The following is a 57,671-nucleotide window of genomic DNA, read 5'->3' on the forward strand; positions in this document are numbered from 1 at the left end:
GATGTAAAATCGCATCCACCATGTTTTGGTCGACAGGTTTTGAAGCAACGTCTTCTAAAACCTTAAACACACCCGCTTTAAACTCAGCTGTATGTTCAGGGTTTGAACCTTGTACGCCACAGTAGAAGGTCATTTCGTAGTTTGAATCATCGACCCCCATAATCGGGCCAGTAGACTGTGCATAACCACAGGTCTCAAGGTAATGACGTAACGGAGAAGCCGAATCTTCTAACAACACACCTTCGACAAGGCGCATACCTAAGCGCAGTTTGATCTCACTGGCTTTAGGCAATAACCACGAAATGATGTGATAAGTTTTGTCTTTTAAATCTTCTGCATCTACCGCATAGGTTTCAGTCACTTCTAGCGGCGCAGTCAAACGGCGCTCTTCTTTAGAAAAGAGCGTTTCACCTTTTGAAAACTTCGCCAAAGCTAAAGTTTCAAACTGCTCTTGTAGATTGTAAGCAGGCTCATTACCAAAGGTCATGAAAACTGCGTTACTTGGGTGATAATGCGACTTGTAGAAATCCACCAACTCAGGGTAAGTCAAGTCTGGAATATCTTTAGGGTCGCCACCTGAGTTGTAGTGGTAAGTGGTTTCAGGAAATAAGTGATGCGCTAACTGATGATATAACTGGTCTGAAGGCGAACTCATTGCCCCTTTCATTTCGTTGAAAACCACACCTTTATAAACAGGCTCACCGTTTTCAAGCTCAATGCGGATCCCTTCTTGGGCAAAATCCAGCGGATTCAAATTGGCTGCAAAAGCCGCATCTAAATACACTTCAAGTAAATTTTGGAAATCTTTTTTATTCTGAGTCGCAAATGGATACGCTGTCCAGTCCGCCGCAGTAAAGGCGTTCATAAAAGTATTCAGTGAACGACGAATCATTAAAAAGAACGGATCACGAACAGGAAATTTTTCCGAACCACACAGTGCTGTGTGCTCTAAAATATGCGCTTCGCCTTTTGAATCCATAGGTTGGGTGCGAAATGCAACCAAGAATACATTTTCATCATGATTGGTGGCCAAGTGATAATGCACTGCCCCTGTGACTTTATGTTTATATTCAGACACTAAAATGTCTAAAGCTTCAACATGGTGTTGACGTACCAACTGAAACGCAGGATGTACAGTTTGAGAAATGGTTTCAGTGACATCTACAGTCATGTGATCTCCTAACAATAATTAATACACTGCCTGCATTATAGCTTTAGTTGTCAAAAAATTTCACGCTGAAAACCCGAGTAATTTGCTGCAAATTTGAAAAGCATCTCACTGCTTTCCAAATTTCAGTCTTTTTGAGGGAAGCGCTCTCAGAAAGTAAAACTAGATGAGATATTTAAAATAATTATAGTTCGGGTGACTTTCTACAAAAACATAGTTTTGCTTTTGATAAAAACTGGCTGCGGACAAATCTGCGGTATTTAAACACAGTGCAGAAAAGTTCGGACGTGCACATTTTTCTAAATGCGCCAACAACTGACGACCTACACCGCTCTTACGATATTTAGGATGTACATAAAAACGACGTACGCGCCCAATCCGCGCCTCGATTTCATTTTCACCCCATTGTTGATTTAAACCGCCACAGGCAATTAATTGGTCTTGATCATAGGCCAATAGCAATACTTCACCCTTTTGATCAAAACGGTTTTTTCCACTTTGATATTCTTCGATCAAGCGGGTCAACGGTTCATATCCTTCTTTTGCTGCAAGTTGTGCTAAAGCTTGTATTTGAGGAGGTAATTGTTCTGCCGCTTGAATTAAAATTTCCATCTAAACTTCCTTGAATATGAGCAAAGCCATTTCACTACATTTGCCACGTAAATAAAATGAATTTTCCTCAACAAACTACAGCAATCTTGAGCATTGGTGTAAAATGTCGCTTTATTTTCAATACGTGACGAAAAAAGACATGGCAACTGTTGATCTTTTTGCAATTGGTAATGCACTAATCGACCAAGAATTTAAAGTCTCTGACGACTTCCTTATTCAACAACATTTGCAAAAAGGCACTATGCAGTTAACTGATGGTGAAACACAAGCAGATCTTTACAAAAAATTAAAAGAAACACAAAGCTATAAAGGTCAGGCTTCAGGTGGTTCAGCAGCCAACACCACCGTTGCTTTTAGTGCCTTGGGTGCTTCAGCATTTTATGCATGCCGCGTGGGCAATGATGAACTAGGGCAAACTTACCTCAATGGTTTACACGAAGCAGGCATTAAAAACACTGAAAAATCAATCAGTGAAGGCGTAACAGGCACGTGTATGGTTTTAGTCAGTGAAGACTCTGAACGCACTATGCATACCTATTTGGGGATCACGGCCGAGTTAACTGAACAACAGATTGACTTTGAACCCTTAAAAACCGCGAAATGGCTCTATATCGAAGGCTATCTTTCAACCAGCGATAGCGCACGTGTAGCTGTTAAGCAGGCTCGTGAAATTGCCAAAGCCCATGGTGTTAAAATTGCATTAACCCTATCTGACCCTGCGATGGTGCAATACGCGCGTCATGGTCTAGATGAAATGATAGCGGATGGTGTGGACTTATTGTTCTGTAACCAGCAAGAAGCCATGATGTACACCGAAACTGAAACAGTTGAGGCGGCTTTAGCAAAACTTAAAACACTGAGCCAGCATGTGGTGATTACGCTTTCCGCTGAAGGTGCACTTATTTCAAATGCACAGGAAACATTTAATGTCGCAGGTCGTAAAGTACACGCTATCGATGCCAATGGTGCAGGTGATGCCTTTGCTGGTGCCTTCCTTTATGCAGTGAATGCGGGCTTAGGCTTACATACAGCTGCGCAACTTGCAATTTTGATTTCAAGTGAAGTGGTGTCTCAGATTGGCCCTCGTTTGGCTGTGGCAAATTACGCTGAATTGTTCCAACAACTGCAAAAGGAATGTGCATGATGCAAAAAATTTGCATGACGGAAGACATCCCAGAACGCGAAGCGCGCTCTTTTGAAACACCTAAAGGGGATACGATTTTTATCACCCAACGTGACGGCGCCTTCTTTGCTTACCAAAACATTTGCCCACATTTGCAAGTTGAACTTGAATTTTTGGAAAACCAGTTTTTAGACCGCGACCAAGAATTTATTGAATGTTCGACCCATGGTGCGCTATTTATGGTGGAAACAGGTGAATGCATTTCTGGCCCATGCCAAGGCGAAGCACTTGAAAAAGTAGCGATTACCGTGCATTCTGACGGTGGGATTTATCTCACAGAAGAATAATGAAATTGGACGTTCACCATGTATGAGTTGCTACATCACCCTGACTTGATGCTCTTTCATTTCAGCTTATTGACTTTAGTCATACTCAGCATGGTGGAAACCTTAGGCTACTTTTTTAAATCACGCCCAAGTCATTTCCTCAAAAGGCTCTCCCCGCAAAAACTAACTGAATCTCCACTGCTAGACGTTAAGTTTTCTAAAGTGCTGATTGTGGTTTTTCTCTTACTTAATTTTAGTGTTGCAGGTTATTTCCTTCAGTTCTGTATCTACGCCAAAGAACAAACGTTTACTTCGGCTTACTATCTAATCTTGCCCGCACTGATTATTGCAATTTTCTTTACCGTTTTTATGATCCACTGTTTGGATCAAGTTATTAAACCCAGACCAGATAAAAAACAAACCAACTTACTGGGTCGTCTGGCGACCATCTCCAGCGGGAATGCACGCCCCGGTTTTTCGGCTCAAGCTCGCGTTCGCGATGAATACGGCCAACTCCACTATGTACAAGTTGAGCCTGAGTTTGGTGAGCTTGAGTTTCAGTCACAAATTATTCTCATTCGTCTAAAAAAGTCGCATTACATAGCAAAGAAAATTTCAAAATCCAATCAACTTTTTAGCGGCGAAAGTACGCGCTAAACAAACACTCAATCAAATCCCATTTCAACGCTGTACGTCTGTATGAGCATGTTTATCCTTTGCCATGGCCTACACTACCCCTACCAAGATCTTGATACAGCGTCAACCTCCAACAAACGCCTCACAACGTGCTGTTTAAATCGAACCCTTGCCTCATCTTCTTGCTCAATCTTTTCAAAGCAATCTTTCATTTACAATCCAGCTTTCTGGATTCTAAGAAAATTTACCCAGAATAAGCTCAGGATGAGAATTTTACTCCCCGCCTCTGCCTTCAAGCTTATATGACACAATAAAAGACTTTTTAAATATTAATTCGATTTTCAATTCCTAATTTCCTTGTGATGTATGCGACAGATCAAATCATCCATGATTCATATCCGTTAAAATCCATCATTTAAAAGCCCTATCACTTTTATTATCTTAAGACGAATTATCAATAAAATAACGATGAACGTTAAATATAAGCGTTTTAGTCGGATTTAAAATAAATATATACAAGTATTTTAGTCAGGTATTTAAATATAAACATAAGTAATTTGGTCAACTTTAAAATACAAAAATATTAGTTTATTTTTCATCACATCATTATTTTAAGTTTATGTATTTAAAAGACTTAATAATATATTTTTTATTTAAGTTTAAAGACTATTTATCTTTTGTATGTTTTTGTTTAATAATATAAAGCAAGTTAAAAAATAGGCTTTGTGAAATGAGCTTAGTCCCCAAAAATCTCAATCAAAAAGTCACCAGAGAGATTGTGGCCATTTTAATCATTAAGGTGATTATTTTAATGGTCATTAAGAACATCTGGTTTGACGCCCCGACTATTCCTAAAAATTTTGACAATCAAGTTGCTGAGCGTATTGCAGGCAATCCATCCCCAATCAAGGAGACACGTTGATGATATCTGAAAGCGTGGTCGATCTTTCGCGGTTCCAGTTCGCTATGACCGCGATGTATCACTTTATTTTTGTTCCACTTACACTGGGGCTTGCCTTTATTCTTGCCATTATGGAAACCACCTATGTGATTTCAGGTAAAGAAATTTATAAAGACATGACCAAGTTTTGGGGGAAACTCTTCGGTATTAACTTCGCTTTAGGGGTCACTACTGGCTTAACCATGGAGTTCCAGTTCGGGACTAACTGGGCATATTACTCTCACTATGTGGGGGATATTTTCGGTGCTCCATTAGCCATTGAAGGATTAATGGCATTCTTCTTAGAATCGACATTCATCGGTCTGTTCTTCTTTGGATGGGATCGCTTATCCAAAGTGCAGCACTTATGTGTGACATGGCTGGTTGCACTCGGTTCTAATATGTCTGCCTTATGGATTTTGGTTGCAAATGGTTGGATGCAAAACCCTGTCGGTTCTGTATTTAACTATGAAACCATGCGCATGGAACTGGTCGATTTTTGTGCTATCATTTTTAACCCAGTTGCACAGGTAAAATTTGTACATACCGTGTCTGCGGGTTATGTGACAGGCGCGATTTTCGTCCTTGCTATTTCAAGCTACTACTTACTGAAAAAACGCGATATTCCGTTTGCGCGTCGTTCATTTGCCATTGCCGCAATTTTTGGTTTAGCTTCAACACTTTCAGTGATTTTACTGGGCGATGAGTCAGGTTATGAACTGGGTGATGTTCAAAAAACTAAACTCGCGGCCATTGAAGCGGAATGGGATACTCACCCTGCACCTGCACCCTTTACTTTGTTTGGTATTCCAAATAAAGAAACCATGACTACAGATTATGCAGTGAAAATTCCATATGTGATGGGTCTTATTGCAACACGTTCTTTAGACAAAGAAGTGACTGGCATTAAAGATTTGATCGTACAACACGAAGATCGTATTCGTAACGGTATGGTGGCTTACTCACAACTGGAAAAACTACGTGCGGGTGATACTTCTCCAGAGCTAAAAGCTGCCTTTGCTGAAACTCAAAAAGACTTGGGTTATGGCTTACTGCTGAAGAAATACACACCAAATGTGGTTGATGCATCTGAAGATCAAATCAAATCTGCTGCAAAAGACACGATTCCGCACGTGCCAAGCTTATTCTGGGCATTCCGTGCCATGGTTGTATCTGGTTTCCTTATGCTGTTGTTATTTGCTCTAGCAACCTTTGCTGTGGCAAAACGCAATGCAGAAAACAAACCATGGTTACTGAAGTTCGCACTTTTCGCTCTGCCTCTACCATGGATTGCTGCACAAACAGGTTGGTATGTTGCAGAAGTAGGTCGTCAGCCGTGGACGATTGGTGAAGTTTTACCTACACACTTGTCAGCATCGAGCTTAAGCACAGGTGATGTATGGGGTTCTATCGCTGCCTTAGCTGCGTTCTATACCGTTCTTTTGATTATTGAAATGTATTTAATGATCAAATTCTCACGTCTTGGTCCAAGTTCGCTTCACACTGGTAAATACCACTTTGAAAAACTTGAAGCAGCTCGTAATGAGGAGACTCAAGCATGATCGAATATGAATTACTCAAAATTATCTGGTGGGTTCTGGTCGGTGTCCTTCTTATTGGCTTCGCTCTCACCGATGGCTTCGATATGGGCTCTATGGCGATCATGCCATTTGTGGGCAAAACAGATGAAGAACGCCGTGCAGCCATCAATACCATTGCTCCGCACTGGGACGGTAACCAAGTTTGGTTCATTACTGCTGGCGGTGCATTGTTTGCCGCATGGCCAATGGTTTATGCAACTGCATTCTCAGGCATGTATTGGGCGCTACTGTTGGTACTGTTTGCCCTATTCTTACGACCTGTAGGTTTTGACTACCGCTCTAAACTACAAAATACCAAATGGCGTACGTCATGGGACTGGGGTTTAGCAGTTGGTGGTGCTGTGCCTGCGCTGGTCTTCGGTGTAGCATTTGGTAACATGTTCTTAGGCGTGCCGTTTAGTTTAGATGACACTGTTCGTTCAACTTATACAGGGAGCTTCTTTGCCCTGCTTAACCCATTTGCATTAGTCTGCGGCCTAGTTAGCTTATCAATGTTGTGTGCACACGGCGGTGCATGGCTCATGCTTCGTACCGATGGTGACTTACGCAGACGCTCAGCACAAGCAACGAAACTGATGGGCATTGTTTATCTCATCTGTTTTTTAGGTGCTGGTGCTTGGTTGTACTTCGGTGGAATCGAAGGTTATACCTTAGTCACTCCATTTGACACCAACGGTGTTGCTAACCCATTGGCAAAAGAAGTCTTGACTAATGCCAACCATGGCTGGATGAACAACTACTCGACTTACCCAATTACCATGATTGCGCCTATCGCAGGTATCTTAGGTGGTTTGATTGTGGTGCTTGCAGCAGGCAAAAACAAAGCGGGCTTTAGCTTCTTAGGTTCAAGTTTAGCGGTCGTGGGTGCAATTTTAACTGCTGGTTTTGCGCTGTTCCCATTCTTAATGCCATCAAGCATTCAACCTGTTGCAAGCTTGACCATGTGGGATGCAGTTTCAAGTAAAACGACGTTAACTGTAATGACAGTTGCTGCATGTATCTTTGTCCCACTCATTTTGTGCTATACCACTTGGTGTTACTACAAAATGTGGGGTGTTATTACCAACACACACATTAAAGAGAATTCACACAGCCTTTACTAAGGCTGTGTCTAAGGAGATCAAATTATGTGGTATTTTGCATGGATTCTCGGCATTTTGATGGCTTGCTTTGCAGGTGTACTCAGTGCTTTGTATATCGAACACCATCAAGACCTTGATGAGGAATAAACCATGACAGACGTTGCTATGGAAAACCAAACTGTAGATAAAAAGCCGAACAAATTTGCGATGCTAATTTCCTGCCTATTGGCTTTTCCACTTGCAGCGGTGTTGTTAGTGCATCCTGCTGCTATGTTGGATGACAATGGTCACTATAGCCACAGTGCGCTGATGTATATCATGATTGGTATCTCAGGTGGCTTTATCCACGGTGTTGGCTTCGTGCCACGCCACTGGATTTGGAAATGGCTGTTTAGCCCGTTTCTATCGTGGCCACTGATGATCTGGGGTTATTACACTTGGTTCTTCAGTTAAATAAAAAAGCCCTCATTGACTGAGGGCTTTTTTATTGTCTGCTATTTGTGGATTCTACATTTCAGCCATGACACCAATAATGCCATTAATAATCATATCTACCGCAATGGTTCCAATCAGTAAGGCCGACAGTCTCCCAACAATATCAACATAACGGTCAATATATTTGGCATGCTTATAGCGCAAATGATCATGTGCAAATTTCATTAAAATCATCAAGCCACAGGTCAACGCCAACGTCAGGAAAATAATCATGGCTGCGCCACTGATTGGCAGTGCCATACCTGTCACCACAGCAGCACTGATGGTTCCTGGACCAATCATAAAAGGCATCGCAATGGTTCCTGCCAAATGCTCAGGCGCACCACGCATTTCACCAATGGTATCTGCCCCCTGAAACACGTAGCGATAACCAATCACCAAGAAGATCAGACCACCAAATATTTGAAAGGCTTCAAAGCGTACATTTAAATATTTACTAAAAATCGCTTCTCCGCCCCATGCAAACAGCATAAATACTATAAAGGCAATGAGACAACCCTGAATCAAGGCCTTATTAAACACTTTAGCTTCGGAGTTCCGAATCATGCCAATCATGTAAATACTCATTAAAAACGGATTCAGCAATGAGAAAAACAAAGCAAAAGCATGTAAATATGAGGTCAACATGGTTCCTCCTAATTATCCTTGAGGGTCTGGAAATAAGGGACGATTCCCCGGACTGATTCGATTGATATGTAAGAAGGTCATGTGACGTTCATAACGATCCAGCACATCATTAATCACTTGCTCTTTGGTATAACCAACAAGGTCGTTGCCTTGAGAACCTTCATACAAATAGGTTTCAAGACGGTAGTAGAACCGTTTACCCAGTTTGCCACGCTCACTAAAGGTCGGCGCGATATAACGCACTGGCCAAATTTGATAGACAAAGTTTTGTTCTTCTTCCAAATGTATCATCAAATCTAAGTGATACAGATTTGGGTCTTCTTCTAGTGCACTCTCTTGAACACTGATGTCGATACCTCGTTTTTGCATTTCCTCTGCAACCGCCATCACAGCCGGTCGGCAAATGTCATCGAGCATACGCCGAGTATCAGTTGTTCCTGGATGGTGCATGACTCGGGACAAACGCTTTTTCCAGTTGAGGATGTCGACATTGCCCACCACGGGTGCGGCATTTAAACTGCTACTGGCTTGTCGGTAGTCTTCTAACCGCAGTGATTTATACAAACCTGCCATGACCAAGAACATCACAAAACTAAACGGCAACCCCATAATAATCGTGGCATTTTGTAGTGCCGTAATCCCGTTAGCCATCAACATTGCAAGGGTCAACAAACCAATAGCTACAGCCCAAAATACGCTCAACCATCGCGGCGCATCATGGTCAACATTGGTAAATTGAGTGGTGAAATTACCCAATACCAGTGCACCAGAGTCCGCTGAGGTCACATAAAAGAGTAAGCCAGTAATTGTGGCTACACCTGCAATAAACGGAAACCATGGATACTGTGCTAGCAAGTCATAGAAACCATGTGCTGGGTTGGCAATGACACTTTGTGCAAGGGCTAAATTACCATCAAAAATCACACTATGTAGTGCACTATTTCCAAAAATTGATAACCACGTAAGTGTGAAAAACAGAGGAATAATGAGAGTTCCACTAACAAACTCACGAATGGTTCGACCACGTGAAATACGTGCTAAAAACAAACCTACAAATGGTGACCAAGCCACCCACCATGCCCAAAAGAATAATGTCCAACTGTTCATCCATTCTTTCGGTTGTTGAAAGGCAAAACTCTCCAAAGTCATACTTGGAAAACGGTTAATGTAGTCCCCAATATTTTGCACAAAAGCATTCAATAGAAATTCGGTATTGCCTAAAAACAAAATAAATAGCATCAACCCGACAGAAACATAAATATTGATCTCGGAGAGAACTCGCAGTCCCTTATTCACCCCTGAAGTCACTGAAATAATGGTCATTACCACCGCAACCACAATTAATGCAGTTTGCATCCAGAGGTTTTCGGGTAAATCGAACAACACATGTAAGCCGTAGTTCAGCTGTACCACCCCAATTCCGCAGGTCGTAGCAATACCAAAGATAGTCCCGATAACTGCTGCGGTATCAACACTATGACCAATCGGCCCATGAATCTTATTCCCAAAGATCGGATATAAAGCAGAGCGAATGGTCAGTGGTAGATTATAGCGATAACTGAAATACCCCAATGCCATGCCAATCAAGGCATACATACACCACCCAGTTAATCCATAGTGAAACAGCGTCCACACCATGCCTTGACGTGCAGCTTCTAGGGTCTGCCCCTCACCCACAGGTGGATGCATATAGTGGGATAAAGGTTCCGCCACCGAGAAGAACATTAAATCGATGCCGATCCCAGCTGAGAACAACATTGCAGACCAACTTAAAAGACTAAATTCAGGTTTGGAATGTTTGGGGCCTAATTTGATGTTGCCATAGCGAGAACAGGCAATAAAAATGACAAAGACCATATACAAGGTCGCTGCCAGTAAGTAATACCAACTAAAAGTTGAACTTACCCATGCCAAGACCGTATTTAAGGTCCGATTAGCAAAATCATTAAACAAAATGGTAGTAAGAGAAAAAATTAAAATAATGAGAGCTGAAATATAAAAGACCACACCATTTAAACGGTCTTTAGGCGCTAATGTTTGATCATCAACTGCTCTTGGATTATCTGTCGCCATACAATCCTCAAGAAAGTAAATAAAAAAGACAAAAGCCAATTTTTAAACTTCTCGTGATCGAGAGCTTAAAAATCGACTAACGAAAACGACAGTATTTTTATCAGGAATAAAAACGCTATCTTCTTTAAACCTGAAGGTCTAAATCATTTATGAGGTGCATTTGCTACACAGTTTTAAAATGTGAGCCACCCTTATTCATCGATATTTCGATAGGAATCTTACACATATCTCCCTTCAACATGACTATAAGAGTTTTCTCAGCTCAAAAAAAGTATAAAACCGTAAGCCTATAGCTCATCAGCTCACTTTTCTGAAAGATGTCCTGAGATTAAACCCTTATGACACATCCTTTTGATAAATAAAAAGTTATGTCGAATACTCAAAGCAATTTAGCAATATTTTGCTTTGAATTTAACCATAAGTGTACTTTTTATTGATTGAACGTTCAATCAATAAAAAGTATCATAAAAAAATGCTATGATGCTTTCCATGTAAGTTATTGAATCTAACGCCTTTAAATTTAAGGCAAATTGTTCTGGATTGTCATGAATAAACGTAGAGTAAAACCTGAGCATGAGCGCCGTGAAGAAATCATTAATGCTGCCTATGCAGTCATTTATGAAGTGGGCTTATCCAACACCACCATTGCTCAAATTGCGAAAAAAGCACAGCTTTCTACGGGCATTGTGAGTCATTATTTTGGTGATAAACAAGGCCTTATTCACAGTTGCATGCGTCAAATGCTCAATGTCTTAGCTGAAACCATGGCGAGCTATAAAGCAAAGGTGGCGCAGCCCAGTCCAGAACATTCGCTCAAAGCCATTATTGATGCCAACTTTGACATCAGTCAGGTCAACAACACTGCTATGCGGGTTTGGCTCGATTTTTGGTCTGCCAGTATGCACCTACCCGACTTAGGTCGGCTGCAACGAATTAATGATCAACGGCTTTATTCAAATTTGAAGTTTCATTTCTTGCAGCTCATGCCAAAGGCCCAAGCAAGCCAAGCCGCTAAAGGGCTAGCAGCACTGATTGATGGCTTATGGTTACGTGGAAGTTTAAGTGGTCATCAAGCATTTGATCGTGATTTGGCACGTTCTATTGCATACGACTATGTCGATATGCAACTTCGCTTAATTCAACAGATACGGCAGGAACAACAAAATGAATAATGTACAGCTTCACTCGCTTTATATTCACGGACAATATGTCAATGCCACCAGTGGTCAAAGCTTTGACAGTATCAACCCTGCTACAGGTCAGGTCATTGCCACTATTCAGCAAGCCTCTAAAGCTGATGTCGATTCAGCTGTGCAAAGTGCTGTACAAGGACAGCGTGAATGGGCTGCCAAAACAGCGGTCGAACGCGCCCGTATTTTACGTCGTGCAGTCGATATTTTACGCGCTCATAATGACGAGTTAGCTCGCCTAGAAACACTGGATACAGGGAAAGCGTTCAGTGAAACCTCTACTGTCGATATTGTCACTGGTGCAGACGTTTTAGAGTACTACGCAGGACTTGCAACGGCCATTCAAGGTGAACAAGTGCCGCTACGTGAAAGTAGTTTTTTCTACACACGCCGTGAACCCTTAGGTGTGGTGGCAGGCATTGGTGCTTGGAATTATCCAATCCAAATAGCACTTTGGAAATCAGCTCCGGCCCTTGCTGCTGGGAATGCCATGATTTTTAAACCCAGCGAAGTGACCCCTCTTACCGCCTTAAAGTTGGCAGAGATCTATACTGAAGCAGGCGTACCTGCTGGGGTTTTCAACGTTGTACAAGGTTTTGGTGCTGAAGTGGGTCAATGGTTGACTGAACACCCAGATATTCAAAAAATTTCATTCACAGGTGGTGTGGCAACGGGTAAAAAGGTCATGGCCAGTGCTGCAGCTTCTAGTCTCAAAAAAGTCACCATGGAGCTCGGTGGAAAATCACCTCTGATTATTTGTGCCGATGCCAACCTTGATCGCGCAGCCGATATTGCGGTGATGGCGAACTTCTTTAGCTCAGGTCAAGTATGTACCAATGGCACCCGTGTGTTTGTACCACAAACCCTCAAGACTGCATTTGAACAAGCAGTGATTGAGCGTGTAAAACGTATCCGTATCGGTGACCCGATGCAGGCTGAAACCAACTTTGGACCTTTAGTCAGCTTTCCGCATATGGAAAAAGTCTTGTCTTATATTGAGTCAGGCAAACAACAAGGTGCGACCTTATTGATTGGTGGACAACGTGCCACTGAAGCAGCACTTGCTCAAGGTGCATATGTATTACCAACCGTGTTCACTGACTGTCATGACGACATACACATTGTGCAAGATGAAATCTTTGGTCCAGTTATGAGCATTTTAAGCTATGACAGTATTGAAGAAGCCGTTCAGCGTGCCAACAACACCAGTTATGGATTAGCTGCGGGTGTGGTAACACAAGATATTTCCCAAGCACATCGTATTATCCATCAGCTTGAGGCAGGTATTTGCTGGATTAATACATGGGGTGAATCCCCTGCTGAAATGCCTGTAGGTGGTTATAAACAGTCAGGAGTCGGACGTGAAAATGGCATCACCACACTTGAACACTATACTCGCATCAAATCAGTTCAAGTTGAACTGGGTGAATACCAAAGTATTTTTTAAAGTCTGAATTTTAACTATCTAAATCCTTACTCCATTTTTATTTATTCTTTTTTCATCCTCAACTCAACATGTGGCCACGTTCTCATGCAACGTGGCCCTGCCATAGAAAAAGGATCATTATGCATTCTCAACACTACGATTATATTATTATTGGTGCAGGTTCTGCGGGTAACGTACTGGCTGCTCGCTTAACTGAAGACCCCAATGTTTCAGTGCTGTTACTCGAAGCGGGTGGACCTGATTATCGCCTCGACTTTCGCACCCAAATGCCTGCGGCTTTGGCCTATCCCTTACAAGGCCGTCGTTATAACTGGGCGTATTTAACCGACCCAGAACCCCACATGAACAACCGCCGTATGGAATGTGGTCGCGGCAAAGGCTTAGGTGGTTCGTCCCTCATTAATGGCATGTGTTATATCCGTGGAAATGCCATGGATTTAGAACAATGGGCCAGCCTTAAAGGTCTTGAAAATTGGAGTTATGCGGACTGCCTGCCTTACTACAAAAAAGCTGAAACCCGTGATATTGGTGGCAATGATTATCATGGCGATGCTGGCCCTGTTTCTGTAGCCACACCTAAAGCAGACAATAATGTTTTATTCCACGCCATGGTTGAAGCGGGTGTGCAAGCAGGCTATCCACGCACCGATGACTTAAATGGTTATCAACAAGAAGGTTTCGGTCCAATGGATCGAACCGTAACCCCTAAAGGTCGACGTTCAAGCACCGCACGTGGCTATTTGGATATGGCCAAAGGTCGCGCGAATCTAACTATTATTACCCACGCCATGACCAATCAAATTTTGTTCAATGGCAAACAAGCGATTGGTGTTGAATATATTCAAGGTGCTAATCAAAACAACTTGCTTCAGGTCTATGCCGATAAGGAAGTTCTACTCTGTGCTGGAGCGATTGCATCACCGCAAATTTTGCAACGTTCGGGTGTTGGTTCAAGTACTTTACTTCAGTCTCTCGACATTCCAGTCGTGCATGACTTACCGGGTGTCGGTGAAAACCTGCAAGACCATTTAGAAATGTACTTACAATATAAGTGTAAGCAACCTGTTTCTCTCTACCCTGCTTTAAAATGGCAAAAACAACCTGCAATTGGTGCAGAGTGGTTGTTTAACGGAACAGGGATTGGAGCAAGCAACCAGTTTGAAGCAGGCGGCTTTATTCGATCATCCAAAGAGTTTGCTTGGCCAAATATTCAATACCACTTCTTGCCTGTTGCGATTAACTATAATGGCAGCAATGCCGTCAAAGAGCATGGCTTCCAAGCCCATGTCGGTTCGATGCGCTCACCTTCACGCGGTCGAGTACAGGTGACATCTAAAAACCCTTTCGATCATCCAAGTATTTTATTTAACTACATGTCGACAGAACAAGACTGGCAGGAATTTCGTGACGCGATTCGAATCACCCGCGAAATTATGCAGCAACCTGCGCTTGATCCTTACCGTGGCGAAGAAATCAGTCCTGGAAAAGATGTGAGTAGCGATGCTGAATTAGACGAATTTGTGCGTAATCACGCTGAAACGGCTTATCATCCATCCTGTAGTTGTAAAATGGGTGAAGATGATATGGCGGCAGTCGATGGACAAGGTCGTGTGCATGGCCTGCAAAGTTTACGTGTGGTGGATGCATCGATTATGCCGCTGATTATCACAGGTAACTTAAATGCAACCACCATTATGATGGCTGAAAAAATCGCGGATCAAATCCGTGGCCGCAAAGCCCTACCTCGTTCTCATGCACCTTTTTATCAAGCTGAAACTGAATAAGTTTTAATAGCTCAGCACCTGACTTTAATTAGCTTTAAAATAATAAAGTCAGGTGATTATTCATTTTTTCTTAAACAACAATGCTGAGTTTTGTATAAACAGTGCTATTTCTATTAGCATCCAATTTATACATTTTAGCTTTTAAAAAATTGAATGCCTGTATATATATTCAACATCAATATCTTAATTATCAAATCTTAACAAAAATAAAAACCAACAAAAACAATGATTAATATTGCACATCACTCATATTTATAGTTTAACCCAACTCATTTACAATAAAAATTACTAAGTCAATACATATTTAGTCTAAAATATTCATAAATCAGGACTGTGTGATAGGCTCAAAAATTATATTTTTTGTGCGCTTTTCAGCTTTTAAGTATTACTTCAACTATACCAAGCTGATCATTTACAAGCAGCTCTATCATTCTTCTTATTTTTATTCTATTCGCTATAAAGCGATCCAAAACCTGCTCCCCAAGGTAATAATCGCATGAACAAATTTTTAAAATACCTTTTGGTATTGATCGTACTGCTTATTATTGCAGTCGTAATTTTATTATTTAGACCCGTCACGTCTAAAAAAATTCAAACCACCAGCAATGAGCCTGTTGTTGACGCAGTCTTAGTCGGCGGTGGGATCATGAGTGCGACTTTAGGCACATATCTAAGCGAGCTTGAGCCAAACTGGCAAATTCGCATGTATGAACGCCTAGACAATGTTGCACAAGAAAGCTCAAACGGCTTCAACAATGCTGGTACAGGCCACTCTGGCTTTATGGAAATGAACTATACCTCTGAAAAAGATGGAAAAATGGACATTTCTAAAGCGGTGAACGTTGCGGAACAATTTGAAGTTGCAAAACAGTTCTGGTCTTATCAGGTGAAAGAAGGCGTTTTAGGTCAACCAAATAGCTTTATCAATCCTGTGCCGCACATTGCCTTCGTTTGGGGCGATAACGTAAATTTCCTAGAAAAACGTTATGCTGCAATGGTTAAAAACCCAATGTTCTATGGCATGAAATTCTCTGAGAATCCTGCTGAAATTAAACAATGGGCACCATTGGTAATGAATGGCCGTGATGCTGCACAGAAAGTAGCTGCAACACGCATGGATGTAGGTTCGGATGTAAACTATGGCTCGATCACCACTCAATTGGTTGATCACCTTAAAAAACAATCTAACTTCAAACTACAAACATCAACTGAAGTGACTGGCATTAGCCAAAACGATGATAAAACGTGGACTGTTGCATTTAAAAACCTCACTACAGGTAAAACAGATCACGTCAAAACGCGCTTTGTCTTCATTGGTGCAGGCGGTGCAGCGGTTAAACTTTTACAAATGACAGGCTTACCAGAAGCGAAGCAATATGCTGGCTTCCCTGTAGGTGGCGTGTTCTTAATGACCGACAACCCGAAAGTCACTGAAGGTCATACTGCAAAAGTTTATGGTCGTGCTGAATTAGGCGCACCTCCAATGTCTGTTCCACATATTGATACCCGTTATATCGACGGTAAAAAATATGTATTGTTTGGCCCATTTGCGACTTATTCAAACAAGTTTTTAAAACAAGGTTCTCAGCTTGATTTATTGAAATCAACCACGAAGAACAACGTTTTACCAATGACTGCTGTGGGTATGGAAAATCTTGATTTGGTGAAATACTTAGTTAGCCAAGTCATGATGACCGATGCCGACCGTTTTAATGAATTGAAAAAATACTACCCTGATGCAAAACCAGAAGACTGGCGCATGAATCAAGGTGGTCAACGTGTTCAAATCATTAAGAAAGAACCAGGAAAACCTGCAAGCTTACAATTTGGTACCGAGATTTTTGCGTCACAAGACGGTGCTGTGACTGCCCTATTAGGTGCTTCACCAGGTGCTTCGACCTCTCCTTATATTATGTTGAGCTTGCTTGAAAAAGCATTCCCACAACAAGTAGAAGGTAAATGGAATCCGAAATTACATGAAATTGTAAAATCGTACCAACAAGAACTCAGCACCAATCCTGTTCTTCTTGATCAAGTTCGCCAATACACCAGTACAACCTTGGGTTTGAAATATACACCTATGGCTAAGGCTGCAAATGACGAAACTGTTGCGGTAGCAAAAGCACAGTAATTTGCTTTAAACCCTAAAAAGGATGGACTTTGCGCCATCCTTTTTTTAATTCATATTTGAAACCATTCTGTTTATGTCGCTTTTCCATTCCGACGCTTTTTTGGCTTTTCGTTCACGTGATTTTTCACTTCTGAGTATCAATCAGTTGTGCTTAATTCTAGCCATCATGATTCAAGAAGTCGTCATTGCCTACAGCGTCTACCAACTCACTCAAAATCCACTCAGCCTTGGCATGATTGCATTAATTGAGTTACTTCCCTTTATTTGCCTCTCCCTGATTAGTGGCGACTGGGCTGACCGCTATAACCGACAAAAAATTGTGCAGTGGAGTTTTAGCTGTAGCACTTTAATTCCATTATTATTTATTGTTCTTTTTTCTCAGTACCAACAACAGCACATTCAACAAAATACACTTTTATGCGGCATTTATAGCCTCATTTTTTGCTTAGGCATACTTAGAGGTATTTACAGCCCATCTTTTAATTCATTACGCCCTTTTCTAACCCCAAAGTCAGCCTATAGCAATGCAGCCACATGGACTGCCCTCATTTGGCAAATGGGCGGCATTTTAGCGCCCTTATGCGCAGGACTTTTACTCGGCCAACTTGGGCTTGAAAAAACCCTCTTGATTGTTTTTTTCTTGTGTTGCGTGGGTAGCATCTGCTTATTCGGATTAAGCACTCGTGACTTCCCTAGCACGCATAAACAACATTTAAGCAAAAGCTTAAAAGAGGCCTATTTGTTTATCTTTAAACATCCACTGATGTTTTGGAGTATGTTGCTGGATCTCAGCGCTATGCTTTTTTGTAGTGTCATTATCTTACTGCCTATTTTTGCACACGATATCCTTCATCTAGGCGTTGAAGGCTTAGGTATACTCAGAGCGGCCCCAGCCATTGGCGCCTGTATCATGATGTTGATGTTGACCTGTTATTCTCCAATGCAAAATGCATGGAGAAACATGCTCTATAGTAGTTTTGCAATTGCTTTGTGTACTTTAGCTTTCGCACTATCCTCCCATGTTTGGCTCTCAGTCATCCTCCTTGTTTTGATTGGCGTCTTTGATAGTATCAGCATGGTCATTCGACAAACTTTATTACAGCAACTCCCCCCAAAAGTACTATTAGGACGTGTAGCCGCTTTAAATGGCATCTTAGTCACTTCAGGCAATCAACTCGGTGCCCTACACACCAGCCTAATGACGCGCTATTTTTCGGTAGTGCCAGCAGTACTTATTGGCGGGACGCTGTGTTTAATAATCTGCGGTCTAAGTTCTACTCGTACGCGACATTTATTCAAGCCATCTCCAACACTAAAAAAACATGCCACAGTGGCAAAAAATGAATAGCATGTTAAGCTTCAAATTCTCTTTTAATACGATGTGAGTTTTCAATAGAGCAAATTATGAAACAGATTCTCCCCTTTTCACACATTCTCTATACCAAACTCTATTCTTTCGTACTATCCGTGTTGTTGGCTTATTGCCTATTCAATGCAATCTATGGTGTGATTATTGGTGGAAAAAGCGCATACCTTTTCAGTAGTCTAATTTTAATATTTCAAACCATTAATGTTTTTAAAGCATCGGTAAATAAAAAGATCTATACCTATATGGGATTGATTGGACTCATTTTAAGTCTGGTTTATTTCAATCATTGGAGGTTTCTTTCTCAGCCTGAGAGTATTGCCATTCTTCCCTCAGTCATACTCACCTTACTTAGCTTAGGCTATTTTTCACAGCAACATTCGCGTTTAAACCGATTGAAGGCAGCTTTAATTTTTGGGTTTTTAGTACTAGCTTATACGCAACACCATGACTTAAACACTCTGCAAAACTATTATGACAGCCTGCATACAGGCGAAACATGGCAACAATATGGTGCTTTATAAAGATCAAAAAAACGTTAGAGTTTTTCTCTTATTTTAAACACAAAAAAGCCAGCAATACCGCTGGCTTGATTCTTTTAAACTTTAGCGATGAGTATGAATCGACATCACAATGCCCATGCTCGCCAGCATGGTAATCACCGCGGTTCCACCATAACTCATCAGTGGCAATGGATCACCTGTTACAGGTAAAATCCCACTTACCATCCCCGAGTTTAACAACACAAAGAAGAAGAATGTTAAGCCCACAGCACCCGCGTATAAACGCCCAAAATTATGGAAGCTGTTCATACCAATAATCAAACAACGAATGATAATGGCCGCAAACAAACTAAACAGCAAGAACACCCCAATAAAGCCAAACTCTTCCGCATACGTCGACATAATGAAGTCGGTATGGTGCTCAGGCAAATACCCTAAATGTGACTGCGTGCCTTCCGTGAAACCCTTCCCCATTAAACCACCTGAACCAATGGCAATTTTGGATTGGATAATATTCCAACCGGCACCCAATGCATCCGACTCTGGGTCAAATAAAGTGAGTACTCGCTTTTTTTGGTACTCTTGCAAAAAGAACATCCAAAGTAAGGGAGCGACAACAGCCAATGCTCCACAGGCCAAAGCAATGAGCCGCCAAGAGATACCGCTGAGGAAAATGACGCACACACCAGGAATCAAGAGACCTAGGTTTAAGTCGGGCTGTAAAGCTGCCAATAAAAACGGCAACATCATGATACCCAACGAAATCACAATATGCATAAACTTAGGCGGGAATGCGCGGCCTGCAAAGTACCACGCCATCATCAAAGGCATGGCAAACTTCATAAACTCAGAAGGCTGCATGCTACCAATACCGGGTAGACTAATCCAACGTCTGGCTCCCATGCGGGTTTCGCCCACCACCAAGACCAATACCATTAAAATCACAGCGAAGATGAAAAAATAAGGACTAATGGCCTGATAGACTTTGGGTGGGATTTGCGCACAGATCATCATCACAATGAAGCCCACAGCAAAGCTCGTGGCTTGGCGAAATACCATGCCCATATCTTGTGCTGACGCACTATAAATAACCAACAATCCCAACACGGCATTTAAAATCAGAAAGCATAAAAGCCATGGATCTAAATGTAATTTAGCCCATCGAGATGAGTCATGTTTAATGCTTCTACCGTCACGTAAAGACTGACGTAAAAAACGATACTGCTGTGATGGTATCATTTGCGTAAATTGAATGAGCTAAAGACAGGGCAAATTATAAGTTCAAAGTGTTTTAGATAACATCATTCAAACCCATATTTCTGTAGTTTTAGCCCAATAAATCCAAATAATTCTTATTGTGCCGCCAAAATCAGGCGTGCAAGCTCAAGGTCATCTGGATAGGTAATTTTAATATTATCGGAGCGCCCTTGTACGACTTGAACCTTTTCACCAACAAACTCTAAAGCACTGGCTTCATCAGTAATTAAGGCTTGTGCCTCTAGCGCATGTTCAATTGCTTTTTTTAGTATCCCCAGTTTAGCAATCTGTGGGGTTTGTGCCTGCCAAAGCTGTGAACGATCAACGGTTTCTTGAATATCTTGCGCTGAGGCTACACGCTTTAAAGTATCTCTAACAGGAATAGCTAAAATCGCCCCTGTATTGGACTGAATAGCAGTATCAACCAGTCTCACCAAACAATCCTGCGTGACACATGGACGAGCTGCATCATGGACAAAGACCCAGTCGTCAGCATCAGCGATTGTGGAAAGATAATTGAGCGCATTGAGCACTGAGTCTACACGCTCAGCACCACCTTCACAAAAATGTGCTCTTTCCATGTTGCTAAAAGGCAAACTTTGAGCGACATCATCATCTGAACCAATCGCCAAAACATAGCCCTGCAATGGCAATTGATTAAGACGTGAAACCGTATGTTCAAGTACGGTCTTTTGTCCAATCATTTGATATTGTTTTAGTTCAGTTTGAGAAAAGCGACTACCCGAGCCAGCAGCAGGAATAATAGCCCACAATTTATGGGGTAGCTGGAGGGGTTTCAGGCTCATCGTCTTCATTGGTTCGCAAATCAATTTGGGCGTTAGGATTAATATAAACAGGCTTATATTGAGTACTGATAGTACTCATTTGAATAAACGTTTCTCGGGGTTTGATTAAACCCAAATCTAGACGCGCATGCTCTTCAATGGCTTCAATACCATTTTTCAAATCATACACTTCTGCCGCCAAGACACGATTACGTTCTTTTAAGTCGTTATTAATTTCAGTTTGTTGTTGGATTTTTTGTGTGAGTTGTAAATGGTCTTGATAACCACCCTCACCAAACCAGTATAAATACTGAAACCCTGCGATCAAAATGATCGCAAGGCCTAGTAGTACTTTACTCATCAACGAGTCGAATACATTGAACATTGACATCAGTCGCTTAGTTTAAACCTTTAAACTCAGCTTTACCGCGGTAAGCAGCATTTGTCAATTCTTCAATACGAAGCAATTGGTTGTATTTCGCCACGCGGTCAGAACGGCAAAGTGAACCTGTCTTGATTTGACCAGCAGCAGTACCTACCGCAAGATCTGCAATCGTAGAATCTTCAGTTTCGCCAGAACGGTGTGAAATCACTGTAGAGTAACCATTTTCTTTCGCAAGATAGATTGCATCTAGAGTTTCAGTCAACGTACCAATTTGGTTGTATTTGATTAAGATCGAATTACCGACTTTCTCATTAATACCACGTTGAAGGATTTTCGGATTTGTAACGAACAAGTCATCACCCACCAACTGGATTTTGTCGCCAAGGATAGATGTCAAGTAAGACCAACCTTCCCAATCTGACTCATCTAAACCATCTTCAATTGAGATAATTGGATATTGGTTGACAAGGCCCGCTAAATAGTCAGAGAACTGGTTGCTTGTGAATGCTTTATTACCTTCACCAGCAAGGATGTATTGACCATTTTTGTAGAATTCTGAAGATGCACAGTCAAGCGCAAGCATAATATCAGAACCCGCTTTGTAGCCAGTTTGACCAATCGCTTCAAGAATAACCGTGATTGCTTCTTCGTTTGAACGTAAGTTCGGCGCAAAACCACCTTCATCACCTACAGCAGTATTTAAACCTTTTTTGTTTAAAACTGATTTTAGAGAATGGAAGATTTCAGCGCCTGCACGTAATGCTTCAGAGAATGACGTGAAGCCTACAGGCTCGATCATGAACTCTTGAATATCCACATTGTTGTCTGCATGCGAACCACCATTGATGATGTTCATCATTGGTACAGGCATAGTTAAAATAGTTTGACCACGTAAGTCTGCAATGTATTGGAAAAGAGGAATTTTCTTTTCATCAGCAGCAGCACGTGCAGCAGCTAGTGATACCGCTAAAGTTGCATTCGCACCCAATTTTTCTTTGTTTTCAGTACCATCAAGTTCGATCATCGTGTTATCGATGTCTTTTTGTTCAAATACTGATTTGCCCACTAAAGCATCACGGATAATCGTGTTTACGTTGTTAACCGCAGTTTTAACACCTTTACCCAAATAGCGTGCTTTGTCACCATCACGAAGTTCTAAAGCTTCACGAGAACCAGTTGAAGCACCAGATGGTGCACATGCACGGCCAACTACGCCAGATGCTAAGATTACGTCTGCTTCGATGGTTGGGTTACCACGAGAGTCCAAAATTTCACGTGCACGGATGTCAACGATTTGGCTCATGAACAATTCCTCAGTTGATTAATAACGAGATGCTTTAGATGGCATCAATGAGTTTATAATTTAGTGTGTATCTAGCTTTTTGAAACCTTTAACCAAGGTGTCCAATTCTTTGAGCTGTGCCAAGAAAGGCTCAAGTTGAGACATACGCAATGCGCATGGTCCATCACACTTGGCTTTTTCTGGGTCTGGATGCGCTTCTAAGAATAGACCTGCTAGACCTGTTGCCATACCCGCGCGAGCAAGTGTCGTGATTTGCGCACGGCGACCGCCCGCAGAATCCGCACGACCACCCGGAGTTTGAAGCGCATGGGTCACATCAAAGAACACAGGGACATTCATTTCTTTCATGATGTCAAAGCCCAACATGTCCACAACAAGGTTGTTGTAACCAAATGCCGAACCACGTTCACAAATAATGAGCTTGTCATTCCCTGCCTCTAAACACTTATGCAAAATATGGCGCATTTCATGTGGTGCAAGGAATTGTGCTTTTTTGATGTTAATGATGGCATCAGTTTTTGCCATCGCTTCAACCAAATCAGTCTGACGACTTAGAAAAGCAGGAAGTTGAATAATATCCGCAACTTCCGCTACAGGTGCAGCTTGGTAAGGCTCATGTACATCAGTAATGATGGGTACATTAAAATGTTTTTTAATGTCAGCTAACCACTCAATCCCTTTTTCTAGGCCTGGCCCTCGAAACGAGTTCAAGCTTGAACGGTTGGCTTTATCAAAACTGGCTTTAAATACGTAAGGAATCTCCAAACGCTTGCAGATATCGACATAGGTCTCTGCAATTTCAAAAGCCAAATCTTTAGACTCAAGTACGTTCATGCCGCCGAATAGTACAAATGGCAAGTGGTTTGCCATTTGTATATCGCCTAAACGTACAATTTCTTGTGGTTTTAATTGTGACATTTAAACTTCCTAGTTTATTGCTTAACCCAAATTACTTCGCTTTTTTGTACTGTGCTTTTGCAGCATCAATAAAACTAGCAAATAATGGGTGTCCATCACGTGGTGAACTTGTAAATTCCGGGTGGAATTGTACAGCAATAAACCAAGGATGTTGAGGAATTTCAACTGTTTCTACTAAGTGCTGTACAGGTGAATAGCCCGAAATTTTCATACCAGCTTCTTCAAGCGCTGGAATGAAACGGTTATTCATCTCATAGCGGTGACGGTGACGTTCAATAATATCTGCTGAACCATACACTTCACGTGTTTTAGTCCCTTCAACCAATTCTGATTTTTGAGCACCCAAACGCATCGTACCACCAAGATCAGAGTCAACATTACGCTGTTGAACTTCACCACGTTCATCTAACCATTCAGTGATTAGACCAATCAATGGAGACTTCGTCGAACGGTTGAATTCAGTCGAACTCGCGTCACTAATACCCACGACATTACGTGCATATTCGATCACAGCCAACTGCATACCTAAACAGATACCCAAGAATGGAACACCGTTTTCACGTGCGAATTTAATCGCTTGCATTTTCCCTTCAGTACCACGTTCACCAAAACCGCCAGGTACCAAGATTGCATCCATATCTTTCAATACTTCATTGACATCTTGGCTTTCAAGTTCTTCAGCATTGACATAATCAATTTGAACTTTAACGCGATTCTGAATGCCCGCATGTAAAAGCGCTTCATTCACAGACTTATACGCATCTGGAAGTTCAACATACTTACCAACCATTGCAACACGAACCGTGTATTCAGGGTTTAGCAGTGCTTCTACAACATTGTCCCAATCTGTTAAATCAGCTTCAGGTAAGTCATTGAAACCAAAACGCTCACAGATCAAGTCGTCAACATTTTGTTCATAGAACGTACGCGGAATTTGGTAAATGCTGCGTGCATCTTTACACACCACAACTGCACGTGCTTCAACGTTTGTGAACAAGGCAATTTTACGGGTCGTGTCTGCATCAACATCATATTCAGTACGACAAATTAAAATGTCTGGCTGAATACCAATCGACAACAATTCTTTTACCGAGTGCTGAGTTGGTTTAGTTTTCAACTCTGCCGCAGATTTGATATATGGAAGCAAAGTTAAGTGCATAAGCATAGTGCGCTTATGACCTAGTTCAACCATAAGTTGACGTACAGATTCCATGAATGGGAGAGATTCGATGTCACCTACTGTACCGCCAATTTCAACAATCGCAACGTCATAACCTTCGCCTGCGCGAAGTACACGTTCTTTGATGTTGTCTGTAATATGTGGAATAACTTGAACAGTTCCACCAAGGTAGTCACCACGGCGTTCTTTATTTAAAACGTCTTGGTATACGCGACCAGAAGTAAAGTTATTTAACTTGGTCATTTTCGCACGACGCAAGAAACGTTCGTAATAACCCAAGTCTAAATCGGTTTCTGCACCATCCTCTGTGACAAAAACTTCACCATGTTGGAACGGGCTCATAGTCCCTGGATCGACATTAATGTATGGATCCATTTTTACCATGGTTACTTTTAATCCACGGGCTTCTAAAAGCGCAGCAACTGAAGCAGCTGAAATACCTTTACCTAGTGATGAAACTACACCACCAGTCACGAAAATAAAATGGGTCATTGGGTTTCTCGTACAATCGAGCCTAATTCGGCCTGCAATGTTGCGCAATTTTACTTTACCTTGTACCAATAAAGCAAAGTCAATCCGCATCAATTCATAGAACAATAAACAATTGGATATTCTATCAGCATTTGGCAGATAAAATTAAGCTAAGTTCATAGGATTTTCATCTTGCATTTTGCTGTTATAATGGCGCGATCCTTCAAACACTCGATTTTATGTAATTATGAATAAAAAACTTTTAATTTGTGGTGCCATTGCAGCAGGCTTACTATTAACAGCATGTGTAAAGAAAGAAGCGCCTAAAGAAGATGAACAAGAACAAGTTGAAGTCGTTACTACAGAGCAACAACAAACTGTTGAACTTCAACCTTTAGCAGCGTCTGAGCCTGAGATTCCAGCGCAAGTTGAAGTGATTCGCGAAGAAACGCCGAATACCACCACCGAAATCCGTCGTGAAACGCCAGCACCTGCTCCAGCAGCTCAGCCTGCACCGAAAGCAGAAGCACCAAAAGCTGAAGAAAAACCAACGCAAGCACGTCCAAGTAATACAAACCCAAATACGCAAACTGAAGACGATGCGGTTGCAGCAGCCATTGCAGCAGCGACACCAGCTTTAGAAAACTAATCATCGCTATTTAGATGATTAAAAAAACCCGATTGATATCGGGTTTTTTTTATTGCTGGTTTATAAGTAGGCTTTTAATTTTTCAGCAAGAAAGTCAATAAACAAGCGAATACGCTTTGGCACATAGTTTTGCTGATAATAAACTGCATGTATTTTCTGTTCATGTATTTTTATTTCATTTTCAAACAAAGCTACAAAACGCCCTTCCTGAATATCTTTTTCAACCATAAAACGTGACAAACACGCAATCCCTGCCCCTTGCAATGCCAACTGACGAACCGTTTCTCCATTTGAGCATTTAATTTTGGCCTGAATGGTTAAAGGTTCATCCTCCAACTGAATAGGCCACGTATTTAAATGTGCAGGCTGACTAAAACCAAGCAAAGTATGTGAGCTTAATTCTGCTGCATTTTTAGGTAGACCATGTTTTTGCACATAAACAGGACTAGCCACAATATATAACCGACTTTTACAAAGCAGCTTGGCATGTAAGCTGGAATCCGCTAACTCACCAAACCGAATCGCGACATCGGTTTTATGTTCAAGTAAGTCTATAACCTGATCGTGATTGGTAATTTCTATATCAATTTTTGGGTAGCGCTGCATAAACTCTTCAATCAGCGGCACTATCACATGCAGCACAAAAGGCGTTGCTGAATCAATCCGAATTAAACCAGATGCCTCAGCATCATTATTTTGCAGACTTTCTTCAGCTTCGGTCAAATCGAGTAAAATCTTACGCGCCTTTGCCAAAAACTGCTGTCCTTCATAGGTCAACTTGAGCTTCCGTGTCGTTCGCTCCAGCAAAGTCACATTCAACTTCAACTCTAAACGTTGCAAGGCACGGCTGACACCCGATGTGGTTTGATCCAACTGCTGCGCAGCTTTGACGATAGAGCCACTATCAACAATGCTCACAAAAGCCGTTAATTCTTCTATGGTTGATTTCATGTGTAATTATTGATTAATAGTCAATAATATTTTGCAAATTACCCAGTTTTTAAGCAAGTCTTTTTTCTACAAAATAACCTCATTCCATGAAACAAGTTATCGAGTAAAAAATGAATATCGTTCCTCAATTCGGCCTAGGTACTTTCCGTTTAACAGGTGACACTGTCATTCAGTCTGTGAAAACTGCACTAGAAGTCGGTTATCGCGCGGTCGATACTGCACAAATCTATGGTAATGAAGCTGAAGTTGGTCAAGCCATTGAACTCAGTGGTATCAATCGTCAAGATCTTTTTCTCACCACAAAAATTTGGACGGAAAATTATTCAGCAGAAAAATTGATTCCAAGCTTAAAAGAAAGTTTGCATAAACTAAAAACCGATGCAGTGAATCTAACCTTGATCCACTGGCCTGCCCCAAGTACAGGTGTAAACATCACAGAACTCATGCAGAACTTACTGGAGGCTAAACAACAAGGTTTGACCGAACACATTGGTATTTCTAACTTCAATATTGAGCTGACTCAACAGGCGATTGAGAGTATTGGGCTGGAAAACATCGCAACCAACCAAATTGAACTCAGTCCCTATCTACAAAACCATAAGTTAGTTAATTTCCTCCAAGCTCAAAACATTGATGTCACTTCATATATGACACTGGCTTACGGTAAGGTTTTGAATGATCCTGTTTTAATGCACATCGCGCAGCAGCATCAGATATCGACCGCACAAATTAGTTTGGCTTGGGCATTACAACGTGGTTTTGCAGTCATACCGTCTTCAACCAAACGTGAACACTTGATGTCCAACTTAAAGGCGCAAGAGATTCAACTGTCGACTGAAGAAATGATGGCAATTACGCAATTAGACCGCAATCAACGTGAAGTTAATCCTGAAGGATTAGCACCGATTTGGGATTGAGCATCGCTATGAAAATTAATTTTCCACTTTTGGCGCTTGCGGTGGGTGCTTTTGCCATTGGAACCACCGAGTTTTCACCCATGGGCTTTTTGCCTGAAATTGCCAATGATTTGTCCGTTTCAATTCCACAAGCCGGACTGCTGATTAGTGCCTATGCAGTAGGCGTCATGATTGGAGCTCCGCTCATGACCTTATGGCTGGCACGCTTTCCTAAGAAAACAGCTTTAATCCTATTGATGGCTATTTTCACGATTGGGAATGTGTTGGCAACCGTTGCACCTGATTATATGAGTCTCATGGGTGCGCGTTTAATTACCAGTTTAAACCATGGTGCATTCTTTGGCTTAGGTTCGGTGGTGGCAGCCAGCGTAGTGCCTAAAGACAAACAAGCCAGTGCAGTCGCCATGATGTTTATGGGCCTCACGATTGCCAATATTGGCGGTGTGCCACTTGCAACATGGCTCAGTCAAAATACCAGTTGGCGCATGGCCTTTGCTGCGATTTCAATCTTAGGCATCATAACCATGTTGGCACTATGGAAAGCGCTCCCGCAAGATCACGATGTGGTTAAACCGAATGTGGCAAAAGAATTGCGCGTTTTAACACGTGCACCTGTCGTCCTTGCCTTACTAACCACGGTTATGAGCGCAGGTGCAATGTTTGCCCTATATACTTACATTGCTCCGAGCCTACACGTATTTATGCAGGCATCACCGCAAACCATTACCTTGATGTTGGTGTTAATCGGGATTGGCTTCTCCATTGGTAACCATTTTGGCGGAAAATTTGCCGATCTATCCCTAGAGAAAACCCTGATAGGCTTCCTTGTACTTTTAATGGTGATGATGCTTGTTTTCCCAGTATTAGCGCAAACAACCGTTGGTGCGGCAATTGGCTTAGTGATTTGGGGTGCGGCAGCATTTGCAGTAGTACCGCCACTGCAAATGCGCGTCATGTCAGTCGCAGCAGATGCGCCTGGTCTCGCCTCTTCAGTTAACATTGGTGCCTTTAACTTAGGTAATGCCTTAGGTGCCTTTGCTGGTGCAACCGTATTAAGTATGCAACTTAGCTATGCAGCGGTTTCATATGCAGGTGCCGCACTCAGCTTTATGGCCTTGATCTTGGTGTTACTGCAGATGAAATTTGGTCTCAGCAAGAAAGCCTGTGAAGCCGTTTAAGCCTTTACACTGCTGAACCAATCAAAAAAAGACCTACACTGCTGTAGGTCTTTTTTTGTTTAGTGTTTTTGTTGTTCCAGTTTCAAAAAATCCGCAATCAGCTTGGTCGCCCAAGACTCTGTATTGAGTGCCCCTTCATAGAAGCCACAATGGCTGCCTTTTTTGGTGGTCACAACGGCAATATTCGGCATTTGACGGATCATGTCTTTATACGGTTCAAAATTTTTAATGTGACAGACAGGATCATCCTCTGCATTTAAAATCAGCAATGGAATGGTGACATTTTCAAATACATAGATTGGGTTTGTGGCTTGGTTATAACTATCATAGTCCACATAACCCGCCATTTCATAATAACTCGACTCAAACTCAGCCAAGGTTTTGGTCATTAAGACTTGCGACACAGACGCTGTTTCTTGCCACGTTTGCTGGTAGGGAAAAATAAATTTCTTAAACAGTTTCTTGGTCATGACTTTACTATAAAAGGGATGCACATTTACAAAACCCAACTCCGTGTTATAACCCGGACACAGCGCAAAAGCCGCCTTAAAAGGTGTTTGACTCCCTTCTTCGCCTAAGTAACGCACCAAAAGCCCCGTTCCTGCAGAAGAGCCTACCGCATACAACATTGAACTTGGAAATGTGCTTTGAATAAAGGCAATTTGTTCACGTAAATCATCGGTTGAACCAAAAAGATTCATTTTGGGTACAGGCATTGGAAGGTCTGCATGTCCACGGCGTAAGCATAGGGCAACACGCCAACCCGTATAGCGATTTAAGTCACGCACCACCTCACGCATACTTTCAGGAGAGCCTGTAATCGTATGCATAACCACAACCGTTGGCGTCGCTTCAGGCAAATCATAACCAAACCACATAATGCCAGTGACCCCACCGTCTTGCATCTCTAACTGATCAAAATGATCATATTCCAATTGAATCTGACGCTTGCGAATCACATCAAAATACAAAAGATGAGCATGCGTGTTGGATAACCACGGCGTTGGTCGGTACTTTTCTTGAAGCTGTGTAAGCGCCCCAACAGTCTCTTGAATTTGCCCTTGTGGGTTAATATAGAGCTTCGGTTGTTCCGCACCAGTCACTCGATCCCACGCCGTTTGGCTTAATTGGTTTAGCAAACTGAACACAGCATTCATATCAGTACCTTCTTTTTCCTATCTTTCTTGGTGATGCATCAATTTTCGTGCCTAACTATAAATAACAAGTCACACGTTTATCATCCAGCTTGAGGTGCAAAAGCTGCCATTCGCTGTCCCATTTGTACAGCCAAGGCTTCTAGCCCCGATTTAGGACGGATCATCACTTCAAAATCTACAATTTGACCTTGCTCATTAAAACGAATCATGTCAATCCCTTTGAGTTTCTTTTCGCCGACATTGGCAGAAAACTCAAGGACGACACTTAAACCATCTTCTTTAAAAAATTCACGGTGGTACGTAAAATTTTCAAAAACCTGAATCACATTAATTAAAATAAAAAAAACCACTTGCTTACCCGGATAAGGATTAAATGCCACAGGTGAACGGAACACGACATCTTCTGCTAAAAGCTCATTTAAGATGCTCATATCACGAGTCGTGACCATATCATGCCAGCGTACCAATGCTTGTTTTGTTGTTGCTAAACTCATTCTTATGTCCTTATGAAAGTGAATCCACTCAAATCTGCAATAAAGGCACCTTCTCTTACACCACATACGTTTCATGGAAAAGGCAACACGAGGGAAAAGATAATATTTTAGAAAATATCTCTCCCAAACCCTCTCCGTATAGGAGAGGGAGCTTTATTACAAATTTTAAGCGGATAAATGATTGTTATCGATTAAATGGTCGCAGCCAGTTCAGCGCCTTGACGAATCGCACGCTTCGCATCCAACTCACCTGCTTCTTTCGCACCACCAATCAAATGCACATTTTTACCATCGGCTTTTAACTGATCATACATTGCAGTATAAGACTCTTGTCCTGCACAGATAATCACGTGATCAACCTCTAAAACCGTTGGCTGATCATTCACTGTAATGTGGAGACCTTGATCATCAATTTTGTCGTAGCTTGCACCTGCAATCATTTTTACATCGCGATGTTTTAGCCCTGTACGGTGAATCCAACCCGTGGTTTTACCTAAGCTTGCACCGACTGCCTTCGCTTTACGCTGTAGAAGGTAAATTTCACGATCCGACTGCTCCAAGACTGGCTGTTTTAAGCCACCGACATGTGCATAGCTGGTGTCGATGCCCCACTCATCATAGAATTTTTGTGGGTTTAAACTACCGCTTTCACCTTCATGGCTTAAGTATTCTGCTGTATCGAAACCAATACCGCCCGCACCAATAATCGCGACTTTTTTACCGACAGGCTTACGCTCACGTAGAACTTCGATATAGCTCAACACTTTCGGGTGATCAATCCCTTCTATAGTCAACTCACGTGGAGTAACACCTGTTGCAACCACGATGTCATCATAGTTTTCTGCACTCAGTTCCTCATAAGTTGCGGTATGATTCAGCACCAATTTGATATTCGGTTGTAATTCAATTTTACGTTTGAAATAACGCAGTGTTTCGTAAAACTCTTCTTTACCGGGAATAGTCTTCGCAATATTAAACTGACCACCAATCTGACTGGCTGCATCAAAAACAGTCACTTGATGCCCACGGTCAGCGGCATAAGTCGCAAAACTCAAACCTGCAGGCCCAGCACCAATCACTGCAATATTTTTCTTAGCCGCACTTTCTTTAAAGATCAGTTCAGTTTCATAACATGCACGCGGGTTGACTAAACACGTCGCAATTTGCATGGAAAAAATTTGATCTAAACAGGCTTGGTTACAACCAATACAAGTATTGATTTCATCGCTACGACCTTGTTCTGCTTTGAGTACAAACTCAGCGTCTGCAAGCATTGGACGTGCCATCGACACCATATCCGCATCACCCTGAGCCAAAACATGTTCAGCCATTTCTGGTGTATTAATACGGTTAGATGTCACCAAAGGAATCTGAACCGAACCTTTTAGCTTCTTGGTCACCCATGTAAATGCCGCACGTGGCACTTTGGTTGCAATCGTTGGAATACGTGCTTCATGCCAACCAATACCTGTGTTGATAATGGTTGCACCCGCCTTTTCAATTTCTTTGGCAAGCTGAATCACTTCTTCTAAAGTCGAACCACCTTCAACCAAATCCAACATTGAAAGACGGTAAATAATAATAAAGTTTTCACCAACTTCCGCACGAGTGCGTTTTACGATTTCAATCGGGAAACGAATACGGGTTTCATAGCTTCCGCCCCATTCATCATCACGATGGTTGGTACGTGCCGCGATGAACTCATTAATTAAGTAGCCTTCTGAACCCATGATTTCAACACCATCATAGCCAGCAACTTGTGACAATTTTGCACAATTCACAAAGTCCGCAATAGTCTGATTCACTTCAGCAGAAGTAAGAGCATGTGGTTTTACAGGGTTAATCGGTGCTTGAATTGCAGAAGGTGCAACGTTTTCAGCCTGATAAGAATAACGACCAGTATGTAAAATCTGTAATGCAATTTTACCACCCGCATCATGTACGGCTTGTGTGATGACTTTATGCTTTTCCGCTTCTTCTAAAGTATCTAACTTAGAACCACCGTGAAAAGTCACACCATGATCATTCGGTGAAATACCCCCTGTTACGATTAGCCCTACACCGCCAGCGGCACGCTCTGCATAAAATGCCGCCATGCGATCATAACCACCTTCAACTTCTTCAAGTCCAACGTGCATAGATCCCATTAATACGCGGTTTTTTAATGTGGTAAAGCCTAAATCTAAAGGCGCAAGTAAATGCGGGTAATTAGACATGTGTACTCCTTGGCGTGCTTTCGCTGGCTGGTATTTTAAATACAAGGTTAGATCAAATTATTTAATGCAACAAGTTGCATAATGTTTATCTTTATAATCGAGATTTGTTTTTTATGCAACATGTTGCATAATGACTCTACGTCCATTTTAATTGCGAAATATTACCTAAATGTCATTAGCTCATGTTTTATTGACCAGTTTGATTGAAAAACCAAGCACAGGTATTGAGTTAGCGCGTCGTTTTGACCGTTCAATGGGCTTCTTTTGGAATGCGACACATCAACAGATATATAGAGAACTCAGCGCTATGCAGAGCAAAGGCTGGATTTCAACGATAGAAGATGATGGCGCAACCTCGCGTAAAAAAACCTATCAAGCAGAACAGCTTGGACGTACAGAACTTGCCGACTGGCTGGTAAAACAAAGCCCACCTGCCCAGCTCCGTGAAGAACTGATGGTGAGACTGCGTGTTGAAGCTCAGCTTGGCGGCAACACGGTTTTGCCTGAACTTGAACGACATCTCATCCTACACAAAGAAAAACTACAAATTTACCAAAGCATTTTTGCCAAAGACTTTGGTCATGCTGAAGAAAATGATCGTACCTTATATATTCATAGAATGATTTTACAACTTGGAATTAATTTAGAATGTGGTTGGATTGAGTGGCTAGAGACCATGATTCCAGCACTTAAAAACTTCGAAAAATAAAAAACCACGCAAAGGATTAATCATGCCACATTATTTAATGCCAGATGGCGAAAAACTCTATGTTCGAGAATTTGGACAAGGCACACCAGTACTGGTCTTATCTGGCTTAGGGATGCAAAGTTGGCAATGGCTACCTTTTTTATATCAACACCGTAAAAAGTACCGTTTTTACATTCCTGACTGGCGGGGTTTTGGTGGTTCAGCGCAGTGCAAAATTCCCACACTGGATGCGATTTCCAGCCACTGGCAAGATTTAAACTGCTTTCTAAAACAATATGCTGATACAGTATTCCATGTCATTGCCTATTCTATGGGCGCCACGACAGCCATGCATGGCATGCAATATGGTCGCTTTCAAAACCATATCCTCAGCTATTTACACATTGACCAAACACCCAAGATTAGCGTTGATGCAGACTGGCCACATGGTTTATTTGCTGAAAAGCATGCCGATTTCAAAGCCATCCTACAAAACATTGCAGACCTATTGGCTCAAAATGCGCAGTATCGTTTGGTTTCAGACTTAACAGCACCCATACGCACCGAACTGGTTAACCAATGGTTGGCTTTTATTCAACTACAAGCCACACCATCTCGAACTGCGGCTTTATTTCAAAAAACATTTCAACAGCCCCACTTACAAAAATTCATGCTCCCGATCCAGCGTTTAGACTATATGGCTTGGTACATTCAAAATTATCTTGACCATCAAGAAGACTATCGCAGTACGCTCAGTCAGATTGACCGACCAGCTACATTTTTTATTGGTGAAGAATCAAAACTTTATCCTGCTCAAGGACAAAAGCTGATTGCCTCAAGCGTACCGCATGCCAAAACGGTGATCTTTAAAAAATCTGGGCATACGCCTTTATTGAGTGAACCGCGCAAATTCTCCCAAGAAATTACACGTTTTCTCAACGCTACGGATGTTTAAATGTGTGTCGTATTATCAGCCAAATGATGAATATTTTTATAACAGCTGAAGATAAACATACTTAATCATTTCATTGTAATGACAAAAAATCAGATCAACCCGATAAAACATCAATGCTTAGGAATTAAAAAAGGCATCTCTAAGAGATGCCTTTTTCTTATGCTGCATAGGTCTGCTTGAGATAAGCAACAATATCTGCCGACTCAAACAAAGCTGTTTCAGTGTTCGGATCAACCAAATATGGCACTTGAATATCACGCCCCATCACCTGCATGACTTGCTCACGCTTTCCACCTGCCAAAGGTACATATTTGCCCGGCTTTAAACGCAGTACTGCTGGGCCTTGATCTTGCCAACGTTCTTTAGGCACATTATGAAACTTAAAAGGGAGCTCCAACTCGGTCAGCAAACCACGGACAATCCGAGTATAAGGACTGGCTTCAAAACCCCAAAGTTGTAACAGCTGTTCTGGCGCTACGCGATCTTTAATACTCTTGTTGATCCACACCCCACTCGCACCATTTACCAATGTCCCGACATAAGCAACATAAGGTGTTTTGGGATAATGTGCATACTTTTTCGGTGTTTTACCACTGCGACCATATTGTTCAAACAAGTAGTGAATAATATCTTCAGACTCGTATAGCTTTGTGTCTGTATTTTCATCGAGTAAAAAAGGAAATTGGGTTTTCCCACCCAACTGTTTCACCAAAGGACGATATTTAGTTCCACCCTTAGGACATGGATACACTTCATAATCCAAGTTCAACAAAGTCAGTACTTCACGCACACGACGACAATATGGTGAGCCTTCAAACTCATAGAGCTTTAAAGGTTGCTCAGGTTGTTTAGGATGCGGCGTTCCAGTTACACCACGCCCACCTTGCGCAAGCCCCGAAAAAAGAGCCTGAATCACTTTAATTTGATGCTTCACCATATTACACGTCCATATCTTTTGTTTATGTTGTTATGAGTCTGGTTGCTACTTATGCATCGACCAGTTTTTCTTTTGCAATGACAATACCGTTATTATCCGCATAGAGATAATGACCTGATTGAATGGTGACACCACCAAAATGCAGGCTGACATCAACTTCCCCTACACCTTTACGGTTACTTTTTTGTGGAATAGCAGCTAAAGCATGCACCCCTAAATCCAGTTCAGCAATGGCATCTACATCACGGACACAGCCATAAATCACCACACCATTCCAGTGATTTTTGACTGCTGACTCTGCAATCAAGTCTCCCATCAATGCACAGCGCATCGAAGCGCCACCATCCACAACCAATACTTTACCCGTACCATCTGTTGCTAACAGCTCTTTCACCCGAGAGTTATCTTCAAAGCATTTAACTGTCACCACCTGACCACCAAAGGTTTTACGCGCACCATAGCTATTAAAGAACTTACCATCCATCGATGGGCTGACCACTTGTAAATCAAGTTCAGGATGATCATCCAATAAATCGCATGTCACAAATGCTGTCGTCACCACAGTTCCCCTCATTTTGTCTTTTGTATGCGTAAATTATCATATATTTCAAATTTCTCGGTCTGCGTTTGGGCAGACTCGACCATAGTATGAGCCACTTGTTCTGCTGTCACTGGCTTATATTTAAAATGCTTTGGTATAAAATGCGATAGTTTGATATAAGCCTTTTGGAATATATCTTCCAACATGCGACCTTCATTACGCTGTCCGATAAGTAAGGACGGCTGCAAAATACTGACCTTATATAAATCGAGTCCGCGAATAGTCTCTTCAAGCTCACCTTTGACGCGATTATAGAAAATTTTTGAATTGGCTTGCGCACCCAAGGCACTAATCAACACATAATGCGTTTTGGTCAAAACAAACAATTCCGCAAAATGTGCATTCACCACATAGTCGATGGCATAAAACTGCTCTTTTGAGCCAGCTTTCTTTAAAGTCGTCCCCAAACAACTAAAAGCATGACTGTAGCCCTGAACATCCTCATGGTTGAGTAATAAAAAATCATCCAGCTCCAGTTGCTGAACTTTGTCATACTGATCGAGCTGCACATTATGCTTTCTGACCACAGCTAAAATTTTGATACAACTTGGCAGTTGTTGTAATTGTTGAACCAGATTTAAGCCCACCAAACCCGTTGCTCCAATTACAATGGCTTGTTCTATATTTTGTATCATTTTTATACAAACTCCCATGCAGATGGCTAATCTTACCTTTTCTTTAGAATTTTTATGTATCTTAAATATAGTCAAAGCATGTCAAGACTTGACTTCACTGCGTATATTAATCAAAATATGCCACTTGTTTACGGGCTGGTGATTGTTCTTCTGATGTGGTTTTCAGTTTGAATTTCAGCCCGCCCAGACCAATCTATTTCAAGGAGTGCACGAGTGGCAAACTCTGCTCAAGCTAAAAAACGTGCTCGTCAAAACGTTAAAGCACGCAAACACAACGCAAGCTTACGTTCTATGGTTCGTACTTACATCAAACGTACAGTAGCTGCTATCGCTGCTGGTGATTACGCAGTTGCTTCTGAAGCATACAAAACTGCTGTACCAGTAATCGACCGTATGGCTGATAAAGGCATCATCCATAAGAACAAAGCTGCTCGTCATAAGAGCCGTTTAAATGCACAAGTTAAAGCTTTAGCTAACTAATTTATGCATTAAAAAAAGCCCTTTTTAAAGGGCTTTTTTTGTATCTATTTTTTGAACTTTCTAACGCCTATACCTTTTCCAATACATCTGCTACCTAAAAATACAGCTTAAAACCCAAATAAAATCTAGCAAGTGCTCTCTAGCACCCAAGAGAATATCTACTTACAAAAAAAAAGCCCCCCCCCTTTAGGGAGCTCCTTTCATTTTATGTTAAATCATTTACCAGATGAGCAGTGGTTTAATTCAAAGATTGAGTTTTCAGGTTTTTCACTAAAATACCAATGTTTTTTGATGTTGCCCCAGCTAAAATCATACTTGTATTTTGGTTCAGCATTGTCCATCTTTGATTGTTATTTCCAGAGCAACTATATCGAATTGCAATTTGACGGTTATTTACCAAATTACCCGAGTTTAGATCTAAGCACTGTCCTGATTGTTTAATAGCAGACGTCGTGGCATCCATTGACCACACTTGTGCTGCATTATTCGCCACACAATCAGTCAAGGTGACTTTAGCACTTCCTCCATTACCCGTTAGACACTGCCCCATAGCCGCTTTGCTATGGATACGTCCTAAACTGTCATAAACCCACTGCTCAGTATCATCAGCAGTACAAGCCGATGGGCCACTAATGTAAACATCCATTTTTTGGTTAGATGCCAGCTCTGTTTTCAAGCAATTCTTGTTATTTTTCAACAATCCACTTTGTGCAAGTGGGTCATCTTGTTGTAAACCTAGCTGCTTGATAAAAGCATTGAGTGCATCAATCGCAGCAGGTACATCTTTGGCCAAATCATCATAATAAACATTTACCCAACGATTTAAACGCATCCACCTAGTTTCTTGCTCTTCATAACGCTCAAGTACCTGCTGTGCAGCTAAACTCATCTCATTTTTATATGACTTATAAGACTGATAAAGCATTGAACCATTTGATGACAAAACAATAAGATTGTTCGCCGCTTGATTCAGTAGCTCTTGCTCAAGTAAAGGCAACTCTACATCGCGTAAAGCTTTATAACCCTGTGCTTTACCAATTTTAACTGCAGGTGTAATAGCCGTAGCATATTGGGGAATCACTGTAGTCGATAATAATTTGGCAGCTGCATTAGCCTGCTTACAATATAAATCAACTTTCTGAGGGTGATCTGCAAGCGCTAAATTGACATGTAATTTATTGGCATTGCTACCTAATCGTGTCGGAGCCAGTGCAATATTGGTCACGGTATTTGGATACTGTACATTTAACCAACATGCATCCTGATTTAACGCAGTATTTGCAGCAGGTAAATCATAGACATTGCCCCAGTTTGAACGTGCCGCAGGATAGAGTAGCCCAACCTTTGCAACAGGGTCATAGCCACCCAAAATGGTCACTACAGGCTCACCAAAGACACGTGGGCGTAAATAGTTTTGATTAGGCAGATACCAAACAGGTGCAGCAGAATCTGGCATAGTAGGCTGAACCACTTCCATCTGTCTTGTTACTTCATTCCATTTTTTATAGCCAGTAGGTGAAGTCTTATCCCACACATAGCGGTTAAAATGTGGTTGAATTTTTAAATAAGTGCTATAGCCCGTATAGTGGGTATAACGTGAAACTGAGCTTGATGCATAACCACCAGACATGGCATCTCGGCTATGTGGATATAAAGCTAAGAAATTTGCAATTCCTGTAGAAGCAGCCCATAAATCCTTATTATTCCAAATCAAATTACCCCGCATCATATTGCGATACGGAATGTAACCCCAACCACTATCTGCATGATGTGAAGTCCAGAACTGGTTATCACCCTCCTGCCCAGGATAATGCCCCAGTCCATAGTGGTGTCCAATTTCATGACTAAACTCGTTTCCAACCGAATCATACAACGTCAGCATGCCGTTACCACCACTTAAACCATGATTACTTTCGCCATTAGCATATTTTCCACGGCTATGGTGTGCAACTACGGTTTGGGTTAATTGTGGTTGATTTTGACTTGCCATCGAAGCACTGGTAATCCCCCAATTTGCTAGATTAATGCCTACGCTAAATGTCGATTTACCTACGTTTTCACGCATGTCACCGTCATAAACCCCGCCTTGGCTGGCACTTGCAGTATCGTAAATGGTCCCGTCTGCAATCATGACGCGATCCAACTGAATATCATCATATTTTGCAACGGTCATTTCAGCAGCTGGAATCGTTTGAAAGTAATCTGAACCTGCCCGAACAGGATCATTCAGCATATAGTGACCATTGGAAACAGGGGGAGCAGTTAACATGCCGATACGAATATTATTTAAGACCAACTCTCCCGGAGAGGCAAAATCAATTTTATCTTCCGCGATTTGCCCCTGACGTCCATGAGAATCTTTAAGTTGAATACGCAAACCTGGACGTATTTCATCCCAATTGAGTTGAGCACTCCACGCACGCTTACTATATTGCACACGCGCACGCTCATCGGTATTGGTTTGATCAGACTGAGGAATCTGAGTTGGATCGTTAAATGTAACTGTGCGGAGCAACTGATTATTCATGTAAATATCAGCATTCAGACCATCAATTTTCCCCATGCTATCAGTTGGCGTAACTAACAATAGCGCTTCTTTTTCCATCGTCAGACGCGGCATTTTTTTACTTTCATTACCATTTGGATCAACCACATGACTCTGACCAAATTGCAGCATTGCTTCGAAGTTACCAGTTAAGTCATTTCGTATTACACGCGTATTGGAGCTTGCATCGTAATCAAAATAACCCAATGTATTTACATCAGCCACATCCTGTGTAGGCTCAGCATAGGTTTTTACTACAGGCGTTGTAGAGTTTTCAGTTCCACTCTCTCCACCACCACACGCAGCAAGCATCAGCGTTACAACACAAAGACTTAGCTTGCAATACAAGAACTCATTCACACTTTTCACATCTTCCCCCAAAATAGTCTCAAATAAAATTAAGAAACCATTAATAATATATATAAATCATAAACTTAATTATTTAACGCTATTTTCCTTTCACTTTCAATTCACATAATTTGTCACTTCAGGACATATTTTTTATGAACCCTAAAACTAATGTCCGAAAAATAAAAGTTCTGTGACAAGGCTTGAATTTATGAAAAATAATGATGAGTTATACAGTTAAATTTGCACCAATATAGTGCCAATATTTGTCAGTCAATTTTTAAAAAAATAGATCTCTCAATTAATTTTCTTTGTAAGCATGAACTTATTTTAATTTTTAGATGCCAAATGATTAAAATTTAAAATCCCATAAATAAATTATGGTATTCTATTTTCCTATAACGAAACCACATAGAATGTTCTACTGGGGAATAGCATGATTAATAAATTTCTTCCAACACTTGAAAAATTCCAACCGACAGAACAACAATATATTGAGTATTTTCATGCCAAAGGTGAAAAAGACATACTTGCCAAAGTCATCTCAAATATGCGCGGAACCGCAGAAATTCAAGCCTCTCAAGGAGTTGACGCATGGTTAGGCTATGGTGTCTATTTACCTGCAATTGAACGTATTTTTGCACTACACCAAGGGGAAACAGAAGCTGAGTTTTATGACCGTACTCAATATCCAGCCGATGTTGTCAACGCTTATACTCTTTCGAATCATGAGATTGCCACGTTAATTGCTGCAGATAAATACAATCGCATTCATCAGCACAGCGTAACGGTGAATACCTCATTATGGCCTTTAAATGATGAAGGCCTGAGTATCGACTTGCTCGACTTTCCTAATCGACTCAAAGCAAAAATTTAAACTGATGCGGTATAGCATTTAATAAAGTTGACGAATGATCGCCTAAATGAATGAACGAGATTTATAGCTGATTTTTTTATTAATAAAAAAAGCACTTACAGATTTTGAAACTCATGAATATTCAGTTCATTAATTTCCCCGCGCCAAATCCACTTCAATTTGGATTCTAAAAACACATCTCCCTCAAACCATACGAAAAGACCTTCCATCATTTTCGGCCAGTCTTCTTTGGTCACAATCGTGCGCCCTGAAATAACCGCCAAAATTGCAGCTAAAATCGTGTCATGACTGACCGCAAGGCTCAAACCATAAGGATTGTTCGGATGCGTGTTATATATGAGTTCCAATACATCTACCACGCCATGAATAGGATGCTTCATACCGGGTAAAGCATTATTAACAAAGCTATTAATAAATCCTAGAGCGCCTTGACGCTGAAAATAAGGGCCGGCTTGCTTAATATCCAAAACAAAACTGCCTGGCTCAACCAATAAACCTTGTTCGATAATTTCAATACGGTGGGTATTTGGCTCAAGGGTTTGTCCATCAGCTCCTTGAATCATTAGCGCAGCGGTATCAATACAACGTTGAATTGGGCTAGAAATACAGTGTTGTATCACTCGATCCGTATTATCGATCAGATAGGAACCCCACGCCTCCGCCAAATCGCGCCCTTGATGCGTCAACTGTAAATCATAGCCTGCAAGCCCCTGACCCGTAACAACTTCACGAATGGAATGACGTGTAAACAACGTCACTGGCGTTTTTGCATCTGGCAATAAATCGATTGCCTTCAACATACTAGGCGGGAGTAACTCTAAGGCCATAATCACTAGCAACTCAATAATTCAAAAAACACTATAGCACGCTCAGTTTTTAGCTCAAGCCGACGAAGGCATTAGTTCAAGTGCTTGTAATGCCAGTTTTTTCATATCGTTATTTCGATATGCAATAAAACCGCCATTCAATAAACTCAATCTTTGATTATATACAAATGGTCGTCCCTGAAAATCAACCAAACCACCACCTATCCGCTCCAATAAACACTGTCCAGCACTGGTATCCCACTCACTCGTTGGGTGAAAGCGCGGGTAAATATCGACTCGATCTTCCAACACCATACAAAACTTATATGCGCTCCCAGCGCGATACTCTTGAATAGGCGTAAGTTTTTCCAACTGCTCTAAATACACTTGGTACTGCGGCTTACTCTGACTACTTTGACTTAAGCCGACTTGAACAGCACTGTGGTTTTCAACTGGAACATATACATACCATACGTCTTTTTCAATATTGTATTTTAAAGGCTGACCGTGTAGTGGACAGAAGTAAATTTGCTGTTCACAAGGAATAGCCAGCACAGCAAAAGTTGTATGCGCACCTTCAATAAGACTGAGATTGATGGTAAATTCTGGACGTTGATGCAAAAATTCTTTGGTACCATCTAAAGGATCAAGCATCCAAAAAGACTGCCACTGCTGTCTATGCGCATGCTGCCCTTCTTCAGAAAGAACAGGCAAATGAGGGAAGGTATTGTTTAAAGCATCGGTAATAAATTGATTGACACGATAGTCCGCTTGCGTGACGGGTGAATGATCAGATTTTCGCTCAACTGTAAAATCACCACCTGCAACATAGGCTTGATACTCTGCTCGTAAAATCTCACATGCCTGAGTCACAATCGGTACAAGTTGCAATATCAGTACATCTTGAGGTGCAGTTGTGGGCTTAAACATGAGATCGCCTTTTTATTCATCAAGTTATAGATAGAGAAATTCATCTGTGAAATAGCAGCATGCTGATCGCTTCATATTCAACGTTATACTGTCACCTTAGAGTGAGCGCACACGAATACTTTTCAAAACACTGCCTTAAAAACATTATACGCCTAAGACACTCAGGAGATGTCATTCGATTCCAATTCTTCTTTTGACTTTGGGTTGAATAGTCCAATTAACCTGACTTTACCTTTACTCACTCACACATTGAATATTGATGCTAGAGAAAGTCAAAAACTGACTTTTTCTAATTTGTACTCATTCTTAATTTCTTTTCAGCTTTGTACATCCAAGTGGTTTCTTTATGAAAAATCATAGCGCAAAAAAATCCCACGCATGGGAGCGTGGGATATAAAACAAGAAAAGCTACAGCGCTTTAATTTGGAGTATAGTATAAACCTGTATTTTAAATACATCAATTAAAAATGCACTCTTTCTCCAGTTTTTTTAAATTACTTTACAGCGACTCATTTTTATCTGAGCACTTCACTTCTAATTGATACTCATCCTGCGTCACTTTGATCTTAATCTTTTGATACTTTCTTTTATTCGGGTCCATAGCCGAACTAGCGACTTCATGCAAAAATTTTCGATCATTCATAAGCTCGCTATATGCTTTATAACCAATCAAAATTTTTTCAGGCTTTTTATTTTTGGAAATTAATTCTTTTAGAATATCATCTAGTTCATTTGCAGTAACAATTGACATATCGAAGCAACTCAAAATAAAAAAGATTATCCATGAACAATATGATCAAAAGATGTCAGAAATCATCTTTCTCACTATTTTCATTTCAATAGAAAAATAAAAGCCCGATCAGCATGAAAACAAATCGGGCTTTTTGCCTGCAATCACTCAGACCAGAAAGTTATTATAATAAAAAAACTGTTTACCTCTCTCCAAATAAACAGGCTTAACTGCACAAACATCATCTAATCATTATATTTTCATTTCTTTATGCAGCACACTCTACAGCCCAAATATTTCAAATAAATGAAATCTTAAGGCTTTTTAACACAATTCAATCCTTAATCATCATTACGTAAAAAGGTTAACTCATATTCATCATGCGTAATTTTAATCTTGGTATTACGATAAGTCCGCTTATTTGGATCTAAAGATGAACTCATTACATTTTCTGCAAATTTTTTATTCGACATAAACTTTGCATAGAGCATATAACCAATACGGATTTTTTTAATGGCCTTTTTCTTACCTTTTGCTTCATATTTATCTAAGGTTTCATCTAAAAAATCTAAATTTAATTCACTCATCCATTCCTCTCTATTTTATTGTCGTTTGCCACATCTTTTTTAACCGATTCTGGTGTAAATAACCAGCAAAACCACTTTATTGTTTATTTTAATTTTTGTCAGAAAACTTACTTTTATCGCATTTGTATGCTGAAGTGATTTAAATTTAGCTACAAACATAAAAACCACCCTCAGGTGGTTTTTATGTTATCGATGTGAAATGAACATTTGATGAAACAGATTAGATAGACATGAGAGCCGAATAGCTAAGTGGTACTGAAAAGCTGACCAAAACCAATGATGCAGTCCGTTGTAAATTTTTTTGATTCAACCATGAAATTTTATTGGCCACCAAGACAGAGCCAATAAAAACCCAAAACAATGCAATCGGTGCAATTAAACATAAAAATAGCCCCATATGCACCGTATAGGCTTGCAAATTTGACCATGCTACAGCTGGGAAAACGGCTGAAGCAAATAATAGTGCTTTAGGATTTAACATGGTCGCACAAAAAAGCGCCTTCGCTGTAATCGATGGCTGATTTAGATCAGCCGCAACAGTAGAAGTTTTCCATAATTTAAAGGCCAAGTAAATAATATAAACCGCACTAAAAAGCTTCAAGATGGGTGGCAGAATAGGCAGAGATTCAGCAATCGAGTCAATTAAAACTCCCCATGCACTAATGGCAATAAAATAACCTACCACTTCTGCTGGAATCAATTTCAGGGATTTTTTAACACCTGTTTCAATGCCTGATGAGGCTAAAAGGGTATTTGTTGGTCCGGGTGTTAAAAGGATGGTAATGACCAAACTTATAAAAAGCCATGAAAACATTCACTATCCTTTTCCTTATAAAGTTGGCCAAATACTTCAATATTTCGTTTTATTTGTCGATCTTTTAAATGTAAGAAAAAATTTAATACAAAAACGAACACCTTATAAAACAAATTCTTAATAGTTCCTTCATCTGGCATTAAGCAATAAACTCAACTTGCTAAAGATCATCTGGACATCAGAAAAAATTCACTGCCAAATCATAATTTAGTATCATTTTTATACAAATTCAAAAAACTTATGCTCTACAGCCCTTACATTCAAATAATAACTCTAAGCGTTCTCATCGAATGTTTACAAAAACTCCTCCTTCTCCATAAGGTGAATCATTCCTTATGCTGAAATTTCAATATTGTTGTGGATCAAGGTGCAGTTAACACATCTTATATGCTCTTACTTAAAAAATTGAGATCCCATATTCTTCAATTTTTGACAATGGGGTATGCAAGTCCGTAATCTTATACGGCTATACGCTATAATTACGCCATATTTGCATGAAGCAAAACTGCTAGGTCGGTTGCTAACTGTTTTCTATAGCCATTGCCGAACTTTGAAACATTGGAGATTTTTTGAGTGGAAAAGCCAATTATCATTTTTGATATGGACGGTACATTACTGGATCTTGCCTATGATGATTTTATTTGGAATCATCAGCTTCCTATCCGTTATGCTGAACAACACCAGTGCTCTTTAGAACAAAGTACTCAGGCCCTGTTTGAGTTTTATCAAACCCATAATCACACACTCAATTGGTATTCTACGCGCTTTTGGACAGCCAAAGTCGGCGTAGATACGCTCGCTTTGCAGCAGGAATTTAAGCATAAAGTTGGCCTGCGCGAAGGCTGCCTCGAACTTCTCGACTATTTAAAAAACAACGGCTACCCTTGTTGGCTTGCCACTAATGCAGACTGCGAAGGACTTAAGTTTAAACTCGAATACACGAAACTGGCCTCATATTTTGATGTCATTATTAGCAGTGAAACTCTCGGCCACGCCAAGGAATTTACTGAGTTCTGGCAACGTCTCCATGAACGCCATCCTTTTGCAGCCACACAGTGTTACTTTATCGATGACACTGAAAAAGTACTAAAGGGTGCTGAAAGTTATGGTATTCAAAACCTATTTACCATTGCTCAACCCTCATCACTAGGTCAAAGCAAGACATCCAGCCCTTATCCGATCTTAAATCAGCTCACCGATTTAATTCCTTATTTAGAGCAAGCTGAGGTCACGGCCAAATATGCGTAAATCCACTTTAGCGGAAGATGCTGTAGGCATGCGCATTGACAAATGGTTATGGGCAGCACGTTTTTTTAAAACACGTTCCATCGCCAAAAATGCAATTGAGGGAGGTAAAGTTCACCACAATGGCGAACGTGTCAAAGTGTCGAGAGAAGTTCGAGTTGGAATGGAACTCACCATACAACAAGGCATTGACAAGAAAACCGTGGTGATCAAAGAACTTTCTGACGTGCGTGGCCCTGCTCCTGTTGCCCAAAAATTATATGAAGAAACTGAAGTCAGTATTACACGACGGGAATTGATTGCAAGCCAAAGAAAGTTGCATAATCTAGCTCGACCTGATCATCGTCCGAGTAAAAAAGACCGACGAGATATCAGTAAGTTTAGACAAGAAAATGATCAACAATTTGACCAATATTGGTCTTATAATGATGATGAATGACATGCGTCATATTGTGTCGCACACGATCTGACTTTTATAGAAGATACAGACTAAATCTGTCACTATACTGAGCATATTCAGTAAATATCCGTGACATCGTTTTGAGGTTGTAAGATGGATGATAATAAAAGCAAGGCGCTCAATGCTGCGCTAAGCCAAATTGAAAAGCAGTTTGGTAAAAACACAGTAATGCGTCTTGGCGATAACACCGTACAAGCTGTTGAAGCGGTATCAACGGGTTCTTTGACACTTGATATTGCTCTAGGCATAGGCGGCTTACCGAAGGGTCGTATCGTTGAGATTTATGGTCCTGAATCTTCAGGTAAAACAACCATGACTTTACAAGCGATTGCCGAATGTCAAAAAGCAGGTGGTACATGTGCATTTATCGATGCAGAACACGCTTTAGACCCACAGTATGCGCGTAAACTTGGCGTAGATATTGACAATCTACTGGTTTCTCAGCCTGACCATGGTGAGCAAGCACTTGAAATTGCAGACATGCTGGTTCGCTCTGGTGCCATTGACCTCATCGTTGTCGACTCTGTTGCAGCATTGACACCACGTGCGGAAATTGAAGGTGAAATGGGCGACTCGCACATGGGCCTCCAAGCACGTTTAATGAGCCAAGCATTACGTAAAATTACAGGTAATGCAAAACGTTCAAACTGTATGGTGATTTTCATTAACCAAATTCGTATGAAAATTGGTGTAATGTTTGGTAGCCCTGAAACCACGACTGGTGGTAATGCGTTGAAATTCTATGCGTCTGTGCGTTTAGACATTCGTCGCGTAGGTCAGGTCAAAGAAGGCGATGAAATCGTTGGTTCTGAAACCAAAGTGAAAGTTGTCAAAAACAAAATGGCACCTCCATTCCGCGAAGCGCTCTTCCAAATCCTATATGGTAAAGGTGTCAACCACTTGGGCGAACTTGTAGACTTAGCTGTTCAACAAGAAATCGTACAAAAAGCAGGTGCTTGGTATTCATACCAAGGCGACAAAATCGGTCAAGGTAAAAACAATGTGATCCGCCACCTTGAAGAAAACCCTCAGTTGGCTGAAACCATTGAGAAAATCATTCGAGAAAAACTACTGACGACCGCAAACGCTGCGCCTGTAGAAGAGAATGAAGAAGAGCCAGACTTTTTAGATGCTTAATTAAAAGTATCGAAAAAGATTAAATGTTATTACACGACATTTAGGCTTACACTAAGAAACGCCCTACGGGGCGTTTTGTTTATTCAGATCTATTTCATAGCCGATTATGCCTAATTCAAAATTCCCCAAACTCCTTGACTATGATGCTCTCAAACAACAATTTGGTGAGGAAGAATCCCCTGCTACTCAATACGGCCACACGCAAGTAACACAAGAAACTGATGATGCTTTAGATCTTGATGAAGAGAATCAACCCAAACCCACAGGTTTAACAGGTTCTCGTCTACGTTCTTATGCCTTTGCTGTATTAACACGTAAGGAATATTCAAAAGCAGAATTGATTGAAAAACTGGCTACATGGGCGATGCACCGTGAAGAAGTGATTACACTGGTTGAAGAACTTTCAGCACAAAACTATCAGAGTGATCAACGCGTGGCTGAGATCACTTTATCGAGCCAAAAGCGTAAAGGCAAAGGCCCTAATCGCATTAAAATGGCGCTCAAAACTAAAAAGATCGACACTGGGTTAATTTTAGAAGAACTGAAAGAAACGGATTGGGTCGAACAAGCCTATCAACTCAAAATTAAAAAGTATGGAACTGAGGTCGCAACAGATCCAAAACTAAAAGCCAAACAAATCCGTTTTTTGATGTATCGTGGCTTTGAAATGGATGCGATTATGAAAGCGATTAGCAGGGTTGATGACTAATCACCATTCGCTCTTGACCAAGCTATGCCCAAATCACCTTTATAAATATTGATCTTATATTCACATCGAACATTAACTACATGTAACCGTTAATGAGTTAGAAAATAATGTAAGTCTTAAGTAACTACGAATCAGATAACATTCAGAAAAGCTTCAATATATAAAATATAAGATGAAAAAATAAAGCAATGATTTCTAATACTTGAAATAATTTTCGATAAATTAAATAATCGGGATTTAACGTGATATTAAAATACATCGCCTAAGAAAAAGTACAAATGCTAGAGAGCAAAAGAGGTGAGGAATAGAGTAAATGAATCTTTAAAACAAAAGCTAAGGGTAAAGAGAATAGGAAATATTACAAACCTAATAACAGTCAATGGAAAGATATTTTAAATTTGGTCTACATACAATATATTTGTATATTGATTATTATATTTTTAATAAATGAATATGGTGGCAACCCTACCAGCAAGCCTTCGGCACATCATATTTCCACTACCGTTGCTACCTTCCGGTCCTGGCGGGGTTCGTAGAATACAATTGCGAAGTAACCAGCAGGGCTACCATTGCAAGAACAGAGTATAGAGATTTTTCCCTAAGTTGCAAGCCTATAAACGACTTTTCAATAAGCATTTCATTCAATTGACTATTTATAAAACAAACTCAAGAAAAATCGCTCAATTATTGGTAACGACTAGGCTACATTCATTTACCTAAATATACGACAACAATGTAAAAGCTTATTGCAATTCATAACGTTGCCGTTTTTAATGGGATAAATGAATTTCGTTTGATGTGTTCCCCATCAAAGCCTTATAACACGGATATTTTATGATGCTAAAGAAGCATAGCCTATGTGCCCTCACCCTACTTTGCACAACGCCTGTTTTCGCCAATATTCCAATTGAATCTCGCGGCTTAAGCCAAGCAACGAACAATAGTGTCAATCCAACCAGCGTCGCAGTAGACACAGGTGCGAGTGCAACAGCGACCAATATTAATTGGCAAATCATGCAAAAGAACCAACAATTAGAAAGTGATTTGCGTAGCTTACGCGGTAAACTTGAAGAACAAGACAATGAGATCGCTCAACTCAAACATGAGTTGGAAAACCGTTACGCTGACCTAGATCAACGCTTAGAGTTACTTCAACAAAAAGTAGACCCTGAAGCGAGCAATACAACGGAGGATAACCAACAGGATACTCCTCCCAGTAACACCACAATCACCAACGCCAGCAGTAGCACAACCACGGTCGCAGTAAACAAAGCACCTGTAGTGGTCAGTACGCAAAACACATCTGAGCCATCTGAGCTAGAAAAAGCCGCGTATACTGTCGCATTGGATGCCTATAAGCAAGGTGGTGCGAAGAAAGCGATTGCACCCATGCAAAATTTTATTAAAAACAATCCCAACAGTGTTTACATCAGCAATGCATATTTCTGGTTAGCGGAATTTAATTTAGCGATTGAACCTACCAACTATGCAGAAGCGAAAAAGAACTACGGGATTGTGGCAAACCAATATCCAAACTCTTCGCGTGCGCCTCGAGCCGTCTATCAACTCTACAATATTGCCAAAGAAGTGGATAAAAATACGGCTCAGGCCAACCAATACAAAGCCAAACTCCTTAAACAATATCCTAAGTCTGAAGAGGCCTCTTTCTTTAAAAAATAATTTTTCTATAGATATAAAAAAAAGACACGCGAAGTGTCTTTTTTTATCTTTGGATTAAGCTTAACGCACAATGCCACGCTCTGACTGTTCTAACGAGTCAATGAGCAACTGTGCTTCAGCAACTTCAGGCAAAATTTCTGCACGGATACGTTCTAAAGCCTGCTCTGTCGTTAAACCTTCTTTATAGATCAGTTTAAATGCAGTACGTAAACCTTGAATCACATTTTTAGACCAACCTTTACGACGCATGCCTTCAACATTCATCGCAAAAGCATGTGCAGGATTACCAGAAACCATCACATAAGCAGGGACATCTTTTACAATCAATGATGCACCACCAATCATGCTATAAGAGTCAATCTTACAGAATTGGTGTATACCCGAGTTACCGCCGACAATCACATAGTCACCTACATGAACATGGCCAGCCACGCCGACATTGTTTGCAAAAATATTATGATCACCGACCACACAGTCGTGTGGAATATGCGTATTAACCATTAAAATATTATGGCTACCAATATTGGTTTTAACGTGTTACTGAACCGTACCACGGTGTAAACTACAATGCTCACGAATTTTATTATGGTCACCAATTTCTAACCAGGTTTCTTCACCTGCATATTTTAGATCTTGGCAGACCTCACCCACGCTTGCGAATTGGAAAATTTCATTTTGTTCTCCAATACGCGTATAACCACCGACCACCACATGCGAATGTAACTGCGTACCCGCACCAATAGTGACATTTGGACCAATAATACAATACGGTCCAATCTTTGCATCTGCTGCAATCACGGCAGATGCATCGATGATTGCTGTTGGGTGAATAAATTCGTTATTGCTCATGATTGCTCTATTTTCTGATGCGAAACCATAATTTCCGCAGATGCTGCTACTACACCGTCAACAGTGGCAATACAATTATATTTGTAAATACCACGTTTCTGCATGACCAATTCTGATTTTAACACCAATTGGTCGCCTGCAACGACTTGCTTTTTAAAGCGAACTTTCTCTGCACCTGCGAACAAGAACAAAGAACCTTCACTTGGTTTCTCATTGTTCATGATGAAACCAAGAATACCTGAAACCTGCGCTAACGCTTCGACAATCAAAACACCAGGCATAATTGGATAATTAGGGAAATGGCCTTGAAGAAACTCTTCATTAATAGACACATTTTTATACGCCACAATTCCATTTTCAGTCACATCAACAACACGATCGACCAATAAAAAAGGATAGCGGTGTGGTAAGTACTCACGAATAGTTTGAATCGTCATTGGCAATTCAGGTTTCGTGAAACTAGTAGAATTCGACTCAGTCATCATATTTCTATTTACGCAATTTAATTGTTGATTCAAGGGACTCGATTTGAGCCTGCATATGATCAAGTTTTTTTACCAATTGGGTCAATGGCACATCTGCTAATTGTCTTAAACGAACAACGGTGCGTTTCCACTTTTGATTTTCAAACAGTCCAATTCCTGAAGAATATGTTCCAGCCACAGAAATATTATTTGTGACCATTGACATTCCAGTTAAAGTGACATTATCAACAATATTTAAGTGCCCTGCAATTGCAGACCCACCACCTACGATGCAATTTTTGCCAATGGTTGTACTACCGGCTATTGCAGTATTGGCAGCAAAAGCCGAATTGGCACCAATTTTAGCGTTATGGGCGATTTGCACAAGGTTATCAATAATGACACCATCTTCCAAAATTGTGTCATCCAATGCACCGCGATCAATACTACAATTTGAACCAATCCGTACATCATTTCCAATGATGACCGAACCCAATTGAGCAATTCGATGCCATTTCCCTTGATAAGGGGCAAAACCAAAACCCTCACTACCAATCACAGTATTGGCATGAATACGGACACGATCACCAATTTTGCATGACATCAGATTTACATGCGATTCAATTAAACCACCGCGGCCAATTTCAACCCCATCATGTATGCTGACATGGGAATGGATAATCGTATCATCGCCAACAACGCAATTTTCACCAATGACCACATAATGACCAATATAAGCAGTATCTGAGATGATTGCAGAAGGATGGATCTGTGCAGTACTTTCAATGCCCTGTTCAGTGTGTTTAACCTCAAAAGCATGGGTTAAAATGGCAAAGGCTAAATAAGGATTGGCAACAACAATAAAGTTTTGATGTTCAACCAAGTGATCTTTCAAATCAGCTGTAACAATAAATGCTCCAGCTTTAGACTGCTGTGCTTGCTCTAAGTACTTTTCACCATTTACAAATGCAAGATGTCTAGATTCTGCCGAATCTAGACTTGCTAATCCCTTAAGGATTAAATCAGCTTGACCTACACACTCACCTTGGACTAAACGAGCAAGATCTTCTAAGCGGTACTGTTGAGGATTCATTGATTACTTAATTGCGTTAACCTTTTGAATCATTTTATCAGTTAAATCATACTTAGCGTCATAGGCAAGTGCTGAGTTTTTATTCAAAACAACATCTAATTGATTTTCTTTACGCAATTGTTCAGCAACCTGCTTTACACGACCATCAAATACAGTACGTACATGCTGAATAGAGCTTTGCACACTGCTTTGCATGGTTTGCTGCAAAGTATTGAACTCGTTCATTTTGGTTTGATACTGAGTCACCATTTTTTGCTTATCCGCAGCGCTTAGCTTATCACCTGTTTGTAAACGCTGTTGTAAGTCTTGAAGCTCTTTACTAAGTTGATCAAGCTTCGTACTTTGAGGTTGAATTTTCTGTTGAAAACTCGAATTTTGCTGTTTTAAATAGGTACTATTTTCAACAACACGCTCAAGATCCACAACACCATAGCCAGCAGCATTCGCCACTGTAGAAGTTAATACTGTAAGTGTTAAAGCTGTAAGAAGTTTTTTCATATTTATATCTTTCATGTAGAGAAAAGGTCGACCTTAGAAGGTACGACCGATTTCAAATTGAATGTTCTTTGTTTCATCGCCATCTTTATCATTCAATGGATATGCATAGCTGAGAGACAATGGACCAATCATCGTAATCCAAGTAAAGCCTACACCCACGCTATAACGCATGTTAGAAACATCAAAACCGAAGTTGTCTTTACAGTATTGTTTCGCATCTACACCTGCATCAGTTTTACTTCCAGTCATATATAACTGACCAGATGGAACATCACACTGCGTATCAAATACTTGCGCACCTTCAGCAAAGATAACTGGGCGAACCTGACGCGTCCAATCACCTTTAAATGGCAAAGGCAAAGCCAATTCTGTACCAAATTGGATCAGTGCGTTACCACCCACTTCCTCATAGTCATTATCTTTAGATCTTGATTCACTATAAGTTACGCCTGGATATTTCGGACCTAAGGTACTGTTGTCATAACCACGTACCGAACCAAAACCACCTGCATAGAAGTTTTTATAGAATGGTAAGTCATTACCATAACCTAACTTACCATAGCCACGTAACACAAAGTCTTTCGCAAGCGGGAAGTAAGCCTGAGCATCATAAGTCAACTTTTGATATTCAACATCACTGCCTGGTAGTGCAATTTCACCATTAATACGATGCGACATACCAGATGTCGGGAACACCGGACGGTTTAAGGTGTTATATGACCAACCCAAGTTTAAGTTATACGTTAAGAAGTCACCGGTAAACTCAGAACCATAAGGAGCAGATGTCTGACCATCTGGGCAAACATAACCACCTGTTGTAGGATCTAAAACTAAGTCAACCATACAATAAGTCGATGTACTTTTTGTCTTACCGCCATGTGCCAGCAAGTAATCACGTACATAGGTCGACACATACGGACCTGTGGTGACTTCAGTTTGGTCGATGTTTAAACCCGCACTAATGCTTTGGTTTTCATCAATTGGATAACCGAAATTGATACCACCACCAAAACTGTCCGTCACATAGTTGTTGACGTTATAGTCTTCATCCAACTTGGTTTTACGGTAGTACATGTTATAACCACGACGTACACCATCGATAGTAAAGTACGGATCCGTCACACTTAGGTTGTAATAGTCTTGCGTTTCCGAGCGGGATAAATCAATTGCAACAGAATTACCTGTACCCATGAAATTGGTTTGACTTAAACCTGCTTGGAAAGTTACACCACCGCTTTGTGAGAAACCAACTGCTAAGGTACTGGTACCCGAGTGCTGCTCTTCAACATTAATATTTAAATCAACCTGATCGGCTGTGTTCGGAACGCGCGCCGGTTTGATATCTACAGTTTTAAAGAAACCGGTGCGCTCTAAACGAACTTTCGATAAATCAATTTTCTCATTACTTGCTAATGCACCTTCCATTTGGCGCATTTCACGACGTAATACTTCATCCGCAGTTTTCGTGTTGCCGGTAAAGTTAATACGACGCACAGTAACTTGCTGACCTGGATTCACATAATAATTTAAATCCACCAGATGAGTTTCTTTATCAATCTGAGGCACGACGTTCACTTCTGCATAGTAATAACCTGCATTACCGTATTTACGCAGAAGCAACTGTTTAACAGCATTCACTTTTTCTTGTGAATAGGTATCGCCATCTTTATAAATTTGTAAAGCTTTCAGTTCTGCTGGGGTGTATAAAGCATCGCCCAAAAATTTGGTTTCGCCAAATTTAAACTGTTCGCCTTCATCCACTGAAACTTCAACAAAAATATTCTTTTTATCTTCACTTAAATTTAAGCTTGAGTGGTTGATATTAAAGTTGATATAGCCTTTGTTTAAATAAAGTGCACGTAAAGACTCTAAGCTTGCAGCCATCTTTTCACGTGCATAACGGTCATTACGTGAAATAATGGATGTCCAACCACTCTCTTTTACCGCAAACGCTTGTTCAATTTCGCTTTCTTTAAATACCGTATTACCAATAATATTGATATCTACAACTTTTGCAGCCTTACCTTCAACAAACTCAATCGTGAGGTCTACACGGTTGTTCGGCTTCGCTGTTGTCACAACTTTTACATCAGCATCATAACGACCTTGCTGCATGTACTGTTGTTCAAGCTCAGACTCAACCGTTTGTAGCGCTGATTTTTTCAGCACTTCACCTTCGGTAATCCCCATCTTCTTCAAGCCTTCTTCCAAGGCCTCTTTAGGAATGAGTTTATTACCTTTAAATTCAACTTTAGAAATTAGTGGGCGTTCGACAACTTTGAAAACCAGCGTATCACCCTGCTTTTCTGTTTTAATGTCATCAAACAAACCTGTTGCATATAAACTACGAATGGCATTGGCAAGTGCTGCATCGCTCACACGATCCCCACTATTCAACGGAATCATTCCATAGACATTTGCTGGCGTTAAACGAACAAGTCCATCAACCTTAATATCACGTACTATATAATCTTCTGCTGCATATACTTGTTGTACTGTTGCCATAGCACTGATGAGCGCCAAAGGCATAAATAAATGTGTGTGCTGCATGCCAGTTTTTTCCGATGTAAAATTTAATTCCGTATCTACGCTTTTTTACAAACGCATAAAATCATTGAATAGTGCCAAAAGCATCATACTTCCGAGCAATACCATACCAATTTTTAAACCAACCAATTGTATTTGTTCAGAAACAGGTTTACCACGTATTAGTTCTATAAAATAATAGACCAAATGTCCACCATCAAGCATAGGAATAGGCAATAAATTTAATATCCCTAAACTTACACTCATCAGTGCCATAAATGAGATAAAAGTTTGCCAACCCATTTCCGCACTTTGTCCTGCGACTTTGGCAATCGTAATCGGTCCTGATAGGTTGTCTAGACCAATCAAACCGCGTACCATTTTCACAATCGAGTTCAAAATCATACTCGACAGTTGACCGGTTTTATCCACCGCCATCATGAAGGCTTCAGCAGGATTATATTGTATCGTTTGTTTATATTCTGTAGGAATACTGATTTTCCCAGGGTCACTTTGTACACCTAAGACACCAGAAACCTTGCCCATATTGTCACGCTTACCTTGCGGCATCACCTCAAGTTGTACCAATTGATTTTGGCGAAGCACATCAATTTTTAACAATTTCTCAGGCGAGGCTTGAACCACTTGTACCACATCAAACCAATCATTCATCTTGATGCCATCAATCGCGACAATTTTGTCACCTTGTTGCATACCCTGACGAATGGCTGCACCATCTTCGCTCAACTTAGTCACAACCGCAGGAATTTTTGGTCGATAAGGCGTAAAACCCAGAACATCAAGCGGAGACTGTGTTTGATCTTTCAAGAAGTTTTGAATAGGCAAACTAAATGTCTTAACTTGTCCCGCACGTTCGGCCTGAATTTGGATTGATCCCGTTTCACCTACACGGTCAACCAAGGCAAAATTCAATTTTTCCCAAGTGGGTGTCGTTAAGCCATCAACAGCGGTAATTTTATCGCCCACTTGCATTTGAACTTGTGCTGCAGGTGTATTAGGTACTACTTTACCCACACGTGTATTCAATTGCTCTTGTGCAGGTAAAAATAAAATCCAAAACAGTAAAATGGCGAATGCCAAGTTAATCAATGGGCCAGCTGCAACAATTGCGATACGCTTCCAAGGTGACTGACGATTAAATGCTTTGGGCGCATCCTCTTCAGCAACATCACCTTCACGCTCATCCAGCATTTTGACATAACCACCCAAGGGCAATGCCGAAAGCTGATATTGAATACCTGACTTTTTAGAGGTCCACTTTAAAACCGTTGGTCCAAAACCAATGGAATAAACTAAAACTTTTACGCCCAATTTACGCGCAACAAAATAGTGCCCAAACTCATGTATTGCAATAAGTGGGCCTAAAAGCAAAATTGCCGCAACAATCATAAACAAGGCGCTCATGCTTAAATTCCTATATTCACCACATATTGCTGAGCAACATGACGTGCGTTTTGATCGGCTTCTAAAATAACATCAAGTTGTGTTGCTGCTTGATGTGGGATGGTATTCAAAGTGTGTTCAACAATAGTAGGAATATCCATAAACCCCACCTGTTGATTTAAAAATGCAGCAACAGCAATTTCATTGGCTGCATTTAAAATCGCTGGGGCTGTACCCCCAGTTTTCATCGCTTGGCGTGCCAAGCTTAATGCTGGGAATCGATGTATATCAGGCGCTTGAAAATCCAACTGATGATTTTTAAATAAATCTAAAGCTGGAACATGGGTTTGAATACGCTCAGGCCATGCCAACGCATGTGCAATCGGCGTACACATATCAGGATTTCCCATTTGTGCTAAAGTTGAACCATCCACATATTGCACCATGGAATGAATAATACTCTGCGGATGCACAACTACTGTAACAAAATGTTCTTCGATTGAAAAAAGATGACAAGCTTCAATTAGCTCTAACCCTTTGTTCATGAGGGTCGCCGAATCAACCGAAATTTTCTGCCCCATGGACCAATTAGGATGTTTACACGCCTGCGCAGGCGTTACATTATGTAATTCATCTAAACTATGTTTTAGAAATGGCCCGCCGGATGCGGTCAAAAGAATACCAGAAACTCCAAGTTTCGGCTGTCCG

General features: G+C 40.9%; 55 protein-coding genes, 1 other RNA gene and 1 pseudogene (2 of these 57 cut by a window edge). 26 read left to right on the forward strand and 31 right to left on the reverse strand.

What is annotated here, in order from left to right; all coding sequences use genetic code 11:
• A protein-coding gene (locus tag WH214_RS15405; protein ID WP_339422558.1) for an insulinase family protein crosses the window boundary here: on the reverse strand, positions 1–1,171 show its 5' portion. The gene continues 1,769 nt to the left of window position 1, outside the view; 1,171 of the gene's 2,940 nt are visible here — the first part of the coding sequence; it begins with the start codon at positions 1,169–1,171; its stop codon lies beyond the left edge, outside the window.
• 159 nt (positions 1,172–1,330) lie between these two features.
• Positions 1,331–1,780, reverse strand: a complete 450-nt coding sequence (locus WH214_RS15410) for a GNAT family N-acetyltransferase (RefSeq protein ID WP_339422557.1) — start codon at positions 1,778–1,780, stop codon at positions 1,331–1,333.
• A 139-nt stretch (positions 1,781–1,919) separates the two neighbouring features.
• Between WH214_RS15410 and WH214_RS15415 the strand changes: the two genes are divergently transcribed.
• From WH214_RS15415 to WH214_RS15450, 8 genes are all read left to right on the forward strand, one after another.
• Complete coding sequence (locus WH214_RS15415; RefSeq protein WP_339993797.1) at positions 1,920–2,924, forward strand: adenosine kinase; 1,005 nt, start codon at positions 1,920–1,922, stop codon at positions 2,922–2,924.
• Positions 2,925–2,938: 14 nt separating this feature from the next.
• Positions 2,939–3,250: a Rieske (2Fe-2S) protein gene (locus tag WH214_RS15420; RefSeq protein ID WP_010326961.1), complete on the forward strand. Its 312-nt coding sequence runs from the start codon at positions 2,939–2,941 to the stop codon at positions 3,248–3,250.
• Positions 3,251–3,268: 18 nt separating this feature from the next.
• Positions 3,269–3,886, forward strand: coding sequence for an OB-fold-containig protein (locus WH214_RS15425; protein ID WP_087012400.1), 618 nt, complete (start codon positions 3,269–3,271; stop codon positions 3,884–3,886).
• Between the two features lie 709 nt (positions 3,887–4,595).
• Positions 4,596–4,787, forward strand: coding sequence for a cytochrome oxidase putative small subunit CydP (gene cydP, locus WH214_RS15430; protein WP_004696660.1), 192 nt, complete (start codon positions 4,596–4,598; stop codon positions 4,785–4,787).
• Positions 4,787–6,367 carry a cytochrome ubiquinol oxidase subunit I gene (locus WH214_RS15435; protein ID WP_339993799.1) on the forward strand — a complete coding sequence of 527 codons (1,581 nt, stop codon included), beginning with the start codon at positions 4,787–4,789 and terminating at the stop codon, positions 6,365–6,367. The genes cydP and WH214_RS15435 overlap by 1 nt, the downstream gene beginning before the upstream one ends.
• Complete coding sequence (gene cydB / locus WH214_RS15440; RefSeq protein WP_004981849.1) at positions 6,364–7,509, forward strand: cytochrome d ubiquinol oxidase subunit II; 1,146 nt, start codon at positions 6,364–6,366, stop codon at positions 7,507–7,509. Before WH214_RS15435 ends, cydB begins: the two co-directional genes overlap by 4 nt.
• A gap of 24 nt (positions 7,510–7,533) precedes the next feature.
• Positions 7,534–7,635, forward strand: a complete 102-nt coding sequence (cydX, locus tag WH214_RS15445; protein WP_002120988.1) for a cytochrome bd-I oxidase subunit CydX — start codon at positions 7,534–7,536, stop codon at positions 7,633–7,635.
• Positions 7,636–7,638: 3 nt separating this feature from the next.
• On the forward strand, positions 7,639–7,941 hold the full coding sequence (locus WH214_RS15450) for a cyd operon YbgE family protein (protein ID WP_004696655.1): 303 nt from the start codon (positions 7,639–7,641) through the stop codon (positions 7,939–7,941).
• A gap of 54 nt (positions 7,942–7,995) precedes the next feature.
• On the opposite strand, the gene WH214_RS15455 is transcribed toward WH214_RS15450, so the two are convergent.
• Positions 7,996–8,610 carry a MarC family protein gene (locus tag WH214_RS15455; protein WP_004981851.1) on the reverse strand — a complete coding sequence of 205 codons (615 nt, stop codon included), beginning with the start codon at positions 8,608–8,610 and terminating at the stop codon, positions 7,996–7,998.
• A 12-nt stretch (positions 8,611–8,622) separates the two neighbouring features.
• A complete protein-coding gene (locus WH214_RS15460) occupies positions 8,623–10,683 on the reverse strand; it encodes a choline transporter (protein ID WP_332476731.1) in 2,061 nt (686 codons plus the stop codon).
• 545 nt (positions 10,684–11,228) lie between these two features.
• Here WH214_RS15460 and betI point away from each other — a divergent pair.
• The 6 genes from betI to WH214_RS15490 all read left to right on the forward strand — a co-directional run bounded on the left by betI (position 11,229) and on the right by WH214_RS15490 (position 19,125).
• Positions 11,229–11,855 (forward strand): transcriptional regulator BetI, encoded by a 627-nt coding sequence (betI, locus tag WH214_RS15465; RefSeq protein WP_339422556.1) that lies wholly within the window; start codon positions 11,229–11,231, stop codon positions 11,853–11,855.
• Positions 11,848–13,320, forward strand: a complete 1,473-nt coding sequence (betB, locus tag WH214_RS15470) for a betaine-aldehyde dehydrogenase (protein ID WP_339422555.1) — start codon at positions 11,848–11,850, stop codon at positions 13,318–13,320. The genes betI and betB overlap by 8 nt, the downstream gene beginning before the upstream one ends.
• 119 nt (positions 13,321–13,439) lie before the next feature.
• Positions 13,440–15,104 carry a choline dehydrogenase gene (gene betA, locus WH214_RS15475; protein WP_339422554.1) on the forward strand — a complete coding sequence of 555 codons (1,665 nt, stop codon included), beginning with the start codon at positions 13,440–13,442 and terminating at the stop codon, positions 15,102–15,104.
• 496 nt (positions 15,105–15,600) lie between these two features.
• Entirely contained in the window at positions 15,601–17,235 is a 1,635-nt protein-coding gene (mqo, locus tag WH214_RS15480; RefSeq protein ID WP_339993715.1) for a malate dehydrogenase (quinone), read from the forward strand.
• 73 nt (positions 17,236–17,308) lie between these two features.
• Positions 17,309–18,583: an MFS transporter gene (locus WH214_RS15485; protein ID WP_339422553.1), complete on the forward strand. Its 1,275-nt coding sequence runs from the start codon at positions 17,309–17,311 to the stop codon at positions 18,581–18,583.
• 56 nt (positions 18,584–18,639) lie between these two features.
• The gene (locus WH214_RS15490; protein WP_339422552.1) at positions 18,640–19,125 is read left to right on the forward strand and encodes a hypothetical protein; all 486 of its coding nucleotides are present in this window, start codon (positions 18,640–18,642) and stop codon (positions 19,123–19,125) included.
• A gap of 81 nt (positions 19,126–19,206) precedes the next feature.
• Here WH214_RS15490 and rodA read toward each other — a convergent pair whose 3' ends face one another.
• From rodA to WH214_RS15520, 6 genes are all read right to left on the reverse strand, one after another.
• Complete coding sequence (gene rodA, locus WH214_RS15495) at positions 19,207–20,343, reverse strand: rod shape-determining protein RodA (protein WP_005401056.1); 1,137 nt, start codon at positions 20,341–20,343, stop codon at positions 19,207–19,209.
• Positions 20,344–20,456: 113 nt separating this feature from the next.
• Complete coding sequence (gene ispD, locus WH214_RS15500; RefSeq protein ID WP_339422551.1) at positions 20,457–21,176, reverse strand: 2-C-methyl-D-erythritol 4-phosphate cytidylyltransferase; 720 nt, start codon at positions 21,174–21,176, stop codon at positions 20,457–20,459.
• Positions 21,136–21,537 (reverse strand): septum formation initiator family protein, encoded by a 402-nt coding sequence (locus WH214_RS15505; RefSeq protein ID WP_078388790.1) that lies wholly within the window; start codon positions 21,535–21,537, stop codon positions 21,136–21,138. The genes ispD and WH214_RS15505 overlap by 41 nt, the downstream gene beginning before the upstream one ends.
• Positions 21,538–21,544: 7 nt before the next feature.
• Positions 21,545–22,834 (reverse strand): phosphopyruvate hydratase, encoded by a 1,290-nt coding sequence (eno, locus tag WH214_RS15510; protein ID WP_004696631.1) that lies wholly within the window; start codon positions 22,832–22,834, stop codon positions 21,545–21,547.
• Between the two features lie 60 nt (positions 22,835–22,894).
• Positions 22,895–23,752: a 3-deoxy-8-phosphooctulonate synthase gene (gene kdsA, locus WH214_RS15515; RefSeq protein ID WP_005401052.1), complete on the reverse strand. Its 858-nt coding sequence runs from the start codon at positions 23,750–23,752 to the stop codon at positions 22,895–22,897.
• 31 nt (positions 23,753–23,783) lie between these two features.
• A complete protein-coding gene (locus tag WH214_RS15520; protein ID WP_004696627.1) occupies positions 23,784–25,424 on the reverse strand; it encodes a CTP synthase in 1,641 nt (546 codons plus the stop codon).
• A gap of 226 nt (positions 25,425–25,650) precedes the next feature.
• On the opposite strand from WH214_RS15520, the gene WH214_RS15525 reads away from it, so the two are divergent.
• Complete coding sequence (locus WH214_RS15525) at positions 25,651–26,052, forward strand: hypothetical protein (RefSeq protein ID WP_004696625.1); 402 nt, start codon at positions 25,651–25,653, stop codon at positions 26,050–26,052.
• Positions 26,053–26,112: 60 nt separating this feature from the next.
• Here the strand turns inward: WH214_RS15525 and WH214_RS15530 are convergent, their stop codons facing one another.
• Positions 26,113–27,003 carry a LysR family transcriptional regulator gene (locus WH214_RS15530; RefSeq protein WP_339422550.1) on the reverse strand — a complete coding sequence of 297 codons (891 nt, stop codon included), beginning with the start codon at positions 27,001–27,003 and terminating at the stop codon, positions 26,113–26,115.
• Between the two features lie 110 nt (positions 27,004–27,113).
• Between WH214_RS15530 and dkgB the strand changes: the two genes are divergently transcribed.
• A complete protein-coding gene (gene dkgB, locus WH214_RS15535; RefSeq protein ID WP_339422549.1) occupies positions 27,114–27,920 on the forward strand; it encodes a 2,5-didehydrogluconate reductase DkgB in 807 nt (268 codons plus the stop codon).
• 8 nt (positions 27,921–27,928) lie between these two features.
• Positions 27,929–29,098 (forward strand): MFS transporter, encoded by a 1,170-nt coding sequence (locus tag WH214_RS15540; RefSeq protein WP_339422548.1) that lies wholly within the window; start codon positions 27,929–27,931, stop codon positions 29,096–29,098.
• Positions 29,099–29,157: 59 nt separating this feature from the next.
• Here the strand turns inward: WH214_RS15540 and WH214_RS15545 are convergent, their stop codons facing one another.
• The 3 genes from WH214_RS15545 to WH214_RS15555 all read right to left on the reverse strand — a co-directional run bounded on the left by WH214_RS15545 (position 29,158) and on the right by WH214_RS15555 (position 32,965).
• Positions 29,158–30,255: a YheT family hydrolase gene (locus WH214_RS15545; RefSeq protein ID WP_339422547.1), complete on the reverse strand. Its 1,098-nt coding sequence runs from the start codon at positions 30,253–30,255 to the stop codon at positions 29,158–29,160.
• An 80-nt stretch (positions 30,256–30,335) separates the two neighbouring features.
• Entirely contained in the window at positions 30,336–30,749 is a 414-nt protein-coding gene (locus tag WH214_RS15550; protein ID WP_339993720.1) for a nuclear transport factor 2 family protein, read from the reverse strand.
• 191 nt (positions 30,750–30,940) lie between these two features.
• Positions 30,941–32,965, reverse strand: coding sequence for an NADPH-dependent 2,4-dienoyl-CoA reductase (locus tag WH214_RS15555; RefSeq protein WP_339422546.1), 2,025 nt, complete (start codon positions 32,963–32,965; stop codon positions 30,941–30,943).
• 169 nt (positions 32,966–33,134) lie between these two features.
• Between WH214_RS15555 and WH214_RS15560 the strand changes: the two genes are divergently transcribed.
• Entirely contained in the window at positions 33,135–33,674 is a 540-nt protein-coding gene (locus tag WH214_RS15560) for a PadR family transcriptional regulator (RefSeq protein ID WP_010326972.1), read from the forward strand.
• 22 nt (positions 33,675–33,696) lie between these two features.
• On the forward strand, positions 33,697–34,608 hold the full coding sequence (locus WH214_RS15565; RefSeq protein WP_339422545.1) for an alpha/beta fold hydrolase: 912 nt from the start codon (positions 33,697–33,699) through the stop codon (positions 34,606–34,608).
• Between the two features lie 157 nt (positions 34,609–34,765).
• On the opposite strand, the gene WH214_RS15570 is transcribed toward WH214_RS15565, so the two are convergent.
• From WH214_RS15570 to WH214_RS15580, 3 genes are read right to left on the reverse strand one after another with little or no spacing between them, the layout of a single operon-like run.
• On the reverse strand, positions 34,766–35,545 hold the full coding sequence (locus WH214_RS15570; protein WP_004696607.1) for a glutathione S-transferase N-terminal domain-containing protein: 780 nt from the start codon (positions 35,543–35,545) through the stop codon (positions 34,766–34,768).
• Positions 35,546–35,594: 49 nt separating this feature from the next.
• Complete coding sequence (gene rraA / locus WH214_RS15575; protein ID WP_339422544.1) at positions 35,595–36,107, reverse strand: ribonuclease E activity regulator RraA; 513 nt, start codon at positions 36,105–36,107, stop codon at positions 35,595–35,597.
• An 8-nt stretch (positions 36,108–36,115) separates the two neighbouring features.
• Positions 36,116–36,781, reverse strand: coding sequence for a nucleoside-diphosphate sugar epimerase (locus WH214_RS15580; RefSeq protein WP_339422543.1), 666 nt, complete (start codon positions 36,779–36,781; stop codon positions 36,116–36,118).
• A gap of 213 nt (positions 36,782–36,994) precedes the next feature.
• On the opposite strand from WH214_RS15580, the gene rpsT reads away from it, so the two are divergent.
• Entirely contained in the window at positions 36,995–37,261 is a 267-nt protein-coding gene (gene rpsT, locus WH214_RS15585; protein WP_004696602.1) for a 30S ribosomal protein S20, read from the forward strand.
• A gap of 238 nt (positions 37,262–37,499) precedes the next feature.
• Here rpsT and WH214_RS15590 read toward each other — a convergent pair whose 3' ends face one another.
• The gene (locus tag WH214_RS15590) at positions 37,500–40,175 is read right to left on the reverse strand and encodes a M66 family metalloprotease (protein WP_445206375.1); all 2,676 of its coding nucleotides are present in this window, start codon (positions 40,173–40,175) and stop codon (positions 37,500–37,502) included.
• A 415-nt stretch (positions 40,176–40,590) separates the two neighbouring features.
• Between WH214_RS15590 and WH214_RS15595 the strand changes: the two genes are divergently transcribed.
• Positions 40,591–41,031 carry a hypothetical protein gene (locus WH214_RS15595; protein ID WP_332476752.1) on the forward strand — a complete coding sequence of 147 codons (441 nt, stop codon included), beginning with the start codon at positions 40,591–40,593 and terminating at the stop codon, positions 41,029–41,031.
• Between the two features lie 95 nt (positions 41,032–41,126).
• On the opposite strand, the gene WH214_RS15600 is transcribed toward WH214_RS15595, so the two are convergent.
• The 5 genes from WH214_RS15600 to WH214_RS15620 form a co-directional block, all read right to left on the reverse strand.
• Entirely contained in the window at positions 41,127–41,858 is a 732-nt protein-coding gene (locus WH214_RS15600) for a histidine phosphatase family protein (protein ID WP_159128723.1), read from the reverse strand.
• A 54-nt stretch (positions 41,859–41,912) separates the two neighbouring features.
• Positions 41,913–42,767: a 3'(2'),5'-bisphosphate nucleotidase CysQ family protein gene (locus WH214_RS15605; RefSeq protein ID WP_339422542.1), complete on the reverse strand. Its 855-nt coding sequence runs from the start codon at positions 42,765–42,767 to the stop codon at positions 41,913–41,915.
• 499 nt (positions 42,768–43,266) lie between these two features.
• Positions 43,267–43,518: a hypothetical protein gene (locus tag WH214_RS15610; RefSeq protein WP_005401037.1), complete on the reverse strand. Its 252-nt coding sequence runs from the start codon at positions 43,516–43,518 to the stop codon at positions 43,267–43,269.
• 320 nt (positions 43,519–43,838) lie between these two features.
• Complete coding sequence (locus WH214_RS15615) at positions 43,839–44,084, reverse strand: hypothetical protein (RefSeq protein WP_004696593.1); 246 nt, start codon at positions 44,082–44,084, stop codon at positions 43,839–43,841.
• 220 nt (positions 44,085–44,304) lie between these two features.
• Positions 44,305–44,898, reverse strand: a complete 594-nt coding sequence (locus WH214_RS15620) for a LysE family translocator (RefSeq protein ID WP_159128370.1) — start codon at positions 44,896–44,898, stop codon at positions 44,305–44,307.
• Positions 44,899–45,471: 573 nt separating this feature from the next.
• On the opposite strand from WH214_RS15620, the gene WH214_RS15625 reads away from it, so the two are divergent.
• The 4 genes from WH214_RS15625 to WH214_RS15640 all read left to right on the forward strand — a co-directional run bounded on the left by WH214_RS15625 (position 45,472) and on the right by WH214_RS15640 (position 48,449).
• Positions 45,472–46,146, forward strand: a complete 675-nt coding sequence (locus WH214_RS15625; RefSeq protein ID WP_339422541.1) for an HAD-IA family hydrolase — start codon at positions 45,472–45,474, stop codon at positions 46,144–46,146.
• Positions 46,139–46,582, forward strand: coding sequence for an RNA-binding S4 domain-containing protein (locus WH214_RS15630; RefSeq protein WP_004696588.1), 444 nt, complete (start codon positions 46,139–46,141; stop codon positions 46,580–46,582). The genes WH214_RS15625 and WH214_RS15630 overlap by 8 nt, the downstream gene beginning before the upstream one ends.
• A gap of 114 nt (positions 46,583–46,696) precedes the next feature.
• Complete coding sequence (gene recA, locus WH214_RS15635) at positions 46,697–47,740, forward strand: recombinase RecA (protein WP_005401034.1); 1,044 nt, start codon at positions 46,697–46,699, stop codon at positions 47,738–47,740.
• Between the two features lie 106 nt (positions 47,741–47,846).
• Complete coding sequence (locus WH214_RS15640; protein WP_339422539.1) at positions 47,847–48,449, forward strand: regulatory protein RecX; 603 nt, start codon at positions 47,847–47,849, stop codon at positions 48,447–48,449.
• 463 nt (positions 48,450–48,912) lie between these two features.
• Here WH214_RS15640 and ffs read toward each other — a convergent pair.
• Positions 48,913–49,009: signal recognition particle sRNA small type (gene ffs / locus WH214_RS15645), an RNA gene on the reverse strand.
• 274 nt (positions 49,010–49,283) lie between these two features.
• On the opposite strand from ffs, the gene WH214_RS15650 reads away from it, so the two are divergent.
• Entirely contained in the window at positions 49,284–50,129 is an 846-nt protein-coding gene (locus WH214_RS15650) for a YbgF trimerization domain-containing protein (protein WP_339422538.1), read from the forward strand.
• Between the two features lie 60 nt (positions 50,130–50,189).
• On the opposite strand, the pseudogene lpxA reads toward WH214_RS15650, so the two are convergent.
• From lpxA to ispC, 7 genes and pseudogenes are all read right to left on the reverse strand, one after another.
• Positions 50,190–50,978 (reverse strand): annotated as a pseudogene (gene lpxA, locus WH214_RS15655) (acyl-ACP--UDP-N-acetylglucosamine O-acyltransferase).
• Positions 50,975–51,460: a 3-hydroxyacyl-ACP dehydratase FabZ gene (fabZ, locus tag WH214_RS15660; RefSeq protein ID WP_010326983.1), complete on the reverse strand. Its 486-nt coding sequence runs from the start codon at positions 51,458–51,460 to the stop codon at positions 50,975–50,977. Before fabZ ends, lpxA begins: the two are co-directional and overlap by 4 nt.
• 7 nt (positions 51,461–51,467) lie before the next feature.
• Positions 51,468–52,535: a UDP-3-O-(3-hydroxymyristoyl)glucosamine N-acyltransferase gene (gene lpxD / locus WH214_RS15665; protein WP_094148179.1), complete on the reverse strand. Its 1,068-nt coding sequence runs from the start codon at positions 52,533–52,535 to the stop codon at positions 51,468–51,470.
• A gap of 3 nt (positions 52,536–52,538) precedes the next feature.
• On the reverse strand, positions 52,539–53,033 hold the full coding sequence (locus tag WH214_RS15670; protein WP_339422537.1) for an OmpH family outer membrane protein: 495 nt from the start codon (positions 53,031–53,033) through the stop codon (positions 52,539–52,541).
• 33 nt (positions 53,034–53,066) lie between these two features.
• Positions 53,067–55,583, reverse strand: coding sequence for an outer membrane protein assembly factor BamA (bamA, locus tag WH214_RS15675; RefSeq protein WP_339422536.1), 2,517 nt, complete (start codon positions 55,581–55,583; stop codon positions 53,067–53,069).
• A 45-nt stretch (positions 55,584–55,628) separates the two neighbouring features.
• Entirely contained in the window at positions 55,629–56,984 is a 1,356-nt protein-coding gene (gene rseP, locus WH214_RS15680; RefSeq protein ID WP_339422535.1) for an RIP metalloprotease RseP, read from the reverse strand.
• Positions 56,985–56,986: 2 nt separating this feature from the next.
• Positions 56,987–57,671, reverse strand: partial view of a 1-deoxy-D-xylulose-5-phosphate reductoisomerase gene (gene ispC, locus WH214_RS15685; protein WP_339422534.1) — the 3' portion only. It continues 512 nt past the right edge of the window; the window shows 685 of its 1,197 coding nt (coding positions 513–1,197); its start codon lies beyond the right edge, outside the window; it ends in the stop codon at positions 56,987–56,989.

It is taken from the genome of Acinetobacter sp. MYb191 (genome assembly GCF_037572605.1).
Lineage (GTDB): Bacteria > Pseudomonadota > Gammaproteobacteria > Pseudomonadales > Moraxellaceae > Acinetobacter > Acinetobacter johnsonii.

Coding starts and splice junctions, on each gene's coding strand:
- WH214_RS15410 (WP_339422557.1), bottom strand. CDS start 1,780: ATGGAAATTTTAATTCAAGCGGCAGAACAATTACCTCCTCAAATACAA.
- WH214_RS15415 (WP_339993797.1), top strand. CDS start 1,920: ATGGCAACTGTTGATCTTTTTGCAATTGGTAATGCACTAATCGACCAA.
- WH214_RS15420 (WP_010326961.1), top strand. CDS start 2,939: ATGACGGAAGACATCCCAGAACGCGAAGCGCGCTCTTTTGAAACACCT.
- WH214_RS15425 (WP_087012400.1), top strand. CDS start 3,269: ATGTATGAGTTGCTACATCACCCTGACTTGATGCTCTTTCATTTCAGC.
- cydP (WP_004696660.1), top strand. CDS start 4,596: ATGAGCTTAGTCCCCAAAAATCTCAATCAAAAAGTCACCAGAGAGATT.
- WH214_RS15435 (WP_339993799.1), top strand. CDS start 4,787: ATGATATCTGAAAGCGTGGTCGATCTTTCGCGGTTCCAGTTCGCTATG.
- cydB (WP_004981849.1), top strand. CDS start 6,364: ATGATCGAATATGAATTACTCAAAATTATCTGGTGGGTTCTGGTCGGT.
- cydX (WP_002120988.1), top strand. CDS start 7,534: ATGTGGTATTTTGCATGGATTCTCGGCATTTTGATGGCTTGCTTTGCA.
- WH214_RS15450 (WP_004696655.1), top strand. CDS start 7,639: ATGACAGACGTTGCTATGGAAAACCAAACTGTAGATAAAAAGCCGAAC.
- WH214_RS15455 (WP_004981851.1), bottom strand. CDS start 8,610: ATGTTGACCTCATATTTACATGCTTTTGCTTTGTTTTTCTCATTGCTG.
- WH214_RS15460 (WP_332476731.1), bottom strand. CDS start 10,683: ATGGCGACAGATAATCCAAGAGCAGTTGATGATCAAACATTAGCGCCT.
- betI (WP_339422556.1), top strand. CDS start 11,229: ATGAATAAACGTAGAGTAAAACCTGAGCATGAGCGCCGTGAAGAAATC.
- betB (WP_339422555.1), top strand. CDS start 11,848: ATGAATAATGTACAGCTTCACTCGCTTTATATTCACGGACAATATGTC.
- betA (WP_339422554.1), top strand. CDS start 13,440: ATGCATTCTCAACACTACGATTATATTATTATTGGTGCAGGTTCTGCG.
- mqo (WP_339993715.1), top strand. CDS start 15,601: ATGAACAAATTTTTAAAATACCTTTTGGTATTGATCGTACTGCTTATT.
- WH214_RS15485 (WP_339422553.1), top strand. CDS start 17,309: ATGTCGCTTTTCCATTCCGACGCTTTTTTGGCTTTTCGTTCACGTGAT.
- WH214_RS15490 (WP_339422552.1), top strand. CDS start 18,640: ATGAAACAGATTCTCCCCTTTTCACACATTCTCTATACCAAACTCTAT.
- rodA (WP_005401056.1), bottom strand. CDS start 20,343: ATGATACCATCACAGCAGTATCGTTTTTTACGTCAGTCTTTACGTGAC.
- ispD (WP_339422551.1), bottom strand. CDS start 21,176: ATGAAGACGATGAGCCTGAAACCCCTCCAGCTACCCCATAAATTGTGG.
- WH214_RS15505 (WP_078388790.1), bottom strand. CDS start 21,537: ATGTCAATGTTCAATGTATTCGACTCGTTGATGAGTAAAGTACTACTA.
- eno (WP_004696631.1), bottom strand. CDS start 22,834: ATGAGCCAAATCGTTGACATCCGTGCACGTGAAATTTTGGACTCTCGT.
- kdsA (WP_005401052.1), bottom strand. CDS start 23,752: ATGTCACAATTAAAACCACAAGAAATTGTACGTTTAGGCGATATACAA.
- WH214_RS15520 (WP_004696627.1), bottom strand. CDS start 25,424: ATGACCCATTTTATTTTCGTGACTGGTGGTGTAGTTTCATCACTAGGT.
- WH214_RS15525 (WP_004696625.1), top strand. CDS start 25,651: ATGAATAAAAAACTTTTAATTTGTGGTGCCATTGCAGCAGGCTTACTA.
- WH214_RS15530 (WP_339422550.1), bottom strand. CDS start 27,003: ATGAAATCAACCATAGAAGAATTAACGGCTTTTGTGAGCATTGTTGAT.
- dkgB (WP_339422549.1), top strand. CDS start 27,114: ATGAATATCGTTCCTCAATTCGGCCTAGGTACTTTCCGTTTAACAGGT.
- WH214_RS15540 (WP_339422548.1), top strand. CDS start 27,929: ATGAAAATTAATTTTCCACTTTTGGCGCTTGCGGTGGGTGCTTTTGCC.
- WH214_RS15545 (WP_339422547.1), bottom strand. CDS start 30,255: ATGAATGCTGTGTTCAGTTTGCTAAACCAATTAAGCCAAACGGCGTGG.
- WH214_RS15550 (WP_339993720.1), bottom strand. CDS start 30,749: ATGAGTTTAGCAACAACAAAACAAGCATTGGTACGCTGGCATGATATG.
- WH214_RS15555 (WP_339422546.1), bottom strand. CDS start 32,965: ATGTCTAATTACCCGCATTTACTTGCGCCTTTAGATTTAGGCTTTACC.
- WH214_RS15560 (WP_010326972.1), top strand. CDS start 33,135: ATGTCATTAGCTCATGTTTTATTGACCAGTTTGATTGAAAAACCAAGC.
- WH214_RS15565 (WP_339422545.1), top strand. CDS start 33,697: ATGCCACATTATTTAATGCCAGATGGCGAAAAACTCTATGTTCGAGAA.
- WH214_RS15570 (WP_004696607.1), bottom strand. CDS start 35,545: ATGGTGAAGCATCAAATTAAAGTGATTCAGGCTCTTTTTTCGGGGCTT.
- WH214_RS15580 (WP_339422543.1), bottom strand. CDS start 36,781: ATGATACAAAATATAGAACAAGCCATTGTAATTGGAGCAACGGGTTTG.
- WH214_RS15595 (WP_332476752.1), top strand. CDS start 40,591: ATGATTAATAAATTTCTTCCAACACTTGAAAAATTCCAACCGACAGAA.
- WH214_RS15600 (WP_159128723.1), bottom strand. CDS start 41,858: ATGGCCTTAGAGTTACTCCCGCCTAGTATGTTGAAGGCAATCGATTTA.
- WH214_RS15605 (WP_339422542.1), bottom strand. CDS start 42,767: ATGTTTAAGCCCACAACTGCACCTCAAGATGTACTGATATTGCAACTT.
- WH214_RS15610 (WP_005401037.1), bottom strand. CDS start 43,518: ATGTCAATTGTTACTGCAAATGAACTAGATGATATTCTAAAAGAATTA.
- WH214_RS15615 (WP_004696593.1), bottom strand. CDS start 44,084: ATGAGTGAATTAAATTTAGATTTTTTAGATGAAACCTTAGATAAATAT.
- WH214_RS15620 (WP_159128370.1), bottom strand. CDS start 44,898: ATGTTTTCATGGCTTTTTATAAGTTTGGTCATTACCATCCTTTTAACA.
- WH214_RS15630 (WP_004696588.1), top strand. CDS start 46,139: ATGCGTAAATCCACTTTAGCGGAAGATGCTGTAGGCATGCGCATTGAC.
- recA (WP_005401034.1), top strand. CDS start 46,697: ATGGATGATAATAAAAGCAAGGCGCTCAATGCTGCGCTAAGCCAAATT.
- WH214_RS15640 (WP_339422539.1), top strand. CDS start 47,847: ATGCCTAATTCAAAATTCCCCAAACTCCTTGACTATGATGCTCTCAAA.
- WH214_RS15650 (WP_339422538.1), top strand. CDS start 49,284: ATGATGCTAAAGAAGCATAGCCTATGTGCCCTCACCCTACTTTGCACA.
- fabZ (WP_010326983.1), bottom strand. CDS start 51,460: ATGACTGAGTCGAATTCTACTAGTTTCACGAAACCTGAATTGCCAATG.
- lpxD (WP_094148179.1), bottom strand. CDS start 52,535: ATGAATCCTCAACAGTACCGCTTAGAAGATCTTGCTCGTTTAGTCCAA.
- WH214_RS15670 (WP_339422537.1), bottom strand. CDS start 53,033: ATGAAAAAACTTCTTACAGCTTTAACACTTACAGTATTAACTTCTACA.
- bamA (WP_339422536.1), bottom strand. CDS start 55,583: ATGCAGCACACACATTTATTTATGCCTTTGGCGCTCATCAGTGCTATG.
- rseP (WP_339422535.1), bottom strand. CDS start 56,984: ATGAGCGCCTTGTTTATGATTGTTGCGGCAATTTTGCTTTTAGGCCCA.